General features: G+C 72.5%; 55 protein-coding genes and 3 pseudogenes (2 of these 58 cut by a window edge). 31 read left to right on the top strand and 27 right to left on the bottom strand.

The features are described from left to right. Nucleotides 1-870, top strand: partial view of a hypothetical protein gene (locus ACGH7X_RS17175; RefSeq protein WP_399886223.1) — the 3' portion only. 771 nt of this gene lie to the left of the window's left edge; the window shows 870 of its 1641 coding nt (coding positions 772-1641); its start codon lies beyond the left edge, outside the window; the stop codon is at nt 868-870. A gap of 6 nt (nt 871-876) precedes the next feature. Here the strand turns inward: ACGH7X_RS17175 and ACGH7X_RS17180 are convergent, their stop codons facing one another. The 3 genes and pseudogenes from ACGH7X_RS17180 to ACGH7X_RS17190 all read right to left on the bottom strand — a co-directional run bounded on the left by ACGH7X_RS17180 (nt 877) and on the right by ACGH7X_RS17190 (nt 2725). After that, the gene (locus ACGH7X_RS17180) at nt 877-1059 is read right to left on the bottom strand and encodes a DUF397 domain-containing protein (RefSeq protein WP_399886224.1); all 183 of its coding nucleotides are present in this window, start codon (nt 1057-1059) and stop codon (nt 877-879) included. A gap of 31 nt (nt 1060-1090) precedes the next feature. Beyond that, nucleotides 1091-1939: pseudogene (locus ACGH7X_RS17185) on the bottom strand (helix-turn-helix domain-containing protein). 18 nt (nt 1940-1957) lie between these two features. Next, the gene (locus tag ACGH7X_RS17190) at nt 1958-2725 is read right to left on the bottom strand and encodes a DUF6879 family protein (protein WP_399897101.1); all 768 of its coding nucleotides are present in this window, start codon (nt 2723-2725) and stop codon (nt 1958-1960) included. A 177-nt stretch (nt 2726-2902) separates the two neighbouring features. Between ACGH7X_RS17190 and ACGH7X_RS17195 the strand changes: the two genes are divergently transcribed. Together ACGH7X_RS17195 and ACGH7X_RS17200 are read left to right on the top strand one after the other, a co-directional pair. After that, a complete protein-coding gene (locus tag ACGH7X_RS17195) occupies nt 2903-3136 on the top strand; it encodes a DUF397 domain-containing protein (RefSeq protein ID WP_399886225.1) in 234 nt (77 codons plus the stop codon). A gap of 89 nt (nt 3137-3225) precedes the next feature. Further along, the gene (locus ACGH7X_RS17200; RefSeq protein WP_399897104.1) at nt 3226-3693 is read left to right on the top strand and encodes a hypothetical protein; all 468 of its coding nucleotides are present in this window, start codon (nt 3226-3228) and stop codon (nt 3691-3693) included. Between the two features lie 21 nt (nt 3694-3714). Here the strand turns inward: ACGH7X_RS17200 and ACGH7X_RS17205 are convergent, their stop codons facing one another. The 6 genes from ACGH7X_RS17205 to ACGH7X_RS17230 form a co-directional block, all read right to left on the bottom strand. Continuing rightward, a complete protein-coding gene (locus ACGH7X_RS17205) occupies nt 3715-4074 on the bottom strand; it encodes a nuclear transport factor 2 family protein (RefSeq protein WP_399897106.1) in 360 nt (119 codons plus the stop codon). Nucleotides 4075-4151: 77 nt separating this feature from the next. Then, nucleotides 4152-4832, bottom strand: a complete 681-nt coding sequence (locus ACGH7X_RS17210) for a response regulator (RefSeq protein WP_399886226.1) — start codon at nt 4830-4832, stop codon at nt 4152-4154. Beyond that, entirely contained in the window at nt 4829-6043 is a 1215-nt protein-coding gene (locus tag ACGH7X_RS17215) for a sensor histidine kinase (protein WP_399886227.1), read from the bottom strand. Before ACGH7X_RS17215 ends, ACGH7X_RS17210 begins: the two co-directional genes overlap by 4 nt. Nucleotides 6044-6045: 2 nt before the next feature. Further along, a complete protein-coding gene (locus tag ACGH7X_RS17220) occupies nt 6046-6588 on the bottom strand; it encodes a hypothetical protein (RefSeq protein WP_399886228.1) in 543 nt (180 codons plus the stop codon). A 120-nt stretch (nt 6589-6708) separates the two neighbouring features. Beyond that, entirely contained in the window at nt 6709-7479 is a 771-nt protein-coding gene (locus ACGH7X_RS17225) for an ABC transporter permease (protein WP_399897109.1), read from the bottom strand. Between the two features lie 80 nt (nt 7480-7559). Then, on the bottom strand, nt 7560-8594 hold the full coding sequence (locus ACGH7X_RS17230; protein ID WP_399886229.1) for an ATP-binding cassette domain-containing protein: 1035 nt from the start codon (nt 8592-8594) through the stop codon (nt 7560-7562). Between the two features lie 116 nt (nt 8595-8710). Between ACGH7X_RS17230 and ACGH7X_RS17235 the strand changes: the two genes are divergently transcribed. After that, on the top strand, nt 8711-9514 hold the full coding sequence (locus ACGH7X_RS17235; protein WP_399886230.1) for a TetR/AcrR family transcriptional regulator: 804 nt from the start codon (nt 8711-8713) through the stop codon (nt 9512-9514). On the opposite strand, the gene ACGH7X_RS17240 is transcribed toward ACGH7X_RS17235, so the two are convergent. Further along, complete coding sequence (locus ACGH7X_RS17240; RefSeq protein WP_399886231.1) at nt 9488-10477, bottom strand: WD40 repeat domain-containing protein; 990 nt, start codon at nt 10475-10477, stop codon at nt 9488-9490. The genes ACGH7X_RS17235 and ACGH7X_RS17240 overlap by 27 nt on opposite strands. A 100-nt stretch (nt 10478-10577) precedes the next feature. On the opposite strand from ACGH7X_RS17240, the gene ACGH7X_RS17245 reads away from it, so the two are divergent. The 3 genes from ACGH7X_RS17245 to ACGH7X_RS17255 all read left to right on the top strand — a co-directional run bounded on the left by ACGH7X_RS17245 (nt 10578) and on the right by ACGH7X_RS17255 (nt 13004). Next, a complete protein-coding gene (locus ACGH7X_RS17245) occupies nt 10578-11258 on the top strand; it encodes a GDSL-type esterase/lipase family protein (protein ID WP_399886232.1) in 681 nt (226 codons plus the stop codon). 106 nt (nt 11259-11364) lie between these two features. Next, nucleotides 11365-11952, top strand: a complete 588-nt coding sequence (locus ACGH7X_RS17250; protein WP_399886234.1) for a Uma2 family endonuclease — start codon at nt 11365-11367, stop codon at nt 11950-11952. Between the two features lie 59 nt (nt 11953-12011). Beyond that, nucleotides 12012-13004 carry an aldo/keto reductase gene (locus ACGH7X_RS17255; RefSeq protein WP_399886235.1) on the top strand — a complete coding sequence of 331 codons (993 nt, stop codon included), beginning with the start codon at nt 12012-12014 and terminating at the stop codon, nt 13002-13004. A gap of 133 nt (nt 13005-13137) precedes the next feature. Here the strand turns inward: ACGH7X_RS17255 and thpR are convergent, their stop codons facing one another. Next, on the bottom strand, nt 13138-13710 hold the full coding sequence (thpR, locus tag ACGH7X_RS17260) for an RNA 2',3'-cyclic phosphodiesterase (protein WP_399886236.1): 573 nt from the start codon (nt 13708-13710) through the stop codon (nt 13138-13140). Between the two features lie 116 nt (nt 13711-13826). On the opposite strand from thpR, the gene ACGH7X_RS17265 reads away from it, so the two are divergent. Beyond that, a complete protein-coding gene (locus ACGH7X_RS17265) occupies nt 13827-14414 on the top strand; it encodes a Uma2 family endonuclease (RefSeq protein WP_399886237.1) in 588 nt (195 codons plus the stop codon). Between the two features lie 22 nt (nt 14415-14436). Here the strand turns inward: ACGH7X_RS17265 and ACGH7X_RS17270 are convergent, their stop codons facing one another. Together ACGH7X_RS17270 and ACGH7X_RS17275 are read right to left on the bottom strand one after the other, a co-directional pair. Next, nucleotides 14437-15798, bottom strand: coding sequence for an MFS transporter (locus ACGH7X_RS17270; protein ID WP_399886238.1), 1362 nt, complete (start codon nt 15796-15798; stop codon nt 14437-14439). Between the two features lie 27 nt (nt 15799-15825). After that, on the bottom strand, nt 15826-16263 hold the full coding sequence (locus ACGH7X_RS17275) for a MarR family winged helix-turn-helix transcriptional regulator (protein WP_399886239.1): 438 nt from the start codon (nt 16261-16263) through the stop codon (nt 15826-15828). A 156-nt stretch (nt 16264-16419) separates the two neighbouring features. On the opposite strand from ACGH7X_RS17275, the gene ACGH7X_RS17280 reads away from it, so the two are divergent. Then, on the top strand, nt 16420-16602 hold the full coding sequence (locus tag ACGH7X_RS17280; protein WP_398321362.1) for a ribbon-helix-helix protein, CopG family: 183 nt from the start codon (nt 16420-16422) through the stop codon (nt 16600-16602). A gap of 16 nt (nt 16603-16618) precedes the next feature. Here the strand turns inward: ACGH7X_RS17280 and ACGH7X_RS17285 are convergent, their stop codons facing one another. Next, nucleotides 16619-18076, bottom strand: a complete 1458-nt coding sequence (locus tag ACGH7X_RS17285) for an NCS2 family permease (protein ID WP_399886240.1) — start codon at nt 18074-18076, stop codon at nt 16619-16621. Between the two features lie 180 nt (nt 18077-18256). On the opposite strand from ACGH7X_RS17285, the gene ACGH7X_RS17290 reads away from it, so the two are divergent. Both ACGH7X_RS17290 and ACGH7X_RS17295 read left to right on the top strand, forming a co-directional pair. After that, the gene (locus tag ACGH7X_RS17290) at nt 18257-18538 is read left to right on the top strand and encodes a DUF2530 domain-containing protein (RefSeq protein WP_399886241.1); all 282 of its coding nucleotides are present in this window, start codon (nt 18257-18259) and stop codon (nt 18536-18538) included. A 134-nt stretch (nt 18539-18672) separates the two neighbouring features. Then, nucleotides 18673-21072, top strand: a complete 2400-nt coding sequence (locus ACGH7X_RS17295) for an HAD-IC family P-type ATPase (protein WP_399886242.1) — start codon at nt 18673-18675, stop codon at nt 21070-21072. Nucleotides 21073-21076: 4 nt separating this feature from the next. Here the strand turns inward: ACGH7X_RS17295 and ACGH7X_RS17300 are convergent, their stop codons facing one another. The 3 genes from ACGH7X_RS17300 to ACGH7X_RS17310 form a co-directional block, all read right to left on the bottom strand. Further along, on the bottom strand, nt 21077-21835 hold the full coding sequence (locus ACGH7X_RS17300) for a calcium-binding protein (RefSeq protein ID WP_399886243.1): 759 nt from the start codon (nt 21833-21835) through the stop codon (nt 21077-21079). A gap of 156 nt (nt 21836-21991) precedes the next feature. Then, nucleotides 21992-25120, bottom strand: a complete 3129-nt coding sequence (locus ACGH7X_RS17305; protein WP_399886244.1) for a sacsin N-terminal ATP-binding-like domain-containing protein — start codon at nt 25118-25120, stop codon at nt 21992-21994. A gap of 153 nt (nt 25121-25273) precedes the next feature. Continuing rightward, nucleotides 25274-26200, bottom strand: a complete 927-nt coding sequence (locus tag ACGH7X_RS17310) for a DUF3027 domain-containing protein (protein WP_399886246.1) — start codon at nt 26198-26200, stop codon at nt 25274-25276. A 333-nt stretch (nt 26201-26533) separates the two neighbouring features. Here ACGH7X_RS17310 and ACGH7X_RS17315 point away from each other — a divergent pair, with 333 nt between their 5' ends. From ACGH7X_RS17315 to ACGH7X_RS17330, 4 genes are read left to right on the top strand one after another with little or no spacing between them, the layout of a single operon-like run. Beyond that, on the top strand, nt 26534-27925 hold the full coding sequence (locus tag ACGH7X_RS17315; protein WP_399886247.1) for an MFS transporter: 1392 nt from the start codon (nt 26534-26536) through the stop codon (nt 27923-27925). A 58-nt stretch (nt 27926-27983) separates the two neighbouring features. Beyond that, nucleotides 27984-28493 (top strand): DUF2771 domain-containing protein, encoded by a 510-nt coding sequence (locus ACGH7X_RS17320; protein ID WP_399886248.1) that lies wholly within the window; start codon nt 27984-27986, stop codon nt 28491-28493. A gap of 23 nt (nt 28494-28516) precedes the next feature. Beyond that, entirely contained in the window at nt 28517-29221 is a 705-nt protein-coding gene (locus ACGH7X_RS17325; protein WP_399897112.1) for a futalosine hydrolase, read from the top strand. Further along, complete coding sequence (locus ACGH7X_RS17330) at nt 29202-30107, top strand: 1,4-dihydroxy-6-naphthoate synthase (RefSeq protein WP_399886249.1); 906 nt, start codon at nt 29202-29204, stop codon at nt 30105-30107. Before ACGH7X_RS17325 ends, ACGH7X_RS17330 begins: the two co-directional genes overlap by 20 nt. Before the next feature lie 13 nt (nt 30108-30120). Here ACGH7X_RS17330 and ACGH7X_RS17335 read toward each other — a convergent pair whose 3' ends face one another. Continuing rightward, nucleotides 30121-30504 carry a cold-shock protein gene (locus tag ACGH7X_RS17335; protein WP_345594981.1) on the bottom strand — a complete coding sequence of 128 codons (384 nt, stop codon included), beginning with the start codon at nt 30502-30504 and terminating at the stop codon, nt 30121-30123. Nucleotides 30505-30670: 166 nt separating this feature from the next. On the opposite strand from ACGH7X_RS17335, the gene ACGH7X_RS17340 reads away from it, so the two are divergent. Continuing rightward, complete coding sequence (locus ACGH7X_RS17340; RefSeq protein ID WP_399886250.1) at nt 30671-30949, top strand: hypothetical protein; 279 nt, start codon at nt 30671-30673, stop codon at nt 30947-30949. On the opposite strand, the gene ACGH7X_RS17345 is transcribed toward ACGH7X_RS17340, so the two are convergent. Next, complete coding sequence (locus tag ACGH7X_RS17345; RefSeq protein ID WP_399886251.1) at nt 30898-31560, bottom strand: HAD family hydrolase; 663 nt, start codon at nt 31558-31560, stop codon at nt 30898-30900. The two genes, ACGH7X_RS17340 and ACGH7X_RS17345, sit on opposite strands and share 52 nt — an antisense overlap. A gap of 380 nt (nt 31561-31940) precedes the next feature. Beyond that, nucleotides 31941-32960, bottom strand: a complete 1020-nt coding sequence (locus ACGH7X_RS17350) for a hypothetical protein (protein WP_399886252.1) — start codon at nt 32958-32960, stop codon at nt 31941-31943. 130 nt (nt 32961-33090) lie between these two features. On the opposite strand from ACGH7X_RS17350, the gene ACGH7X_RS17355 reads away from it, so the two are divergent. The 3 genes from ACGH7X_RS17355 to ACGH7X_RS17365 all read left to right on the top strand — a co-directional run bounded on the left by ACGH7X_RS17355 (nt 33091) and on the right by ACGH7X_RS17365 (nt 37994). Further along, a complete protein-coding gene (locus ACGH7X_RS17355) occupies nt 33091-35712 on the top strand; it encodes a helicase-associated domain-containing protein (RefSeq protein ID WP_399886253.1) in 2622 nt (873 codons plus the stop codon). A gap of 381 nt (nt 35713-36093) precedes the next feature. Beyond that, nucleotides 36094-36270 carry a hypothetical protein gene (locus ACGH7X_RS17360; RefSeq protein WP_399886254.1) on the top strand — a complete coding sequence of 59 codons (177 nt, stop codon included), beginning with the start codon at nt 36094-36096 and terminating at the stop codon, nt 36268-36270. 77 nt (nt 36271-36347) lie between these two features. Continuing rightward, on the top strand, nt 36348-37994 hold the full coding sequence (locus ACGH7X_RS17365; RefSeq protein WP_399886255.1) for a DNA repair helicase XPB: 1647 nt from the start codon (nt 36348-36350) through the stop codon (nt 37992-37994). A gap of 14 nt (nt 37995-38008) precedes the next feature. Here ACGH7X_RS17365 and ACGH7X_RS17370 read toward each other — a convergent pair whose 3' ends face one another. Next, entirely contained in the window at nt 38009-38194 is a 186-nt protein-coding gene (locus tag ACGH7X_RS17370) for a hypothetical protein (RefSeq protein WP_399886256.1), read from the bottom strand. 278 nt (nt 38195-38472) lie between these two features. Here ACGH7X_RS17370 and ACGH7X_RS17375 point away from each other — a divergent pair, with 278 nt between their 5' ends. Next, nucleotides 38473-40569, top strand: coding sequence for a HelD family protein (locus ACGH7X_RS17375; RefSeq protein WP_399886257.1), 2097 nt, complete (start codon nt 38473-38475; stop codon nt 40567-40569). Nucleotides 40570-40752: 183 nt separating this feature from the next. Here ACGH7X_RS17375 and ACGH7X_RS17380 read toward each other — a convergent pair whose 3' ends face one another. The 3 genes from ACGH7X_RS17380 to ACGH7X_RS17390 form a co-directional block, all read right to left on the bottom strand. Next, on the bottom strand, nt 40753-41442 hold the full coding sequence (locus ACGH7X_RS17380) for a copper homeostasis protein CutC (RefSeq protein ID WP_399886258.1): 690 nt from the start codon (nt 41440-41442) through the stop codon (nt 40753-40755). Nucleotides 41443-41528: 86 nt separating this feature from the next. Further along, a complete protein-coding gene (locus ACGH7X_RS17385) occupies nt 41529-42221 on the bottom strand; it encodes a maleylpyruvate isomerase family mycothiol-dependent enzyme (protein WP_399886259.1) in 693 nt (230 codons plus the stop codon). Between the two features lie 32 nt (nt 42222-42253). Then, complete coding sequence (locus ACGH7X_RS17390) at nt 42254-42901, bottom strand: TetR/AcrR family transcriptional regulator (protein ID WP_399886260.1); 648 nt, start codon at nt 42899-42901, stop codon at nt 42254-42256. A gap of 85 nt (nt 42902-42986) precedes the next feature. Here ACGH7X_RS17390 and ACGH7X_RS17395 point away from each other — a divergent pair, with 85 nt between their 5' ends. Then, on the top strand, nt 42987-43649 hold the full coding sequence (locus tag ACGH7X_RS17395; RefSeq protein ID WP_399886261.1) for a hypothetical protein: 663 nt from the start codon (nt 42987-42989) through the stop codon (nt 43647-43649). A gap of 10 nt (nt 43650-43659) precedes the next feature. Continuing rightward, nucleotides 43660-44739, top strand: a complete 1080-nt coding sequence (locus ACGH7X_RS17400) for a GNAT family N-acetyltransferase (RefSeq protein WP_399886262.1) — start codon at nt 43660-43662, stop codon at nt 44737-44739. Here ACGH7X_RS17400 and ACGH7X_RS17405 read toward each other — a convergent pair. Both ACGH7X_RS17405 and ACGH7X_RS17410 read right to left on the bottom strand, forming a co-directional pair. Next, complete coding sequence (locus tag ACGH7X_RS17405) at nt 44721-45017, bottom strand: DUF4031 domain-containing protein (protein WP_399886263.1); 297 nt, start codon at nt 45015-45017, stop codon at nt 44721-44723. The genes ACGH7X_RS17400 and ACGH7X_RS17405 overlap by 19 nt on opposite strands. Nucleotides 45018-45027: 10 nt before the next feature. Beyond that, entirely contained in the window at nt 45028-45411 is a 384-nt protein-coding gene (locus tag ACGH7X_RS17410) for a hypothetical protein (protein WP_399886264.1), read from the bottom strand. A 55-nt stretch (nt 45412-45466) separates the two neighbouring features. On the opposite strand from ACGH7X_RS17410, the gene ACGH7X_RS17415 reads away from it, so the two are divergent. The 9 genes and pseudogenes from ACGH7X_RS17415 (at nt 45467) to ACGH7X_RS17455 (ending at nt 54808) form a co-directional block, all read left to right on the top strand. After that, nucleotides 45467-46447, top strand: a complete 981-nt coding sequence (locus ACGH7X_RS17415; RefSeq protein ID WP_399886265.1) for a MurR/RpiR family transcriptional regulator — start codon at nt 45467-45469, stop codon at nt 46445-46447. A gap of 123 nt (nt 46448-46570) precedes the next feature. Beyond that, entirely contained in the window at nt 46571-47506 is a 936-nt protein-coding gene (murQ, locus tag ACGH7X_RS17420) for an N-acetylmuramic acid 6-phosphate etherase (protein ID WP_399886266.1), read from the top strand. A 50-nt stretch (nt 47507-47556) separates the two neighbouring features. After that, nucleotides 47557-48126 carry a hypothetical protein gene (locus ACGH7X_RS17425; RefSeq protein WP_399886267.1) on the top strand — a complete coding sequence of 190 codons (570 nt, stop codon included), beginning with the start codon at nt 47557-47559 and terminating at the stop codon, nt 48124-48126. A gap of 76 nt (nt 48127-48202) precedes the next feature. Then, nucleotides 48203-48799, top strand: a complete 597-nt coding sequence (locus tag ACGH7X_RS17430) for a TetR/AcrR family transcriptional regulator (protein WP_399886268.1) — start codon at nt 48203-48205, stop codon at nt 48797-48799. 170 nt (nt 48800-48969) lie between these two features. After that, nucleotides 48970-49581, top strand: a pseudogene (locus ACGH7X_RS17435) (sigma-70 family RNA polymerase sigma factor); the annotation flags it as partial. Nucleotides 49582-49689: 108 nt separating this feature from the next. Next, nucleotides 49690-52002 carry an ATP-binding protein gene (locus ACGH7X_RS17440; RefSeq protein WP_399886269.1) on the top strand — a complete coding sequence of 771 codons (2313 nt, stop codon included), beginning with the start codon at nt 49690-49692 and terminating at the stop codon, nt 52000-52002. Nucleotides 52003-52180: 178 nt separating this feature from the next. Continuing rightward, nucleotides 52181-53158 carry a helix-turn-helix domain-containing protein gene (locus ACGH7X_RS17445; RefSeq protein ID WP_399886270.1) on the top strand — a complete coding sequence of 326 codons (978 nt, stop codon included), beginning with the start codon at nt 52181-52183 and terminating at the stop codon, nt 53156-53158. A 75-nt stretch (nt 53159-53233) separates the two neighbouring features. Next, nucleotides 53234-53671: an SsgA family sporulation/cell division regulator gene (locus ACGH7X_RS17450; RefSeq protein ID WP_399886271.1), complete on the top strand. Its 438-nt coding sequence runs from the start codon at nt 53234-53236 to the stop codon at nt 53669-53671. Nucleotides 53672-53836: 165 nt separating this feature from the next. Then, entirely contained in the window at nt 53837-54808 is a 972-nt protein-coding gene (locus ACGH7X_RS17455) for an alpha/beta hydrolase (protein WP_399897115.1), read from the top strand. Between the two features lie 30 nt (nt 54809-54838). On the opposite strand, the pseudogene ACGH7X_RS17460 reads toward ACGH7X_RS17455, so the two are convergent. Beyond that, nucleotides 54839-55065, bottom strand: a pseudogene (locus ACGH7X_RS17460) (SDR family NAD(P)-dependent oxidoreductase); it runs 522 nt beyond the window's last position.

A 55065-nucleotide genomic window follows, 5' to 3' on the forward strand; every position in this document is an offset into this window, starting at 1 on the left:
GCCGACGACCGCGACGACAACTACGTGGCCAACCTCCGCCGGGCCTTCCGCCGGGAGTTCGGCGCGCAGTACGGCATCACCCCCGACGAGGTGGAACGGCGAACCGAGACCTACCAGGGCATCAAGGGGCCCTCGCAGGGCACCCCGCAGATCTTCCGGCGGGCCGTGGCCGCGATGTGCGCGGTCGACGCCCGCACGGTGTTCCTGGCGGGCCGCGACGCGGATCTGCCGCCCTTCCTGCAGACCATCGACCGCACCAGTTCCTGCGACCGGGGCCCGGACGACGAGCCGCTGCGCATCCTGCGCGTCAGCACCGGCCGCGACCCCGTCACCGGGGACACCGAGATGCGCCGGATCGCCGAACGCAACAACATCGAGATCGTGACCGCCGTCGCCGTCGACGCGCCCCGCTGGCGGGCAGGCGCGGACGGCGACGAGCAGGTCCCCAAGGCCTTCGCCCACTTCGCCGCGTCCTACGACGAGTACTTCGCCGAGGAGGGCTCCGACGCCCTCGACGACGGATACGCCGTGATGTACCACGACGCGCTCACCGCCGTGGGGACCGCCGTGGCAGCGGCCCGGGACAGCGAGATCGACGCCGTGACCCACAACGACGTCTACGACGAACTGCGCCGGGGCAGCCCTCTGGAGCACTGCGCCGCCACCTGCGTACCAGGTGCGAGCGGCGTCTTCACGTTCGCCGACGAGAGCGCCGGGGCGGATGCGAGTGCCGGGGACGAGCAGGTGGTGGGACTGTGGCCGGTGTGCAAGCCGGTGCCCATAGTGACCTTCCCGGTCGAACGCCGGGACAAGTCGCCGCTGTACCGGACCTATCAGGAACCGGGGGAGAACGCCTGCCCGCCGCCGTGAACCGGCTCAGAACTGCCGGAGAAAAGCCTGCCAGCCCTCGCGGGAGACGGTGACGGTGAGCAGGGGGCCGTCCTGCTGCTTGCTGTCGCGGACGGCTCGGCCGTTCCCGGACGTAGGGGCCACCTCCACGCAGTTGCTCTCTGCTCCGGAGTGCGACGACTTTCGGAAGGGGCCTACGACCTTGGTCACGATCAGTCCTTGGTACTCCGGCCGTACGTCCTCAGACCTTGATACTGCGCCGCACCCGGGCGATCACCTGCTGCGCCTCCGCGCCGTAGACGGCCGACACCGCGAGGGAGTCCCAGACGCACCGGTAGAGAGTGATCGTTTCAGCATCGTCGAGCCAGAGTTCAGCGTGCCAGTCCTCAAGCACGACGAGACGGTCGTCCAGCATGCAGAACGAGTTCGCCGGTGGAAGCCTTAGCGCGCGGTCCAACGGAATGACGCCGAGGCGGACCGTGTCCATGCCCACGAGGCCGAGCAGCCGATCCAGTTGTGCCACCAACACGCTCGGCGGACACACCTGAGCCCAAAGGGCTCCCTCCCACATGAGCAGCTTCAACTGCTTGCCCGGCTAGTACAGCCACTCCTGTCGCTTCATTCGGGCGCGCACCGCTTCCTCCGTGTCGCGCGGAGAGCGCCGGAGCTCCGTGTAGTGCTCGAATACGTGGCGGGCGTAGTCGGCGGTCTGCACCATGCCGCAGACAGTGCTGTTCTCCCACATGACCAGAGTCTGGGATTCCCGCACGAGGGTGTTCCACGTCTCCTGGACGGGTCCATGACCTGCCGCGAGCTGACGGCGCCAGGAGCGGATGTGGCTCTCAAAGCCCTTCAGCCGGGCGCGCAGTTCCGGGAGTACGGCGGGCTGTCCCACAGCCTCGGACCACGTCTTGAGGTCGTCATCCGTCGGCGTCTGCCTGCCGTTCTCCAGCTTGCTGACCTTCGACTGAGGCCATCCCAGCCGGCGGGCCAGTTCCGTACCGGTGAGCCGGCCGTCGGGGCCTTCGACGCGCAACTTCCGGAGTATGCGTCCCAGTTCCTCGCGCGCCCGCTGATAGTCCGTGCTCACCGGTACCCGTTCATGTCCCTACGTGTCGGCGTTCATCTCGGCCGTGAACCGCTTCCACGGTACGGCGTGGTGCCAGGCAGCTTCCCGGATCATGCAGCAGCGCACCACCTCTGAAGGTTCCGTGATCAGGTCCACGTGAGTGAGTTCGTCATCCTGGTCGAACTGCAGGAGCGCGACAAGACGGCTGTCGAACAACCAGAAGTCCTCGGCCGGCAGGCGAAGGCGATCGGCATCGGTCCGCCACACGTTCCGGATGTCCTCGCCGAAGCCGATGTTCCCCTTGGCGCAGTTGAGGAGGTAGCGCTGCCCGGGTGTGGCGGGCTGGTCCACAAGGCGCACGCGTTCCATGCGCTTACCCTGTTCGGTCTGCGCACGGATCGTGTCGCGGAACCAACTGACCTCCGGGGCGTCCGCCCAGTCGTCGCCGACCTCCCCGGTGTCCACGAACTGCTGCCAACGGTCGTTCTTCTCATCGCTGGCGTACCGTCGGCGGGTCTCCAACCGCCACGCGCTGTGCTCGAACTTGCCGAACAGGTCGCCGAACTCGTCCAGATCGATCGTCCGTACCTGCCGCGTCCGCTCCTTCGGCGTCCAGTCCACCAGCAGATCACGCGGGACCACCACCGCGACCTCGCCCGCCGAGAGGTGCTGGAGCTGCGCGAGGTCGCCCTGATCAGTGAGCGGGGGACCGTGCACGATCACCTCGCCGGTGTCCAAGTCCTCGTGCACGGACGGGCATCCGGTGACTCCACTGCCCGTCCCGTTGAACCGTAACCTGCGCGCCACGTATCTCCGCCTTTCGCTCGTTGACGTTGCCTGCGCATCCCAGCGTGGCGACTGCATTAGGTGAATGTCCAAGCATTCAGAGTGACGATGAGAGAATAATGAAGAATATTCTCCCCATGCCTCCCGGCTGCCTCCCTACGGTCGTCCCCTAGCCACACCGACCAGGAAGGGACAGCAATGCCGCACCGAAACGACCTGTACCGACTCGACCTCTCCGACGCCTCGTTCGCGACGGCGTGCGGCGGCAACACCCACCCCGACGGCGAGTCCTGCGTCACCCTCGCCCGTATCGGCAGTGACGCCTGGGCCCTCGGGGACAGCAAGCGGCCGGACGCCGAGCCGCTTCGGTTCACGACCGAGGAGCTGAGCGTCGCCGGGATCGACCCGACGCAGTTCGGGCTGGCGCTCTGATCCCGGAGATCCCAGAACCGCAGGCCCCTTCCCGGCTGCTCCGGCCGGGGAGGGCACCCCGAACGACCGAAGGACACCCGGTGCGACACCTGCATCACCACGGTTACATCTGGGTCGGCCCCAAGTCCCGCTTCGACCAGGAGGCCCTGCGGCGCCCGCCACATCCCGAGCCGCCGCCCGCCGGAAGCCGGCCGGAGCTGGTCCAGCGGTATCGCGAGGTGGCCGCCGAGTTCCCGTCCTGCGACCTGCCCCCGCTGGAAACGCGGAATTGGCTGCGCAAGCCGCCCGTACGGGTGCGCGGCACCTGGTCCGACGCTCGGGACGCCGCAGCATGGCTCCGTGAACGCCTGACCGAGTACGCTCCCCGCTTCCTGTCCGACGCTCAGCGTGACGCGTGCCGTCTGTCCGCCCTCATCACCTCGGCGGAGGCACGGCTGCGGTGGGGCGGAGACCTGTCGCTGGGCCACTACCTCGAACGCCCGACGTTTCTCTCCCTAGCCCTGGTGGCCTGCTCCTCGGAGGACGCATCTCCTGCTCCTCCCTGCCCCATGCCGTGAACGGGGCGGCGGCCCGCCGCGCTACATCGGTTCGACGAGGGCAACCCGCCGTTCGGGCCGCGGGTCAGCCCCCAGGCTCATCCAGTACTCCGTCCCACGAACGATTTGCCCGTCGCGGACGGTCCAGAACGACGCTGCGCGGAAGGCGCCGAGACTGTCGTGCGGCACTTCCACCTCGGAGACGACCTCGTCGCCGTCGGCCACCACCTTGAGCACCCGAATCGACCAGCCTTCCGGGTATTCACGGTTCACCGCGACGAAGTTCCCCCGGCCGACGATGCGTTCGAGGCTGATCGGCCACTCGACAACGACATCCTCGGCGATCAACCCGGCGACGCCCGCCCAGTCACGGGCCTGGATCCGTTCCCACAGTGTCTCGATGGCCTTTGACGATTCCGTCGGTGGAGCCTTTCACACCGGTCTGACAAGAGCCTCGTCAACGGCAAGTCGGTCGTTCCTCAGGCCAGCCCCGCCCCGATGGCGCGCCGGACGGCGTCCGCGCGGTCGCGGATGTGGGCCTTGGCGAACAGGTTGTTGATGTGGGTCTTGACCGTGGCCTCGCTGATGAAGAGCTTCTCGGCGATTCCCCGGTTCGACAGGCCCTGGCCGATCAGGGTGAGGACCTCGCGTTCGCGGGGTGTGAGGTCGTCCGGCAGGGGGTGCCCTGCCGCCCCGCCGGGGGCGGGCGCCGCCTTCGTCCTGGCCGTGGCGAGCAGGCGGTTCTGGACCTCGCGGTCGAGTACGGACTGGCCCGCGCCGGCGGCCCGGATCGCCCGGATGATGTCCTGGCGTCCCGCGTTCTTGGTCAGGTAGCCGCGGGCTCCCGCGCCGAGCGCGCCCAGGATCGACTCGTCGTCGGCGAAGGTGGTCAGGACGACCACCGCGACCTCCGGGTGCTCCTCGGTGAGGCGGCGGGTCGTCTCGATGCCGTCCAGCACGGGCATCCGCAGGTCCATCAGCACCACGTCGACCTGCCCGGCGGCCACCGCCGCCAGTACCTCGCCACCGTCCGCGGCCGCCGCGACGACGTCGATGTCGTCGGCCAGTCCGAGCACCGCGGCGAGCGGCTCCCGCACCGCGGCCTGGTCGTCGGCGACGATCACCCTCAAACGCGCCTGATTCTCGATCTGTTCACTCATCCCGGTATCACCGCTTCCACCAGCCAGCCGCCCTGGTCCTGCCCCTCGGTGACCGGCCCCGCGCTGACGCTTCCGCCCAGCAGGGCGACGCGCTCGCGCATGCCGATCAGCCCCATTCCGCTGCCGACGCCCGGGGTCACCGCACGGGTGGCGGGCCGGTTGCGGATCCTCAGTGTGATCGACGACGCGGCGAACGTCAGCTCCACCTCGACCTTTCCGCCGGGAGCGTGCCGGGCCGCGTTGGTCAGGGCCTCCTGAGCGATCCTCAGCAGGTTCTGCGTCACCTGGGCCGGTGCCTCCCGGACGGTGCCACGGACCGTGAGGGCGTCGTGGTGGCCCGACGACTCGGTCATCGCGGTCAGGCTCTCCAGCAGCGGCAGCGCGTCCTCGCGCAGCGCGTGCACGGTCCACTGCGCCTGCTTCAGGCTCTCCTTGACCAGGCCGTGGGCCTTGTCGTTGGCCTCCCTGACCTTCTCCAGGTCACCGGTGTCGAGCAGGGCGTCGGCCAGTTCCAACTGCATGTTGATCCCGGCGAGGGAGTGCGCGAGGACGTCGTGCACGTCCCGGGCGATCCGGCCGCGCTCGGTCAGCACCGCGGTCCGGGCCTCCGCGCGGGCCGCGCGTTCCGCCGACTCGGCGGCCGAGATCGCCGACCGTACGGCCCGGCGCTGGCTGCGGTTGATGATGCCGACGACGACCGGGAGGCCGGTGGCGAGACCGAGCCCCCAGGGCAGCTCCGGGTCTCCCGGTCCCAGGTCGAAGTACAGGACACCGCCGCTGAGCAGGGAGCACGTCGCCGCAAGCGTGAGAGCCCGCCGGGTTTCGAGGCGGTAGCCGATGTGCCCGGCGAGGAAGAAGGCGAACAGGTAGCTCGCGCCGCTGCCGCTGACCCCGATCAGCGCGACCGCCGCGAGGACGCCGATCGTGAGCCAGAGGAGCGCGAGGCGCGGGGGCACCCGGTGCTCGGGCAGGCCCCGGGCCAGCAGTGCCGCGGAGTTGAGCACGAAGAGGGCGACGACCGCCAGGCCCTGGCCGCTGAACCCCATGGGCCGGATCGTCAGGGCTCCTGCCACGACGACCGCGAGGCTCAGGCCCCACTGCACACGCGGGTCCTGACCGGGGACCGGCCGCGGAACGGGTGGCGCCTCCGCCCCTGGGCTCGGGGACGGAGGGTTCTCGGTGGCGGCGGACACCGGCCGAACATAGCGCACGGTCAGGCCGTACGGTCGAGGGCGGGCACGGCGGGAGCCACTGCCAGGCCCTCGGCCCCGGCCCTGGCGCGGCTGCGCAGGTAGATCGTGGCCACCCGGGTGACCACCTCGGTGACCGCCATCAGCACGAACGCCGTCACCCAGGCCTGGTCGCTCGTGATGTGGTGCGCGATGCTGAACCGCGCGACGTCGTCGGCGCCGCTGCCGTGCTCGACCCAGACCTGGAAGCCCATACGGGCGCCCATGCCCAGCACCCACAGGATCGCCGACACGGCGCCGGCCTTGATCATGAGGTGCCCGTCGAGTGCCCTGATCCGGGTGTAGACGCCGCCTGCGACGCCGAGCACGGCGCCCACGGCCGTCAAGGCCGCGATCAGCACCAGGTCGTTGCCCGCAGTCGGGACGGAGTCCAGGTACGAGTACGCCACGAAGGCGACGATCCCCAGCGGGATCAGGAAGGTCTTGCGGTCGAGCCGGCCTTCCCGCAACTGCCGGAAGACGACGAGAACGAGGGCGATGTCGGTGATCCACTCAGTCGTTGTCATGCCCTCAAGACTGCTCTGACCAGGCCCGCGGCACCTGGACCCATGGGTGGAACCGGGGGTGGAGTTCCGCCGCCGACTCGGCCTCCACCCCCGGTTCCACCCGGTCCTCCCGGAACGGTCCTACCGGCTCAGCCGCTGGAACCTCCGTACCGCCAGCGGCAGGAAGATCGCGGTCAGGACCACCGGCCACGCGGCCGCCATCAGCAGCGCGTGCTGCTCGACCCACGAGTCGCCGCCGCCGACCGGGGTGCCGAAGAGTTCGCGGGCGGCCGCCGCCGTGGACGAGATGGGGTTCCAGGCGGCCACCCAGCCCAGCCAGTCGGGCATGAGCTGCGGGGCGACGAAGATGCTGGAGATCATCGTCAGCGGGAAGGCGACCGCGAACAGTCCGCCCGCCGCCTCCGGGTTGGGGACCATCAGGCCGAGCCACACGCCGAGCCAGATCAGCGCGAACCGCAGCCACAGCAGCAGCCCGAACGCGGCCAGGAACCCCCAGCCGCCGTCCGGGCGCCAGCCCATGGCCAGCGCCGTCAGCATCAGGATCGTCAACTCGGCGCAGGCGACCACGAGATCGGTCACGCCACGTCCGGCGACCACCGCGGAGGAGGACATCGGCATGGAGCGGAACCGGTCGATGACGCCCTTGGTGGAGTCGTAGACGACGACGGTCGCGGTGTTGATGAAGCCGAACGCCATGGTCATCACGAACATGCCCGGCATCAGGAAGTCCTTGTAGTCCCCGCCGCCCGGCACCGTCATCGCGCTGCCGAAGACATACCCGTAGAGGAGGACGGAGAGGATCGGGAAGCCCAGCTGCCAGGCGATGTTGACGGGCTGGCGCTGGTAGTGGGTCAGGCCGCGGCGGACGATGTTGCCGCAGTCGGCGAGCATCCAGTACAGCCTCCCGCGCTCGAGCGGGGCCGTCGCCGGATAGGCGTCGAGGTCGAGGTCGAGGTCGAGGTCGAGGGCACTCATGCCGCCACCGCCTCCTTCTCCGCGCCCTCCGCGCCCTCCGCGCCCTCCGCGCCCTCCGCGCCCTCCGCGCCCTCCGCGCCCTCCGCGCTCGTACGGTGTCCGGTCAGGCGCAGGAACACGTCGTCGAGGCTCGGCCTGCGCAGTCCGATGTCCTCCACCGCGACGCCCTCGTCCTGTAGGGCGCGCGCCACCTCGGTCAGCGCGGACACCCGGTCGGTGACCGGGGCGTGCACCCGCAGCGTCTCCTCGTCGGCCTCGGGTTCGCCGTCGCAGACGCGGGCGACCACCTTGACCACCCTCGGGATCTCGGCCCGCTCGGCGACCACGACCTCGATCCGGTCCCCGCCGACCAGGTTCTTCAGCCCGTCCGGGGTGTCGTCCGCGATGGCGCGGCCCTGGTCGATGACGGTGATGCGGGAGGCCAGCCTGTCGGCCTCCTCCAGGTACTGCGTGGTCAGCAGCACGGTCGTGCCGCTCGCGACCAGCGCCCGCACCGAGTCCCAGACCTCGCCCCGGCTGCGGGGGTCCAGGCCCGTGGTCGGCTCGTCCAGGAACAGGACGGACGGGGCGAGGATCATCGACGCGGCCAGGTCCAGGCGCCGCCGCATGCCGCCGCTGTACTTGCCGACGCCCAGGTCGGCGGCGTCGGTCAGGTCGAACTGCTCCAGCAGCCCGACCGCCCGCGCACGGGCCCGCCTGCCGCCCAGGTGGAACAGGCGCCCGAACATCTCCAGGTTCTGCCGGCCGGTGAGCACCTCGTCCACGGCCGCGTACTGACCGGTGAGGCCGATCCGCGCCCGCACCTCGCGCGCCTGCCGGGCGACGTCCAGGCCGGCCACTTCAGCCCGCCCGCCGTCCAGCCGGACCAGCGTGGACAGGATGCGCACGGCGGTGGTCTTGCCGGCGCCGTTCGGCCCGAGCAGGCCGTGCACGGTGCCCTCGCGGACGGCCAGGTCGAAGCCGTCGAGGGCGCGCTTCTCGCCGTACCGCTTCTCCAGGGCCTCGGCCCGTACCGCGTGTCGCTCACTCATGGGTCCCCCTCTCACTGCCTATCGCCTACTCCCACTCCCACTCCCTAACTGAGTACACCGTACCCGATTACGCGTACACCGTACCCAGTTTTTCGGCGCGGACCTAGACTGACCCCATGGCAAGCGGTACGGAGACCAGTGGCAGCGGCGACATCGACCGCACGCTCGACCTGTTGTGGGACACCGGCAGGCGGCCCAGCCGGGGCCCCAAGCCCGGCCTGACGCCGGAACGGATCGTGGAGGCCGCCGTCGAGGTCGCGGACCGGGACGGGCTCGGCGCGGTCTCGATGCGCAGGATCGCCACCGAGCTGGGCACCGGCACGATGTCCCTGTACCGCTACGTCCCCGGCAAGGGCGAGCTGATCGACCTGATGCTGGACCGCGTGCAGCGGCCCTCCGAGGACCCCGCCGACCTCGGTGACCTCGGTGACGGCGACTGGCGCTCGGCACTCCACGCCCTCGGCCACGCCACGCTCGCCCTCTACCGCCGCCACACCTGGCTGCTGGAGGTCAACCAGTCCCGCCCGATCCTCGGCCCGGCCGCGCTGGACGGCATGGAGAAGGTGCTCGCCCGGATCAAGCCGATGGGCCTGACCGACCCCGAGCTGATCTCGGCGATCATCATGATCGACGGATACGTCGTCGGGGCCGCCCGCACGCAGGTGTTCCAGGAGGAGGCCGAGCGCACCTCCGGCCTGACGGACGCGCAGTTCTGGGCGGCGCAGGAGCCGGTGCTGGTGAAGGCCATGACGAGCGGGCGCTACCCGGTCCTGGCCTCCCTCTCCGAGGACGCCTTCGGCACCGGCTTCGACCACTTCGAGTTCGGGCTCCAGCGCATCCTGGACGGTCTTGAGGTGCTGGTGACCGCGCGGCGCGCGGCTGAGGGTGCGCCCTCAGCGCCGCCGGAACAGCCGGCGTAGGCCGAACAGCGCGACGAGCGCGAGGAGTCCGACCGTCCCGGCCTTGAGCGCCTTCCCGCCCAGGCCGTCGGACCCGTCGGAGCCCGAGGCGTCGGATCCGCCCCCTCCGCCACCCGGACCACCGCCGTCCTCCCCGGGCGCGTCCTCGGCCTTCACGGGGCTGTTGGCGCCCTCCATGCCGAGCAGCAGCTTCTTGCCGTCGGTGGTGTAGGTGACGGACTCGCCCTGCCCCAGGGGCACGCTGATCCGCCCCTTGCGCTGGATCTTCCCGCCGTTCCAGTCGTACCAGATGCCCCCGAGGTAGCCGCGCACGGCGAGTTGCCGCCCGTCCGGGGAGAAGGCGGCGTCCGTGGCCCAGAGGTCGACGGGGACGGTGGGCCGGAAGACGTTGGTGCCGGAGGCGGAGAGCTTCGCCGGGCCCTCGTAGAGATGTCCGCCGTCCTCGTTCTTGTCGATGATGTAGACCCGCCCGGTCTTGGGGTGGACCACCATCGACTCGGCGTCGCGGGCGCCGTCCGCGTACTTCACGACGTACTGCGTCGCCTTGACCGTCTGGTCCTTGAGTTCCTTCGGCTCGGGCAGTTCGTAGATCCACACGTACGGCCAGGTGCCGCCGAGGTTGTCCCCGAGGTCGCCGACGATGATCTTGTTGCCCGGTCCGACGGCGATCGCCTCGACGTCGCGGGGCGTGCCGACGCCGGAGAGCGCGACGCGGGCGACGGTCTTGCCGGTGGAGCCGTCCACGGCGTAGAGGTAGGGGCCGTTGTCCTGGTCGTTGTGCGTCCAGTAGATGCCGGGGTGCAGTTGGGAGGCCGCGAGGCCGCTGGACTCGGTGATGCGCGGGTCCTTGATCGTGAACCCGTCGCTCCCGGCGGGCCCGTCGTCGCCGTCCGACGCTGAGGCGGGCACGGCGAACGCGCCCACGAGAAGGGCCGAGGCGAGGAGGGCGAAGGGTCGGCGCATGCGCCAAGCCTGCCATCCCGCGCGGGCGTTCAGGACGGCGGTCACCCTGGGTGGTCGGGCTCACATCGCGCCGGCCAGGCCGATCGTCCATGATGAGCGGATGCTCAGGTTCATGTTCGTCGGTGACTCCATGACGATCGGGAGCGCCGGCGAACACACGTGGCGCTACCGGCTGTGGCAGCACCTGCGCGACTCCTACGGCCGCCCCTTCACGTTCGTCGGCCCGCGCGAGACCCTCCACGACCAGGTGACGGACGCCCCCACCTCGTACGCCTACGCCGACCCCGGCTTCCCCCGCGCCCACCTGGCCGGCTGGGGCGAGGGCTGGCACCACATGGCCCCGCTGATCGGCGAGACGGTACGGTCCTGCCGCGCGGACGTGCTCCTGGTCTCCCTGGGCCTGATCGACCTCGGCTTCTACACGAACGCGGAGCAGACCGCAGGCAACGTCAGCGCCTTCGTGGCGGAGGCGCGGTCGGCGAACCCGCGCGTGCGCGTGGCGGTGATGCCGGTGCTCCACAACATCCGGGTGGAGGCCGACACGACCTTCGCCGAGCAGGTCCACGGCTTCAACGACCGCCTCGCGAAGACCCTCGCCGACCTCGACGACCCGCGCTCCCCGCTGCTGCTCGTCCCGCGACCGGCGTCGTACGACTTCCACGCGGACACCTACGACGGCACGCACCCCAACGAGAGCGGCGAGCACAAGATCGCGGAGGCCTTCGCGGAGGCGATGGACGAGGAGTGGGGGCTCGGCGGGCCCTACTCCGCCTCCTCGTAGGCCACACATCTGGCATATGCGCGACCTCCCGTGTCCTGGTCGCCGTGCGTATCGTTGTACCGCGCGGCTGTACTCGTCGTTGGGGCAGCCGGGGAGGAGCGCCACGATGACCGTCGTAGACGACAGGATCGCCATGGCCGACATCAATGCTGAGCGCTTGGACGAGTGGTTCGAGCGGCTTGAACGGATGCCTGTCCCCGAAGGATTCAGGGCAGAGATCGTCGAGGGCACCGTTTACATGACACCGCAGCGCGGAACCCACTGGGAAATCATCTTCGAAATCGCCTCGGACATCCGGTTCCGTTTCGGAAGGCGCGCCAAGGTCCTCTCGGACGTCCGCATCGACTTCCCGGGCCACGAGAACGGCTTCTGCCCGGACGTGGTGAAGATGCGCGACGGCGTGAAGGCGGACGACACGGGCCACTGGCGCCACGAGGACGTCGAGTTCGTCGCCGAGGTCATCTCCCAAGGCACCGCCGCCAACGACTACGGCCCAAAGAGGCTCGCGTACGCCGAAGCCGAGGTCCCCCTCTACCTCATCGCCGACCCGTACCAGGGCCGCTGCCACATCTTCACGCACCCCAAGGACGGCGACTACACGACCGAGACCAGGGTCGCCTTCGGGCAGGAGCTGGATCTCACCGACACCGTCCTCGGCCTCACCCTCAGGACCGACACCTTCCCCCGCGACTGACCACCCGCCGCCCGCCCCCGCTTGCCTGGAGTGCACTCCAAGTCGTTGGCTTGGGGACCATGAAGTACACGCAGCTGGGACGCACAGGACTCAAGGTCAGCCGGCTCGTCCTCGGGACGATGAACTTCGGTCCGCAGACCGACGAGGCCGACAGCCACGCGATCATGGACGCGGCGCTGGACGCCGGTATCAACTTCTTCGACACCGCCAACGTGTACGGCTGGGGCGAGAACAAGGGCCGTACCGAGGAGATCATCGGCAACTGGTTCGCCAAGGGCGGCGACCGGCGCGACAAGACCGTCATCGCCACCAAGGTGTACGGCAACATGGCCGCCGACGGCGAGGCGTGGCCCAACCACGACAAGCTGTCCGCCGTGAACATCCGGCGTGCGGTCGACGCCAGCCTCAAGCGGCTGCGGACCGACCACATCGACCTGTACCAGTTCCACCACATCGACCGTTCCACCGGGTTCGACGAGATCTGGCAGGCCGTCGACACCCTGGTCCAGCAGGGCAAGGTGCTCTACGCCGGGTCCTCGAACTTCCCCGGATACAAGATCGCCCAGGCCAACGAGACCGCCGCCCGGCGCGGCGGGACCATCGGTCTGGTCAGCGAGCAGTGCCTGTACAACCTGGCCGAGCGCCGTGCCGAGATGGAGGTGATCCCGGCCGCGCAGGAGTACGGCCTCGGCGTCATCCCGTGGTCGCCGCTGAACGGCGGGCTGCTCGGCGGGGTCATCCGCAAGGAGGTCCAGGGCGGGCGGCGCGCCTCCGGGCGGGCGGCCGACACCCTGGCCGACCCCGCGGGCCGCGCGCGCATCCAGGCCTACGAGGACCTGCTCGACAAGCACGGCATCGAGCCCGGCGAGGCCGCGCTGGCGTGGCTGCTGACCCGGCCGGGCGTGACCGGCCCGATCGTGGGCCCGCGCACCGCCGAGCAGCTCGCGTCGGCGCTGCGGGCCGTGGAGCTGGAGCTGTCGGACGAACTGCTGACCGGGCTCGACGAGATCTTCCCGGGTCCGGGGCCGTCGCCGGAGGCGTTCGCCTGGTAGCACGGTGAGCGACGGTGGCGGCCGCCCACCGGCCACTCAGCCGAGGGCCGCCGCCATCGCCACCACGACGAGCATCAGCACGAGCACACCGGCCATGATCCGGTTACGGGTCTTCGGGTCCACGCCCCCGAGCCTAACCGGAGGCGCCGAGCGGGCTGCGGGCGACCGTCTCGTAACGGGGCTGCTCGCCCGGCACGCCGGAGTCCGGCAGGCGGCTGCGCACCAGCGCCAGCTCCGTCACGGCCCAGGTGGCGCCGGCGAAGCCCGCCAGCGCCTCGACGTAGGGCCGTGCGTCGAACGCCTCCCTGCTGCGGGCCAGGGTCAGGTGGGGCTTGTAGCGCCGGTGCTCCCCCATCTCGACGCCCGCCTTGCGCCCCGCCGACTCCGCGCGGTCCGCGAGCAGCCGCAGGGTCGCCAGACCGCCCTCGGCGCCCGCCCACAGCGCCCGCCCGCGCCCGAACCGGCCGCCGCCGCGCAGCGCCAGCTCGAAGGGCGCGGTGCGGTGGGCCGCCCGCTCCAGGCGGGCCGACAGGTCCGGCACGACGTCGTCCTCGACCTCGCCGTAGAAGGCGAGCGTGAGGTGCCACCCCGGACGGCCGGTCCAGCGCAGCCCGTCCGCACCCGGCAGCCCGCGCAGCACGGCCACCTCTGCGGCGAGGGCGGCGGTGACGTCCTCGGGGGGCAGCACGGCGGCGAACAGTCTCATGCCGGTCAGTCTCCCCCGGAGAACACGTGTACGTCCGCGCGTGTCCTGGTCACCGTGCGTATCGTTGTACCGCGCGGCTGCACTCGCGTCGGGGGCAGCCGGGGAGGAGCGCCACGATGACCGTCCTTGACGACAGGATCGAGATGGCCGAAGAGAGCACCGAGCTGACTCTGGACGTCATGTTCGAGTGGCTCGAGAAGATGCCCGTCCCCGAGGGATACAAGACCGAGATCGTCGGGGGTCACATCTTCATGACGCCACAGCGGGACACCCACTGGGACATCATTCTGGACATCATCGAGCAGCTGCGCGCGAGGTACCCGCGCAAGCGCGTGAAGTCCGACGTCCGTATGGACTACCCGGGGTATCTCAACGGCTTCGCGTCCGATGTCGTGGCCCTGGCCGAAGGGGCCCGGAAGGACGAGAAGGGCCACTGGCGCCCCGAGGACGTCGAGTTCATTGCCGAGGTCATCTCCCGGAGCACGGCCGGCAACGACCACGGCCCCAAGAAGGACGCCTATGCCGCCGCCGACGTCCCGGTGTATCTGATCGTGGATCCCTACGCCGGGGAGTGGCGCCTGCACACCTTGCCGGAGGAGGGCAAATACCACGCGTGCGTCAGCTTCGGCTTCGGCGAGGACGTCGACATGACCGGCACCGTCGTCGGTCTCACCCTCAAGACCGACGACTTCCCCCGCAACTGACCGGACCCCTGGATTTCCGCCTCTACGCCGCCGGCGCCAGCGCCTCCCGCCGCTCCCGCGGTACGAACCGCACCTGCGGATGCCCCCGGTGCCAGCCGACCGACAGCCGCAGGTTGCCGACGCGGGCCAGGACCAGGCCGATGACGAGCGCGGCGGTGGCGGCCACCGCGCCGCCCGCGGCGAAGCCCACCCGGGCGCCGTAGGTGTCGGTGACCCAGCCGACGGCCGGGGCGCCGACCGGGGAGCCGCCGAGGAAGACCATCATGTAAAGGGCCATCACGCGGCCCCGCATGGCCGGGTCGGTGGACATCTGGATGCTGGTGTTGGCGGTGACGTTGACCGTCATGCTGAAGACGCCGATCGGGACCATCAGCAGCGCGAAGAGCCACAGCTCGGGTGCGATCGACGCCACGATCTCCAGGGCGCCGAAGCCGAGGGCCGCCGCGATCAGTACGCGCAGGCGGGCCGTGCCGCGCCGGGCGGCCAGCAGGGCGCCGGCGAGTGAGCCGACGGCCATGAGGGTGTTGAAGAGGCTGTACGCGCCTGCCCCGGCGTCGAAGACGTCGTCGGCGAAGGCGGACAGGAAGACCGGGAAGTTGAAGCCGAAGGTGCCGATGAACCCGACCAGGGTGATCGTCCAGATCAGCTCGGGGCGCCCGGCGACGTAGTGCAGGCCCTCGCGGAGCTGTCCCTTGCCGCGCGGGGCGCGCTGGACGGCGTGCAGTTCACGGGCGCGCATCAGCAGCAGGCAGCTGAGCGGCGCGACGAAGGACAGGCCGTTGGCGAGGAAGGCCCAGCCGGTGCCCACACCGGTGATCATCAGGCCGGCGACGGCGGGGCCGACCAGGCGGGCCGACTGGAAGTTGGCCGAGTTCATGCTGACCGCGTTCTGCAGCTGGTCGCGGCCGACCAGCTCGGAGACGAAGGTCTGGCGGGCCGGGTTGTCCATGACGGTGGCCAGGCCCATCGCGAAGGCGGCGACGTAGACGTGCCAGACCTGGACGTGGCCGCTCAGGGTGAGCACGGCGAGGGCGAGCGCGGTCAGGCCCATCGCGGACTGGGTGACCAGCAGCGTGGGCCGCTTGCGCAGGCGGTCGACGAGGACACCGCCGTAGAGGCCGAAGAGGAGCATCGGCAGGAACTGCAGGGCGGTGGTGATACCGACGGCGGCCGAGGAGCCGGTGAGGCTGAGCACCAGCCAGTCCTGGGCGATGCGCTGCATCCAGGTGCCGATGTTCGAGACGACCTGGCCCATGAAGAACAGGCGGTAGTTCCTGACCTTCAGGGAGGAGAACATCGAGGTCTTGCGAAGGGCGTCGGGGGTGGTCGGATCGTCGTGGCCGTCAGGTGCGGGGGCGGAAGCTGCTCCGGATCCCGTACTCAAAAGGGTTCGCCTCCTCGCGAAAACTGCTTACCGGTGTGCGAGCTTCTCCAGCACGGGGGCGGCGGCGCGCAGTTTCGCCCACTCGTCCTCGTCGAGACCCTCGACCAGCGTGGCCAGGAACGCGTTCCGCTTGCGACGGCTCTCGTCGAGCATGACCACGGCCTGCTCGGTCTGCGTCACGACCTTCTGGCGCCGGTCCTCGGGATGCGGCTCGAGACGGACCAGGCCCTTCGCCTCCAGCAGCGCCACGATGCGGGTCATCGAGGGCGGCTGGACGTGTTCCTTGCGGGCCAGCTCGCCCGGGGTCGCGCTGCCGCAGAGGGAAAGGGTGCCCAGCACCGACATCTCGGTGGGGCTGAGCGACTCGTCGACGCGCTGATGCTTGAGCCGACGGGACAACCGCATCACGGCAGAGCGCAGGGAGTTCACGGCGGCGGCGTCGTCGCCATGCTTGAGGTCCGGCATGTTCCTTAGCGTAACTCATTAGTCTGGCGAAGTACTACCGCACAACCGCCCGCGTTCCCGTGACGCCCGCCACTGAAACCCACAGTTCACCCGTACGAGTGAGTCGTTTCCGGAAATCGGAGCATCACCCGGTCGGCGCGGGCGACCCTCGTACCCATGGGGACCAGCGTGCTCAGCCTGCGGATGGACGGGGAGCTGCTCGACCGGCTCCGGGATCATGCGGCGAAAAGAGGAATGAGCGTCCAGGACTATGTCGTCCGGACGCTCATTCGCGATGACTTCGACGAGCGGTTCCAGTCCGCCGTGGAGGAGACGGAACGGTTCTACGGGGTCCCGTGAGCGTGCCCCGCGGGCCTCACGTCAGGCCGAGGGCGGGCATCAGGTAGTAGAAGGTGAAGACCACCGACACCACGTGCATCGCCACCGGGACCTCGCGGCCCCGCCCGGCCGCCAGGCGCAGCACCGAGAAGGTGATGAAGCCCATGCCGATGCCGTTGGTGATCGAGTAGGTGAACGGCATCATCAGCATCGTCACGAAGGCCGGGATGGCGATCGTGAAGTCGGACCAGTCGATCTCCCTGATCGAGCCGGCCAGGATCAGGAAGCCGACCGCGATCAGCGCCGGGGTGGCCGCCTGGGACGGGACCATGGTGGCGACCGGCGTGAGGAAGAGCGCCAGGGCGAAGAGACCGCCGGTGACGAGGTTGGCGAAGCCGGTGCGGGCGCCCTCGCCGACGCCTGCCGTGGACTCCACGAAGCAGGTCGTGGCCGAGGCGGAACTGGCACCGCCCGCGGCGACCGCGATGCCGTCGACGAACAGGACCTTGTTGATGCCCGGCATCTGGCCCTCGCCGTCGGTCAGCTTCGCCTCGTCGCCGACGCCCATGATCGTGCCCATCGCGTCGAAGAAGCACGACAGCAGCACGGTGAAGACGAACAGCACCCCGGTCAGGACGCCGACCTTGTCGAACCCGCCGAACAGGCTGACCTCTCCCACCAGCCCGAAGTCGGGCGTGGCGACCGGGTTGCCGGGCCACTCCGGGGTCGTCAGACCCCAGGACGGGATGTCGGTGACGGCGTTGACGATCAGCGCGATCACGGTCATCACGACGATCGAGATGAGGATGGCGCCCGGGGTCCTGCGGACGATCAGCGCGAGGGTCAGCAGCACGCCGAGGACGAAGATCAGCACCGGCCAGCCGTGCAGATGACCGCCGGTGCCCAGCTGGAGCGGCACGGTCGTCTCGGCCGCGTCGGGGATCCGGGTGACGAAGCCGGAGTCGACGAGTCCGACGATCATGACGAACAGGCCGATACCGATGGAGATGGCCTTGCGCAGGCCGTAGGGCACGGCGTTCATCACGCGCTCACGCAGGCCGGTGGCGACCAGCAGCATGACGATGAAACCGGCCAGCACCACCATGCCCATGGCGTCCGGCCAGGACATCCGCGGGGCGAGCTGGAGGGCGACGACGGAGTTCACGCCGAGGCCGGCGGCCAGCGCGATCGGGACGTTGCCGATGACGCCCATCAGGAGCGTGGTGAAGGCCGCCGTCAGCGCGGTCGCGGTGACCAGCTGACCGTTGTCGAGCTGGTGGCCGTACATGTCCTTCGCGCTGCCGAGGATGATCGGGTTCAGCACGATGATGTAGGCCATCGCGAAGAAGGTGGCGAAGCCGCCGCGGATCTCGCGGGGCAGGGTGCTGCCGCGCTCGGAGATCCTGAAGTAGCGGTCGAGGCCGTTCTGCGGGGGCCGCCGGTCTTCCGGCGACTCGGGGGACGGGGGAACCTTGGCGGAGGCCGAGGTGGGCATGCGAGGACCTCATCACCAACAGGTTCCCCCACGGCCTTGTTGGTGTTTCCTACGAATGAAAGTGGTCAGAGACAAACGGGTTCAGTATGAACGTATGAGCCACCCAGCGCTATCTCCGCGCGTAGACCCCGAGGGCGCCGCGGCGTCAACCCGTTCGCACCCGCCTCGTAAGCTGTACGCATGACGAAGTGGACACCCACGCACGAGGCGCCGGAGCCCCTGGAGGGCCCCGTGGTTCCGACGATCATCGGCGGTACCGTCCTCTGGTTCGTCCTCTTCCTGGTGCAGCTGCCCTTCTACGGCTGGTTCGACGACCACGGACACACCTGGTGGGTGTGGACCTGCCTGGCCGGCGCCGGCCTCGGTCTGATCGGCATCTGGTACGTCCGGGGGCGCGACGCCGCGATCAAGCGGGACTCCGCCGCACCGGAGCCGCGGGCGGATGGGCCCACCGCGTCGTAGTACCGGCCCACCGCACAGGACGGCCCACCGCGTAGTACCAGGGCAGCACACCGGGTCCGCCCTTCTCGTACCCAGGTCGGATCTTCCCCGCATTCGGCGGGTGAAGCCGTAAAACCGCACGTACCGTCGAATCCATGACGCATCTCGACGCGGGCAGACTCGGCCCCGCGCACCCCCTCGACGCGCCTTCGCCCACGGCCGGGCTCACGGCGGCCGGGGTCGCCGAACGGATCTCGCGCGGTCAGGTCAACGACGTGCCGGTGCGCAGCAGTCGCTCACTGGCCGACATCGTCCGCGCCAACGTCTTCACCCGGTTCAACGCGATCATCGGCGTGCTCTGGGTGATCATGCTGGTCGTCGCGCCGATCCAGGACAGCCTGTTCGGCTTCGTGATCCTCGCCAACACCGGCATCGGCATCGTCCAGGAGTGGCGCGCGAAGAAGACCCTCGACTCGCTGGCCCTGATCGGCGAGGTCCGGCCGACGGTGCGCCGGGACGGGAAGGCCGCCGAGGTCGGTACGTCCGAGATCGTGCTGGACGACGTCATCGAGATCGGTCCCGGGGACAAGGTCGTCGTCGACGGGGTGTGCGTCGAGGCGGACGGGCTGGAGATCGACGAGTCGCTGCTGACCGGTGAGGCCGACCCGGTCGTCAAGCAGCCCGGTGACCAGGTCATGTCCGGCAGCTTCGTGGTCGCGGGCGGCGGCGCGTTCCGGGCGACCAAGGTGGGGCGCGAGGCGTACGCGGCGCAGCTCGCCGAGGAGGCCTCCCGCTTCACGCTGGTCCAGTCCGAGCTGCGCTCCGGCATCTCCACGATCCTCAAGTACGTCACGTGGATGATGGTCCCGACCGCGATCGGCCTGATCCTCAGCCAGCTGCTCGCCAAGGACAACGAGCTGGACGACTCCATCGCGCGGACGGTCGGCGGCATCGTCCCGATGGTCCCGGAGGGCCTGGTCCTGCTCACCTCCGTCGCCTTCGCGATCGGTGTCGTCCGGCTCGGCCGCAAGCAGTGCCTCGTCCAGGAGCTGCCCGCCATCGAGGGCCTGGCCCGCGTCGACACCGTCTGCCTGGACAAGACCGGCACCCTCACCGAGGGCGGCATGGACGTCACCGAACTGCGCGTGCTCGACGGCTCGGACGAGCGTTACGTCCGTACGGTGCTCGGTGCCCTCGGCGCGTCCGACCCGCGCCCGAACGCCTCCCTGAAGGCGATCATCGACGCCTACCCGGCGGACGCGCACTGGCATTGCTCCGAGTCGCTGCCCTTCTCCTCCGCCCGCAAGTACAGCGGCGCCACCCTCGACGAGGGCAACGAGGGCGACGGCACCACCCGTACGTGGCTGCTGGGCGCCCCGGACGTGCTGCTGGCCGAGGACGACCCCGCGCTCGCCGAGACCGGGCGGCTCAACGAGCAGGGTCTGCGAGTCCTGCTGCTGGCCCGCACCGCCCGAGGACTGGACGACCCCGAGGTGGCCGCCGGCGTCGAGCCCACCGCCCTGGTCGTCCTGGAGCAGCGGCTGCGCCCGGACGCCGCCGACACCCTGCGCTACTTCGCCGAGCAGGACGTCCGCGCCAAGGTCATCTCCGGGGACAACGCGGTCTCGGTCGGCGCGGTGGCCGCCAAGCTGGGGCTGTCCGGCGCCACCGTCGACGCGCGCCGGCTGCCCGCCGAGCGGGAGGGGATGGCCGAGGCGCTCGACAGGGGGACGGTCTTCGGACGGGTCACCCCGCAGCAGAAGCGGGAGATGGTGGGCGCCCTCCAGTCCAGCGGCCACACGGTCGCGATGACCGGCGACGGCGTGAACGACGTCCTGGCGCTCAAGGACGCCGACATCGGCGTGGCGATGGGTTCGGGCTCGGAGGCGACGCGGGCGGTCGCGCAGATCGTGCTGCTCAACAACAGCTTCGCCACGCTGCCGTCGGTGGTGGCCGAGGGCCGCCGGGTCATCGGCAACATCACGCGCGTGGCGACCCTGTTCCTGGTCAAGACCGTGTACTCGGTGCTGCTGGCGATCCTGGTGGTCTGCTCGCAGGTCGAGTACCCGTTCCTGCCCCGCCACCTCACCCTGCTCTCGACGCTCACCATCGGCGTCCCCGCCTTCTTCCTGGCCCTCGCCCCGAACAAGGAACGGGCCAGGCCGCACTTCGTACGGCGCGTGATGCGGTACGCGATCCCGGGCGGGGTGGTGGCCGGCGCGGCGACCTTCGTGACGTACCTCGTCGCGCGGAACCACTACTCCGGTCCTCACGCGCTGGACGCGGAGACGAGCGCGGCGACGCTGACGCTGTTCCTGATCTCGATGTGGGTGCTGGCCATCATCGCCCGCCCCTACACCTGGTGGCGCGTGCTCCTGGTGGCGGCGATGGGCCTCGCCTTCGTGGTGGTGCTGGTGGTGCCGTGGCTGCAGGACTTCTTCGCGCTGAAGCTGGTGGGTGTCACGATGCCGTGGACCGCCGTCGGCATCGCGGTGGGGGCGGCGGCCGTCCTGGAACTCCTGTGGAGGTGGGTCGACCGCCGCTTTCCCGCGTAGCGGGCTACTTCACGTCGACGAAGTCGGCGCCCGAGGTGACCGCCGCGGCGGCCGAGTTGCCGGCGAAGACGTAGCGGTAGTAGCCGTCCGCGGTCGCCTTGACGGTGGTGCTCAGCTTGCCCGCCGAGCTGGTCTTGACGGTCTTCAGCTTGGTGTAGGCCTTGGCGCCCTTCTTGAGGTACTGGAGCTGTACCGACTGGCCGCTGTACGCCCCGTACTTGAGGGTCTCCCAGTTGGCGCGGGTGAGCTTGCCGGTGACCGTGAGGGTCTTGCCCTTCTTCACCGGCTCCGGCGCGGCGTTGGTCGTCAGGGCGGCGGCGCGCTGGAACTTGAACGAGCCGGCCTTGGCCTTCCAGACGAAGTCGCCGTCCTTGGCGTCGATCCACGCGTCGACGTACCAGGTGCCGGCCATCGTGTTGCCGAGGTAGTCCGTCCGCGGGTCGATCTTCACCGAGCCGGTGCAGGTCGAGGTGGTGGCGTTGACCTTCTTGCAGGACGGCTTGCCCGTCGACTCGAAGCCGTATCCCGGGCCCTTGAGCACGAAGGAGTCGGCGCCCAGGATGCCGGAGTTGTCGGTGGCCGTCACGCTGACCGAGATGGTCTTGGGGGTGCCGGTGCCGATGGCGGCCTTGTTGTCGCCGTCCACGACGACCTTGGTGATCCGGGTGTCGCCGGTCCCGCCGTCGGCCTGCGCGGCCGGGACGGCGAGGGCGGTCAGGGCCAGGGCACCGGTGGCGGCTGCCGCCAGGACTCGTATGCGCATGTGTTCCCCACGTGGAGACAAGGGGCCCCGGCGGTCGTCACCGCGCCGGGCCCGGAGGGTCATGAGTCTGCTGACTCGCCTCATAGATCCACGACGCGGTGCGATGGTTGTACGGGACGTGAAGGAAATGTGCACACACCTTCACATCCGGTCGGTTCAGTCGAACCAGCGGTCCCTGGCCAGCTCCTCGGTGCGGGACTCGTCCTCCAGCAGCGCCGCCACCTCGAAGCGGCGCGGCCACTGCCCGGCCGCCCAGGCGAGGCCCGCGGCCACGCCTTCCAGCGTTGCCGCGTGCAGCGCACCGTCGTCCGTCAGCCGCCAGTCGATCTCGACGCCGTCGACGACCAGTTCCTCGTGCTCCACGTAGGAGGCGGGGGTACGCGCGCCCAGCAGCACCCGCACCGGCTCCGGTACGTCGTGCTCGGTGCCCTCGGAGTCGATGCGGCCGGTGACGGACTCGCTCAGCCGCCGTACCTGGAACAGCTCCGCCAGCTCGGCGGCCCGGGCCGGCCGGACGGGCAGCAGCGGCATGCCGGACGTGAAGGGCAGCAGGTCCGGCGAGTCGACGACCACGGCGTCGGCGGCGTCCACCACCTCCACCCGGCCGTCGACCACGGCCCGCACCTCGTCCGGCAGGGTGACCCGGTCCGGGTCCAGTTCGGCCAGCGCCCCGTACAGGGCGTGCAGTTGGGCCGCCGCGACCGGTCGGTCGGGGTCGGCGAGGCGGCCGAGGAGTTCGGCCGCGCCGCCGGGCTCGTCGAGGAGGGCGGCGACCGAGGTGCGCACGCCCAGGGCCCGCAGCACCTGCTCGTCCTCGAAGCCGCTCGCGTCGGCCTCCTCGTACAGGCCCCGCAGCAGCGGGTCGCCGCCCGCCGCGCGCAGACCGGCCGGGCGGCGTCCGCCGAGCACCGGGTGCCCGCGCAGCCACCACGCGGTGTACGGCCGTACGACCTCGTGGGTGCCGTCGGGCAGCAGGACGCGCACCGGCTGCACGAGCGCGTCGCGCAGGGGCGGCCGGGACAGCAGGGCGAGGGCCTCGGGCCACCGGTCGTCGTCCACGAGGTCGAGGTCGCGCACGGCGACGATCTCGGTGGCGACCGGCGGGACGGGGCTGTCCGGGAAGCGGTCGAGGACGTCCTCGCTCCACACGTCCACGGCGTCCAGCAGTCCCGCGTCGTCCGGCTCGGCGAAGTCCCCCTCGCGGGGCTCCAGTTCGTCGGGGTCCAGGACGACGTCGGTGGCGCGGACGAGCGCGAAGGTGACGAGCACGCCGCAGGCGGCCAGCGGCTCGGTCCCCCACTTCTCGGCCAGCTCGGCGTCCACTGCGGCGAGTTCGTCCTCGCGCATGACCTGGGCGAACGGGCTGCCGGGGAAGACGAGTTCGCCCGCCGGGGAGAGTTCGCCGTCCTCGTCGGGCAGGGCGAGCGCGCCCAGCCAGGGCTCCTCGCCGGGGTCGAGTCCCGCGTCGCGGACCAGGCCGAGGACGGTGTCGGCCAGCTCCTCGGCGTCAAGGGCGTCCTCCTCCCAGTTCGCGGCGTACTCGTCGTCCAGGGAGGCGGCGACGGCGGCCCGGACCTGCGGGGTGGTGAGCACGGCACGCGGGGTGGCCGGCAGGGCGCCGAGCTTCTCCAGCAGCGGGTGCACGGCGTCCGGGTGGGCGACCTTCAGGCCGAGCCTGGTGAGGACCTCCGGGTCCAGCGAGGCGGCGTCCGGGGAGGGCAGCAGCACCTGCCGGGGTCCGATGGTCGTCCGGCCGTCGGCAAGAGGCACTGGCAGCCCGGACAGCCGGTCGGGGTCGACTCCGGCGAGGCTGTCGTAGAGCCGCCACCACCAGCCGGGCGCCTTCTCCAGACCCGCCAGCCGGTCGACCGCGTCGGTCAGCGGCACCCGGGCCACGCCCAGCGTGCGCAGTTCGGGGCGGCGTTCGAGACCGGCGGGCAGCAGCGTCGGCAGCACCTCGGCCAGCACCCGCACGGTGTCGGCGCCCGCGCCCTCCACCACCTCGGCGTCGCGCGGCCGCAGCGACTCCGGAAGATCGTCCTCCGCGTCCCCGCCCCCGGAGGGCAGGGCGGGCGGCAGGAAGGAGGTACGCGGCAGCCGGTCGAGGATCGCCTGCCGCAGCGCGCCGTCCAGTTCACCCCGGCCCAGCGCCCCCGGCACCAGGTCGATGAGGCCGGCGCCGACCGGCCGCCAGTCGGCGAGCAGCCCGGCGTAGGCGTCGGCCGCCCGCTCCGTCAGGAAGTCGGTCAGCGGGCCGGGCGCGGTGTGCCGGCGGGTGGTGTCCAGCGGGAACGACGCGATGAGCAGGGCGGGCACGCCGAGGGGCTCGTCGCTGGGCGTCGGGGCGTGCACGACGGGGCTGGTGCGGGGGCGCGCGGGAGCGCCGTCGGCGTCGACGGGCACCGCCCACAGCACGGACCAGTGGGGCCGCAGCCGCTCCTCCACCGGCCGGTCGGCGAGCAGGTCGGGGGTGAGGGGCCCGTGTGCGGCGGCGGTGCGCCAGCGGGTGACGCCCTCGCTGGAGTCCTCGACGACGGTCAGCGAGTCCTCGGTGCGACGGGAGAGGGTGCGCACCTCGTCCCCTGCCTCGACCACCACCTCCTCCAGGCCCGGCAGGGCGAGGAGCAGGGCGTCGTCCACGGCGTGCAGGAGCCGCTCGGCGAGATCGGCGGCGGCCGTGTCGCGCAGCGGGAGGATGACGGCGGTGTCGTACGGGTCGGGGGCGCTGCCCTCGGCGGGGAACGGCAGCCGCAGCAGCGGAACGTGTCCGTCGCGCCGCCGGATCTCGTCCCCGAGGCCGGGACTGTGCCGGGCGGTGTCCGCGGCCAGGTCACGGGCCTCGGCCAGCGACCAGCGCACCCCGCCGTGCCGGCCGACGACGGCGGGCTCGTCGGTGACGGCCAGGACGGCGGCGAAGCCGACCCCGAACCGGCCGACCGAGCCGTCCTCGGCGTCCCGCTTGGCGGAGGCGCGCAGCGTGGACAGCGACTCGACTCCGGTCGCGTCCAGCGCGGCGCCGGTGTTGGCGGCGACGAGGACACCGTCGCGCAGGGTCAGCCGGAGCCGGCCGGGCACACCGGCGCGGGCGGCGGCGTCGGCGGCGTTCTGCGCGAGCTCGACGACCAGCCGGTCGCGGTAGCCGCCGAGGACGAGGTCCTCCTCCGCGTTGGCGTCCTCACGGAACCGGGCCGGGCTCGTCGCCCAGGCGTCCAGCACCCCGCGCCGCAGACGTGCCGTACCGAACGGGTCCGCGCCCTCGGCGGCAGGCCGTACGAACATGCTCACGGTGACTCTCCTCATCGACGGACCACGAAGGTACCGCCCAAGCAGCCCGACCGGCGTTTGAGGACGAGGCCGTCAAGGCCGAAGGGGGGTCCGGGGGCGCAGCCCCCGGGGACGCGAGCCACCACGCACCCGCACCCGAGAACGCACCCGCCCCTACGAATGCCCCAGCTCCGCCGAGGCCACGTCCTCGGCCACCGGAACCGACCCCGAGTCCGCGGCCGGCCGCAGCGGGAACGGATCCACCCGCGTCTCGTCGATCACCGGCGGAGCCACCCGCGGCGGCTTCGGCATGACCGCCGCCTCGGAGTGCCCACCGCACCCGTAGGCCAGCGACACGACGTGGCCGTCGGCCGGGGAGAACTCGTTGGCGCACACCCCGAAGGCCTGCCCCAGCGAGCCGCCGATCCGGGCCAGGAAGCCGCAGCTGACGCAGGAGGCGGGGGCCGCCTGGGCCATCGCGGTCTTGGGGCCGTAGCCGTCCTCCCAGCGGTCGGCGGCGACGTGCAGGCCGTACCGGGACAGCACCCGGGTGCGGCGCAGGCCCAGTTCCTCGGCGACCGCCGAGATGGTGCCGCGGGCCGGGACGGTGGACAGCTCGGCGGGCGGGCCGGCCGTCACCTCGGCGTCCTCCGCCTCGACCAGGTCGGCCATCTCGTGGGAGACCGCGGAGTTCGGCGGCGGCTCGTCCTCGCCGGTCCAGCCGGGCTCGAGACGCAGGTCCTCCGCGTCCGTGGGCAGCAGGTCGCCGGGGCCCATGTCGCCGGGGCGCAGGCGCTCGCTCCACGGCACCCACTCGGGCGCGAGCAGGGCGTCGGGGCCGGGCAGCAGCACCGCCTCGTCCACCGTGACGATCTTGGCGCGGGAGGCGCGGGCCACGGTCACGGCCCAGCGCCAGCCCCGGTACCCCATCTCCTTGCAGGCGAAGTGGTGCGTGACGACCCGGTCGCCCTCCGACACCATGCCCTCGTGCTCGCCGACGACGCCGGGGTCGGCGGCCTCCTCGGCTGCGGCGCGGGCGAGGTCGACGGCCTCGGCGCACAGACGGTCAGGGGTGCGGCTTCGCGTTGTCGCTGCGCTCACAGGTATCGCTTCTCTCCATACGCCGTCTCACGAGTGCACCGCTGTGTGCGAGGGGGCGGACGGAGCGGACCTGTGGACCGCGTCGACGTCCGCGCCCGATCGCGCTCGGGCGCACCTACGTCATCCATTCTGCGGGATGGCCGTATGGCGCGCGGCCGAGAACGTTCGCCACGGCGCGCTAGGCACGCTACCTGCTCAGGTGCGCTGGGCCTACACCGACGGGAGTTTCGGCGGGGTACGGACCGGTGTTCCCGGGCGGTGTCACCCGACTCGATCACCGCCATACGTGCCGTATCGACGCTACAGCCGCCCCTCTCGGGGCACTATGACGGGGTGGCAGCCGCACGGACGGAGTTCAAGCGCGGGAGCCGGTGGCGCGGCCCCGGCTCCCGGTTCCGTGCCGTCGGCCGGGCCCTGCGCCTGCCGGTGACCGGCACCGCGCGCGGCATCCGCCGGGCGACCCACGCGCACGGCGCGGGCGAGTCGGGCCTCGGCAAGCTGATCGAGCTGCACGGGGTGAACGGCGCCGGTGACGTGATGATCACCGTCGCGCTCGCCTCCACCGTCTTCTTCTCCGTCCCCACCGACGAGGCGCGCGGCCGGGTCGCGCTGTACCTGGCCATCACCATGGCCCCGTTCACGCTCCTCGCGCCGGTGATCGGCCCGATCCTGGACCGGCTGCCGCACGGCCGCCGCGCGGCGATGGCGACCGCGATGGGCGCCCGCGCGGTGCTCGCGCTGGTGCTGTCCGGCGCGGTCGTCACCGGCGGCATCGAGCTGTACCCGGCCGCGCTCGGCGTGCTGGTCGCCTCGAAGGCGTACGGCGTGGTCAGGAGCGCGGTGGTGCCGCGGCTGCTGCCGCCCCGCATCTCCCTGGTGAAGGCGAACTCGCGGGTCACGCTGTGCGGGCTGCTGGCCACCGGCGTCGCCGCGCCGATCGGCGCGGGGCTCCAGCAGGTGGGGCCGCGGTGGCCGCTGTACGGCGCGTTCGTGATCTTCGTCGCGGGCACCGTCCTGTCGTTCACGCTGCCGCGGAAGGTGGACTCGGCGCGCGGCGAGGACCGGGCCCTGCTCGCCTCGGACGAGGACCACCTGCCCGGGCCGCTGCGGGGGCGGGGCAAGCGCCCGGGGCTGCGCACGGTGGGTCCGGCGGTGACGCACGCGCTGGCCGCCAACGCCGCGATCCGCTGCCTGACCGGCTTCCTGATCTTCTTCCTGGCGTTCCTGCTGCGCGTGCACCCGATGACCGGGCAGAGCGCGGCGGTGTCGCTGGGAATAGTGGGCGTCGCGGCCGGCGCGGGCAACGCGCTGGGCACGGCGGTCGGGGCGTGGCTGCGCTCCCGTGCGCCCGAGATCATCATCGTGACGGTCGTCGTGATCGTGCTGGGCGCGGCGGTGGTGGCCGCGGTGTTCTTCAGCGCCGTCCTGGTGGCGTGCCTGGCCGCGGTCGCCGGGTTCGCGCAGGCGCTCGCGAAGCTGTCCCTGGACGCGCTGATCCAGCGGGACGTGCCGGAACAGGTCCGCACCTCGGCCTTCGCCCGCTCGGAGACGCTGCTCCAGGTCTCCTGGGTGCTCGGCGGCGCGGTCGGCATCGTGCTGCCGCTCAACGGCACGCTGGGCCTGGCGGTGGCCGCCGCGATCATCGCCGCCGGGTGGCTGACGACCGTACGGGGGCTGCTCGACTCGGCGCGGCACGGGGGACCGGCGCGGCCGAGGGTGGCGTGATCACGCCACGCCGTACCCAGGTGGGGGACGGGCCGGGAGCGCCGTATAGCCTTCGCCCATGACCACGTTGCCCCGCGGCACCGCCGCTATCGGACACGGCGCTGTGCGGCGCCGCCGCGCCGTCGCCGCCGCCGGCGCCGTATCCGCCGGACTGCTCCTGCTGTCCGCCTGTGACGAGCCGACCCCGATCTCGACGATCACCGTCGGCAGTGACTCGGTCAGCTCCGAGGCCACCTGCGGCGGGCAGGGCGACACCCTTTCCGCCGACGAGATCACCAAGTGCCTGGACGACAAGGACGCGAAGTCCATCACCGTCGACCAGGACGAGACCGTGCGGTTCGGCGTCGACCCGGACATCGCCGACCAGCACTGGACGATCCTGATGAACGGTCAGCAGCTGGTCGAGGACAGCGACAAGACCTACCGCACCGTGCCCGGCAGCGTGTTCTTCAACGCCCAGTACGGCGCCCAGGGCGACTCGACGAACGTCGCCGTGGCGGCCCGTGACGGCAAGGAAGGCAGCCAGAAGATCACCGGCGTGTGGGTCTTCGAGCTGAAGAAGGACTGACCACGTCCTCCGCGCACATCCTCGTGGCCACCGCGGTCCCCGTCGAACGGGACGCGGTGGCCCGGGCGTTCCCGGCGCCGGGCACCGAGGTACCCCGTCCCGGCATCGTCCTGCACCGGCTGCCGGGCGGCTGGGACCTGCTGGACGCCGGGGTCGGCCCCGCCCTCGCCGCCGCCTCCACGGCCGCCGCCCTGACCGCCGCGGCCCTCGGGGGCTCGCCCTACGACCTGGTCGTCTCGGCCGGTATCGGCGGCGGCTTCGCACCGCACGCGCCCGTCGGCTCGCTCGTCGTCGCCGACGAGATCACCGCCGCCGACCTGGGCGCCGAGACCGCCGACGGCTTCCTGCCGGTCACCGAACTCGGCTTCGGCACCGTCACCCACCACCCGCCCGCCGGCCTCGTCGCCGCCGTGGCCGCCGCGACCGGCGCCCGCCCCGGCACCGTGCTGACCGGCTCCACCGTCACCGGCACCGCCGAACGCGCCGCGCTGCTGCGCACCCGCCACCCGCGTGCCCTGGCCGAGGCGATGGAGGGCTTCGGCGTCGCCGGGGCCGCCGCCGCGCACGGCGTGCCCGTGCTGGAACTGCGCGCCGTCTCCAACCCGGTCGGCCCGCGCGACCGCGCCGCCTGGCGCATCGGCGAGGCGCTCGCGGCACTGACGGACGCCTTCGGGAAGCTCGCACCCGTCCTCACGAGTTGGAACCCACATGACCGACATGCCTGCTGAGACCCCTGAGCCCTTGCAGATCGCGTACTCCCCCTGCCCGAACGACACCTTCGTCTTCGACGCCCTTGCCCACGGCCGTATCCCGGGCGCTCCCAGCGCCCCCGCCGTCGAAGTGACCTTCGCGGACATCGACATCACCAACGGCATGGCCCAGCGCGGCGAGTTCGACGTGCTGAAGGTGTCGTACGCCGTCCTGCCGTACGTCCTCGACGACTACGCCCTGCTGCCCTGCGGGGGCGCGCTGGGCCGGGGCTGCGGGCCGCTGGTGCTGACCCGGGAGGCGGACGCTGGGGGCACCTCCCACGCTTTCGGCAGTGGGGGACTGCGGGGCCGCACGGTCGCGGTGCCCAGCGAGACGTCGACGGCGTACCTGCTCTTCCGCCTCTGGGCGGCGGACACGGTGCCCGGTGGGGTAGGCGAGATCGTGGTCATGCCCTTCCACGAGATCATGCCGGCCGTGCGGGACGGGAAGGTCGACGCGGGCCTGGTGATCCACGAGGCGCGCTTCACGTACCAGAACTACGGGCTGCACAAGCTCGCCGACATGGGCGAGCACTGGGAGCACACCACCGGGCTGCCGATCCCGCTGGGCGCGATCATCGCCCGGCGGTCGCTGGGCGCGGAGGCGCTGACCCGGCTGGCCGACGCGGTCCGCGCCTCGGTCCGCGCGGCCTGGGACGACCCGGAGGTGTCCCGGCCGTACGTCATGGAGCACGCGCAGGAGATGGACCCGGCCGTCGCCGACCAGCACATCGGGCTGTACGTCAACGAGTTCACCGCCGACCTCGGCGAGGACGGCTACGCGGCGATCCGGGGCCTGCTGACCCGCGCGGCGGCCGAGGGACTGGTACCGGCCCTCGGCCCGGACGCGCTGGCGTTTCCCTAGCGATCGCCGTTGATCAGACGTCGAGCTGGTCGGCGACGGCGCGGAGCAGGCCGGCGATCTTCTTGCCGGCGGTCTTCTCGGGGTAACGGCCCCGCTCCAGCATCGGGGTGACGTTCTCCAGGAGCGTCGTCAGGTCCTGCACGATGGAGGCCAGCTCGTCGGGCTTCTTGCGCTGCGCGGCCGCGACCGAGGGCGCCGGGTCAAGCAGGGTGAGGGAGAGCGCCTGGTCACCGCGCTGTCCGGCGACCACACCGAACTCGACTCGCTGTCCCGGCTTCAGTGCCTCGACTCCGGCGGGGAGGACCGAGGAATGCACGAAGACGTCACCGCCGTCGTCGCGGGAGAGGAAGCCGAAGCCCTTCTCGCTGTTGAACCACTTGACCTTGCCGGTAGGCACGTCTGTCCTCGTCCTCGTACTCGTCGGAAAACTGCTCGGAAACGGCTCTTGATAGCACTTGGGCGGGTCGTCCTGACCGACCCGCCGATACCAAGGCTAATGGTGTTCAAGCCGGTGACAAGACGTCCCCCGGCTGTTCCCCAGGCCTGGGAACTACCCTGGTCGAGTGCGTGAACAAACCCAAACGAATTCCGCCGCGCCCGGTGACCGGTTGATCCGCGCCGGTGCGATCGTCTTCTTCGTCGGCGCCGTGGCCACTCTCGTCACGGTGGCCCCGCTGCTGCTGGACACGACGCCCTTTCCCACCTACATGTTCGTGCTGAGCATGCTGATGGGAGTGGGCTTCCTGATCGCCGGGGCGGGGGTGCTCCGGTCGGTCGCGGCCGGGCGGCGTCAGGCGCGCGCCGCGGCCGGCCCTTCGGCGTCGCCTTCGCCGTCCCGGTAGGCGGCGAGCCAGTCCGGGAACCGCGTCAGGTCGGCGAGGACGACGTCGGCGCCGGCCGCGCGCAGTTCCTCGGCGTCGCACGGCCCGCTGGCCACGGCCACGGAGCGGGCGTCCGCGGCGCGGGCCCCGCGGACGTCGCCCACGTGGTCGCCGACGTACACGTCCGCGTCGTGCTCGCGCAGCGCGACGGCCTTCTGCTCGGCCCACAGGCCGCCGATCACCGCGTCCGGCTCGATGCCGAGGTGCGTCAGGTGCAGCTTGGCGTTCGGCTCGTACTTGGCGGTGACGACGAGCGCTCGCCCACCGGCCTCGCGTACGGCGGCCACGGCCTCCCGGGCGCCCGGCAGCGCGAGCGTGGGCTCGATCGCGTACGCCGGGTAGATCTCCCGGTACAGGTCGGCGACGGCCGGGATCTCCTCGGCCGGGAACCAGTTGGCCAGCTCCTCGGCCAGCGGCGGCCCGAGCCGGGTCACGGCCAGGTCGGCGTCGACGTACGTCCCCGTCCGCGCGCTCAGCTCGAGGTAGCAGGCGCGGATGCCGGGCCGCGAGTCGATCAGCGTCATGTCGAGATCGAATCCGACGGTGGGCGCGGGGCGGGTGGTGGAGGCCATGGGGTCCATTGTGCCGGGGCCCCGGCGGGTGCTCGCGGGGCACCCGGTCCGGCCGCCTGGCGCCGCCGGCCGCATCACGGGACTCCACGTCGGCGCACAAGGCCCTCGCGCCCGCCGTGCCCCGCCCCTCGGGGACCGAGCCGCCGGCGGTCGACGGGCAGGCACGCCATCGGTGGCGAACGCCGGGGGCTGCCTCACCGCAGGCACGGGGCCCGAGGACGGGAACCGTCGGCACGGTGCCCGCACGGTCAGCCGCGCAGGCGGCGGGTGCGCGCCGACGGCGGTCGACGGGCAAGCACACCACCAGTGGCGAACACCGGGGCTGCCTCACCGCAGGCACGGGGCCCGGGGACGGGAAGCGTCGGCGCGGTCTCGCCCAGTCAGCCGCGCAGGCGGCGGGTGCGCCAGAGGAGGTAGAGGGCCGTGGCGACGGCGGCGGTGCGCAGGACCCAGGGCCAGGTGTCGGCGACGGCGTCGTTCATGTGGCCCTCGGTGATCGGATCGCCCCAGCGGCCCTCGGTGCGGCCCCACAGCCACACGGCACCGGCGGCGGCGACCGTGCCGGGCAGGCCCAGGACGGCCCACTTCGACTGGGCGGGGGTCAGGCGGCGGGAGAGGTAGGCGATCAGCCAGCCCAGGCCGAGGGGGACGAGGTTGCCGAGCACGGCACCGACGACCAGGAGGGCCGCGGCGAGCAGGAGGAGGGGGTTGTTCCAGCCGCCCTCGGGCCACAGGCGGGGCAGGCGGCGGCGGCGGGTCCCGTCCGGCTCCCCGTCGACCGGCTCCTCGGCCTCCTCCACCGCCTCCACCGACTCCCCGGGGGCCTTCCCGCCGGTGGCGTCCTTCTTCTCCGTCGCGTCCGTCGCCCGCGGCGGCGGCTTGAGCAGCTCCGGGATCTCGACGCCGCCGACGAACCCGGGCACGCTGTCGCCGACGCCCGCGAACGGGCCGGCCTCCACCCGCCACCAGTCCGGCTGGCGGCCCCCGGCGCCGCCCAGTTCCTGCGCGCCGGCCAGGTGCGGCGGGGAGGCCGCGGGCTCGGCCGGGGGTTCGGCCGGGGGTTCGGGCGCGGGGCGCCGCAGGCTCTTGCGGCGCTCGGCCTTGCGGGGCCCGGAGTCCCGCTGGACGGGCACGGCGGTGGGCGGCGGCACCGACGGCTGCCGGGTCCCGCTCGTGCCGCCCGCCGCGTCGACGATGTCGTCGGGGCTGCCGAGCCGGTCCAGGATGCGGCGGACGGCGGCCGGACTGTCCACGGTGGTCTTCGCACGGTGCCGGTCGATCTCGTTGCGCAGCTCCGAGACCAGCCGCATGCGGGTGGCCGACGGCAACTGGCGTTGCTGGGCCACGTCGCCGACGCGGCTCAGATACTCGAAGACGACCTGGTCGCTCTCGATCCCCACTGACCCCTCCGGGGCGGTGTGTTGTGGTACCCCGTCGCACGAAGGTACCGAATCCTCCCCCGGGGGGCCGAGGCCACCGCGCCGTCGCAGCCGCACCCCGGCGCCGTACCCACCCGCTAACGTGGGCCGGATGAGCACCGAGGAGAAGTCCGCGGCCCCCCGGTCCCTCGCGGAGGCGCTCCGCGTCAGGGACGACGTCTCGCTGGCCGCCCTCCTGCGCAGCCGCCCCGACCTCATCACCCCCGTGCCCACCGACCTCACCCAGCTCGCCACCCGTGCCGGTACCCGTGCCTCGGTCGTGCGGGCGCTGGAGCGTCTTGACCGGTTCGCGCTGCAGACGGCCGAGGCGCTGGCCGTGGCGTCGGACCCGGCGTCGTACGGCGAGCTGCTCGCGCTGATGGGCGGCGACGAGGCCGACCCCGCCGTCTCGGCCGCGCTGCCCCGGGCCGCCGCCCTGCTGCGCGAGCAGGCCCTGGTGTGGGGTCCCGAGGACCGGCTGCGGCTGGTGCGCACCGCCCGTGAGCTGCTCGCGCCCTCCCCGCAGCATCCGTCCCCGACGGGGCTCGGACCCACCGTGCGGGAGGCGACGGCGGGGATGTCGCCGGGCCGGATCCAGGAGATCCTCACCGCCGCAGGACTGCCCTCGACGCACGACTCCGTCTCCGCCGTGTCCGCGCTCGCCGCCCTGTTCGCCGACCGGCAACGGATGGCGGCGCTCCTCGCCCAGCTGCCCGAGGAGTCCCGGGAGGTGCTGGCCCGGCTGGTGTGGGGCCCGCCGTACGGCCAGGTCACCCACGATCCCGCGCACCACCTGCGCGCGCTGCTCGACCGGGGCCTGCTCCTGCCGACCGCGCCCGGCACGGTCGTGCTGCCCCGCGAGGTGGCCCTGCATCTGCGTGCGGGCCGGGCGCACCGCACGCCCGAGCCGGTGCCGACGCCGGTGGAGGCCGCCGCCACGCACCGTCCACAGGTTGTGGACGCCACCGCGGCCGGGCAGGCCCTGGCGGCGCTGGGAGTCGTCGAGGAGTTGCTGAAGGAGTGGGACGAGGGCGGCCCGACGGTGCTGCGGTCCGGTGGTCTGAGCGTGCGCGACCTGAAGCGGACGGCCGTCGCCCTGGACGTGCCCGAGCCGGTCGCCGCCTTCTGGGTCGAACTGGCCTACGGGGCCGGGCTGATCGCCTCCGACGGGGAGGCCGACGAGCGGTACGCGGCGACCCCGGCGTACGACGAGTGGCGCGAGCTGCCCCCGGCCGAGCGCTGGGCGCGGCTCGCCGGGACGTGGCTGACGGCGACCCGGACGCCGGGCGTGGTCGGCGGGCGGGACGCGAAGGAACGTACGCTCTCGGCGCTGGGCCCGAACCTGGACCGTTCGGCGGCGCCGGAGGTACGGCACCGGGTGCTGGCCCTGCTGGCGGGGCTGCCCGAGGGTGCCTCGCCCACGGAGGAGTCGGTGCTGGCCCGGCTGCGCTGGGAGCGCCCGCTGCGCGGCCCCCGGCGGGAGCAACGGGAGACCCGGGAGTCCCGGGAGGACGACCTGCGGACCCGGATCGCCCGATGGACGCTGTCCGAGGCCGAGCTGCTCGGCGTCACCGGGCGCGGTGCGCTGGCGTCGCCGGGGCGGGCGCTGATCGGGGCGCCCGAACCGTCCCGCCCGGCGGAGGACCCCGGGGGCCCCGGGGGTCACAGGGATCCCGAGGGTCCCGGTGACAAGCTCCCCGTCCATCACCACCGCACCCCGCCGGCGCTCGCTCCCGCCTCCGCCGCCGAGCAGGCCGCGGCCACCGCGACCGCCGCCCGGCTGCTCGAACCCCTCTTCCCCGAACCCCTGGACCACGTGCTGCTCCAGGCCGACCTGACGGCGGTGGCGCCGGGACCGCTGGAGCGTCCGCTGGCCGAACTGCTGGGGGTGCTCGCGGACGTGGAGTCCAGGGGCGGGGCGACGGTCTACCGGTTCACGCCGGGCTCGGTACGCCGTGCGCTGGACGCCGGGCGGACCGCCGCCGACCTGCACGCCTTCCTCGCCCGGCACTCCCGTACGCCGGTGCCGCAGCCCCTGACGTACCTGATCGACGACGTGGCCCGGCGGCACGGACAGCTGCGGGTGGGCGCGGCCTCGGCGTACGTGCGCTGCGACGACGACGCCACGCTGGACGAGATCCTCGCCGACAAGCGGGCCGCCGGCCTCGGCCTGCGCCGTCTGGCGCCGACCGTGCTGGCCGCGCAGGCCGATCCGGCGGCGCTGCTCGAGGGGCTGCGCGCGCTGGGCTTCGCGCCGGCCGCCGAGTCCGCCGCGGGCGACGTGCTGATCACCCGCGCCGACTCCCACCGCACCCCGCCGCGGACGGCGCCGGAGCCGGTGCCGGACGGTCCGCCGGCCCCCGACGACACGCTGCTGGCGGCGGCGATCCGTGCCGTCCGGGCCGGCGACCTGGCCTCCACGACCCCGCGCAAGCCGGGCCCCGGGGGCGGGGAAGGCGGTGCCCCGGGCGGGGAAGACGGCGCCCCGGGCGGCGAACTGCCCCGCACGGGCGCCGCCGAGACGCTGGCCACCATGCAGGCGGCGGTCCTGACCGGCGAGGCGCTGTGGATCGGCTACGTGAACGCCGAGGGTGCCGCCAGCCAGCGCGTGATCGCGCCGATCCGCGTCGAGGGCGGCTTCGTCACGGCGTACGACCATACGGCGGACGAGGTGCGCACCTATCCGCTGCACCGGATCACCGGCGTGGCCGAGCTGGCCGACGACGCGGGCTGAACCGGCGTACGACGGTCGCGCACTTTCGGGTGTACGCGGTGGTTCATGCACGCCACGCCGGGTGATTCGCACCTGCGAGGGAGCTTTTTTCATATTCCGCATCGGGTCGTCGAGGCTCGGGCAGCCACCGGGTGCCCTGCAAACGAACCGAAAGGAAGAACCCGATGCGTACTGCCGTTCGCCGTGCCGTCACCGTCCTGACCTCCACCGCGGCGCTGTTCGCGGCGTTCGCCGCCGAGGCCGCAGCGATCGGCATCGACCTCGGCGGAGGCGTCACCCTCTGACCCGTCCCCCCTTGCGCACCTCTCGGCGGGCCGGGTCCCAGTCCCCCTGGCCCGGCCCGCCGTCCTCCCCGCATTCCGAGCATCCGAAAGGCCTCCCATGCGCGCCAAGCCCTCCGACCCCGACCGCTCCGCAGCCCGTTCCGCAGCCCGTTCCGCCGTCGCCGTCTCCGTCGCCGCCCTGATCACGGCCGCGGCGCTGTTCGGCGCCCTCGTCCCCAGGGCCGCCGCGCTGGAGGGGCCGCTCGTCAATAACATCGGCATCGCTCTCGGGTAGCCCCGCCCCGCGATCAGGCACACTGGACGTTTGGCCGAGCCGTCGTCCGGCCGTACGCACGCGAAAGGGTGCCGCCCGTGAATGGTCCGCTGATCGTCCAGTCCGACAAAACCCTGCTCCTCGAAGTCGACCACGAGCAGGCCGGTGACTGCCGTCGGGCCATCGCGCCGTTCGCCGAGCTGGAGCGGGCGCCGGAGCACATCCACACCTACCGGGTGACGCCGCTGGGCCTGTGGAACGCGCGGGCGGCGGGCCACGACGCCGAGCAGGTCGTGGACGCCCTCGTCGAGTACAGCCGCTACCCGGTGCCGCACGCGCTGCTCGTCGACATCGCCGAGACGATGGACCGCTACGGCCGCCTCACCCTCTCCAAGGACCCGGCGCACGGTCTCGTCCTGACGACCACCGACCGGCCGGTCCTCGAGGAGGTCCTGAAGTCGAAGCGGATCGCGCCGCTGGTCGGGACCCGCATCGACGCGGACACGGTGGCCGTGCACCCCTCCGAGCGCGGCCAGATCAAGCAGACGCTGCTGAGGCTGGGCTGGCCGGCCGAGGACCTCGCCGGGTACGTCGACGGCGAGGCGCACCCGATCGAGCTGGCCGAGGACGGGTGGGCGCTGCGCCCGTACCAGAAGCAGGCCGTGGAGAACTTCTGGCACGGCGGCAGCGGTGTCGTCGTCCTGCCCTGCGGCGCGGGCAAGACGCTGGTCGGGGCGGGCGCGATGGCGCAGGCCAAGTCGACGACGCTGATCCTGGTCACCAACACCGTCTCCGCCCGGCAGTGGAAGCACGAGCTGGTCAAGCGCACGTCGCTGACCGAGGACGAGATCGGCGAGTACAGCGGCACCCGCAAGGAGATCCGGCCGGTCACCATCGCCACGTACCAGGTGCTGACGACCCGGCGCAAGGGCGTCTACCCGCACCTGGAGCTGTTCGACTCCCGGGACTGGGGGCTGATCGTCTACGACGAGGTGCACCTGCTGCCCGCGCCGGTCTTCAAGTTCACCGCCGACCTCCAGGCCCGGCGGCGGCTCGGGCTGACCGCGACCCTGGTGCGGGAGGACGGCCGCGAGTCGGACGTGTTCTCGCTGATCGGGCCGAAGCGGTTCGACGCGCCGTGGAAGGAGATCGAGGCGCAGGGCTACATCGCGCCCGCCGACTGCGTGGAGGTCCGGGTCAACCTCACCGACTCCGAGCGGCTCGCGTACGCCACCGCCGAGACGGAGGAGAAGTACCGCTTCTGCGCCACGACCGACACCAAGCGCAAGGTGACGGAGGCGATCGTGCGGCGCTTCGCCGGGCAGCAGATCCTCGTCATCGGCCAGTACATCGACCAGCTCGACGAACTGGGCGAGCACCTGGGCGCGCCGGTCATCAAGGGCGAGACGTCCAACGCCCAGCGGGAGAAGCTCTTCGAGTCCTTCCGGCAGGGCGAGATCAGCGTCCTCGTCGTGTCGAAGGTCGCGAACTTCTCGATCGACCTGCCGGAGGCGACGGTCGCCGTCCAGGTGTCGGGCACGTTCGGGTCGCGGCAGGAGGAGGCCCAGCGGCTCGGCCGGGTACTGCGTCCGAAGGCCGACGGCCACCAGGCGCACTTCTACTCGGTCGTCGCCCGCGACACCCTCGACCAGGACTTCGCGGCCCACCGCCAGCGCTTCCTGGCGGAACAGGGCTACGCCTACCGGATCATGGACGCGGACGAGGTACTGGCGGAGGACGCCTGAGGGGCCCTCAGGGCTTATCGGCGGCGGACGCCGGCCTCCTCGCCGTACTCGCCGAGGACGACCACGTCGAAGGCGGCGCCGGCGAACACCCTGACGGCGCGCAGGGTGTCACCGAGCCGGTGCCGGTGGCTGCCGGCCACGGACGTGGCACCGGACGCGCGGCCCGGTGCCGGGGCGGGGGAGATGGTTGCTGCGCTCATGACTCCATGGTGCGACCGCGGGCCGCCGAACGGCATCGGTCTGCGGGCCGAACCCCCGCGGGCGCCGCGTACGCCTGCGGGTGGACGCCTGCCCCTCAGGTAGGAGGGCCCGACCCCTAGGGGTCGGAAAATATTCATTGGCCCGTGCCGCCCCCGCTCCTCTAGACTCTCCGCTCTTGCCCGCCTCCCCACCGGAGTGCTGCCGTCCGGACGGAAACCGGTCGGCCCCCGCGCGCGTCCCGCGCCCACCACACCGCAGGTCATCCGGAGGCACTCCCTTGTCCACGCCCGTCCACGACGACCCCCTTTCCAGGGAACGCTCCCACCTCGCCGCGTCCCGTTCCGCCCTGCGCGCGATGCGTGCGGACGTGGAGTCCCTCGACATCACCGACGTCACCGCGAACTGGGTCAACGCCGCGGTCCTGGAGAGCCAGATCGAGCAACGCATCAAGGCACTCGCCGACCTCAGCGAGACCCCGCTGTTCTTCGGCCGGCTCGACTACGTGCACGCTCCGGGCGCCGAGCGGGCCGAAGGCGGGGAGGAATCAAAAGGGCGCGAAGCGCCTTCCTTGCAAGGGCGGCGGTGGGAGACGGGCGAGCGTTTCTATGTGGGGCGGCGGCACGTGCACGACGCGGACGGCGACCCGATGGTGATCGACTGGCGGGCACCGGTCTCGCAGCCGTTCTACCGGGCGTCGAAGAAGGACCCGCAGGACATCTCGCTGCGCCGCCGCTTCGGCTACACCGCCGGGGACCTGACCGCGTACGAGGACGAGCACCTGCTGGACCCGGCGGAGGCCGCGGCCACCAGCAAGCTGCTCCAGCAGGAGATCGAGCGGCCCCGTGTCGGCCCGATGCGGGACATCGTGGCGACGATCCAGCCCGAGCAGGACGAGATCGTACGCGCCGGGCTGACCGGCTCCGTCTGTGTGCAGGGCGGTCCGGGCACCGGCAAGACCGCCGTCGGCCTGCACCGCGTCGCCTACCTCCTGTACGCGCACCGCGAGCGCCTGGCCCGCACCGGCACCCTGGTCATCGGGCCGAACCGGTCCTTCCTGCACTACATCGAGCAGGTGCTGCCGGCGCTCGGCGAGCTGACGGTCCGCCAGGCCACCGTCGACGACCTGGTCGCCCACGTCGAGGTGCGCGGCGCGGACGAGGCGACGACGGCGGTGATCAAGGGCGACGCGCGGATGGCGCAGGTCCTGCGCAGGGCCCTCTACTCGCACGTCACCCTGCCCACCGAGGGGGTCGTCGTGGTGCGCGGCTCGCGTCGCTGGCGGGTGGCGGCGTACGAGCTGGAGGAGATCGTCCGCGAGCTGCTCGCCCGTGACATCCGCTACGGCGCCGCCCGCGAGGCGCTGCCGCAGCGGATCGCGCACGCCGTGCTGGTGCAGATGGAGCGGGCGGGCGAGGCGCCGGACGACCGGGTGCAGAACGCGGTGGCGCGCAACGCCGCCGTGAAGGCGCTGGTGAAGACGGTCTGGCCGCAGGTCGACCCGGCCAGGCTGGTCCTGCGTCTGCTCGCCGACGCGGACTTCCTCGCCGAGCACGCCGGGGGGATCCTCACCGAGGACGAGCAGAAGGCGGTGCTGTGGGTGAAGCCGGCCCGCTCGGTGAAGGCCGCGAAGTGGTCGCCCGCCGACGCCGTGCTGATCGACGAGGCGACCGACCTGATCGAGCGCACCCACTCCCTGGGGCACGTGGTCCTCGACGAGGCGCAGGACCTGTCCCCGATGCAGTACCGCGCGGTGGGCCGGCGCTGCACCACCGGCTCGGCGACCGTCCTCGGCGACCTGGCGCAGGGCACCACGCCGTGGGCGACCCGCAGCTGGGAGGAGGCGCTGGGTCATCTGGGCAAGGGCGAGGCGGTGGTCGAGGAGCTGACGGCCGGTTTCCGCGTGCCGACGGACGTCATCGCGTACGCCTCCCGGCTGCTGCCGGACATCGCGCCGGGCCTGACGCCGGTGGCGTCGATCCGCGAGAACCCCGGCTTCTTCGACATCCGCGCGGCCGGCGCCGGTACGGCCGACGTGGTGGCGGCCTGCCGTGAGCTGCTGGAGCGGGAGGGCTCGGTCGGCCTGATCGCCGCCGACGCCAGGGTGCCGGAGCTGGCGGCGGCCCTGGGGGCGGAGGGGATCGGGTACGTCGGCCCCGGCGAGGAGACGACCCACGCCACCCGCCTGACCCTGGTCCCGGCCTCGCTGGCCAAGGGCCTCGAGTACGACTACGTGGTCCTGGACGAACCGCAGGCCGTGGTCGACGGCGAGCCCGACGAACGCACGGGGCTGCGCCGCCTGTACGTGGCGCTGACGCGAGCGGTCTCGGGCCTGATCGTGACCCACGCGACGGGACTGCCGCCGCAGCTCGCCTAGCTGCGGGCAGTCGTGCCTCCCCCAGTGCCTGAACGGCCTGGGAGGTGTCCCCAGGCGGCACGGGTGGGCGGTGGGGGCAGCTCCCGCTCGAGCGAAGCCGGGAGTGGGGGAGGCACCCCGCCACGCCGGGCCGCGCTCCCCACCCGCGCCGCACGAGCACAGGCGCACCACCCGGCGGAACGCTCAGTCCCCCAGCACCCGCCGCCACTCCCCCACCGCGTCCGCCGACACCGGCCCCTCCCACCCGGAGGGCCGCGCCGCCCCACCGATGTGGAAGCCGTCGATCCCCGCGTCCAGCAGCCCCGGTACGTGCTCCAGCCGCAGGCCGCCGCCCACCAGCAGTTGCTGCTCGTACCCCGGCTCCCCCCGCCGCCGCGCCTCCGCGAGCAGCACGGTCAGGCCGTCGTCCACCCCACCGGCCGCCCCTGCCGTCAGGTAGGTGTCCAGGCCCGGGAAGTCCGCGAGCTGCTTGCGCAGGGCGTCCCGGTTCGCGGCCCGGTCGATCGCGCGGTGGAACGTCCACCGGCACCCGTCCAGCACCTCGGCGATGCGCTCCACCGCCCCGAGATCCACGTCGCCCTCCGCGTCGAGGAACCCCAGCACGAACTGCGTGGCCCCGGCCTCCCGCATCCGACCGGCGACCCGTGTCAGCCGTTCGACGTCGCCGGCGGCGAACCCGTCCGCGAGGCGCAGCATCACCCGCAGGTCGATGTCGACGGCGGCGCGGATCGCGGCGACGGTCCCGGCGTGCGGGGTGAGTCCGTCGGCCGCCATGTCGGTGACCAGTTCGAGGCGATCCGCGCCTCCGGCCTGGGCGGCGACCGCGTCCTCGACGTCGAGGGCGATCACCTCCAGGACTGCACGCTTGCTCATGGGACCCCATTCGTCGCGGCCTGCTACAGGTCTAGTCCAATCCAAGACTACGCCCCGATGGCAGGCCGGGGTGCCCGCGTCGCCGCTCAGCCGCCGAAGAGGTTCAGCTCCGCCGCCTCCACCCCGGCCAGCTCGTACCCCGTCGTACCGTTCGCTCCGTCGAGGGGCCGCCCCGCGTACAGCCGTACGAGGGTGGCGGCGTCGCCGATGAACCGGCCCGGCGGCCGCTCACCGCTGACCGCGCCCAGCTTCAGGGGCTCGTCCAGGTCGTCGAGGTCGGCGTGCAGCGACACGTGCCCGAGGTCGCGGGTGAGCGTGCCGAGCAGCGCGAGCGCCTCCGGCAGTCCGCGTCCCGCGTACGCCCCCGGCTCGCCGAGGGCCACCCGTACGTCACCGGCGTGCACCCACTCGCCCAGTGCGATCAAGTCGAGCGCGCCGCCCGCGCGGCCGATCACCGGGCCGGCCTCGGTCATGCCGCGCTCCAGTTCGTCGACGACCCGGCCGTTGGTCCAGTCGGCGCGTTCGGCGATGTCGCGGTCGTTGGACTCGGGCGAGAAGGCGCCCTTGTCGAGGCGGTTCTCCACCACGCGGGTCAGCGCACTGGAGCCGTGCGCCAGTACGTCGCGCACGGTCCAGCCCGGACACGCGGCCACCGGCAGCGCGAAGTCCGCGTCCGGCCGGGACCGCAGCAGCGGGACCAGTTCGTCCCGTTCGATGGTCAGCAGCCGGCCTGGCAGTTCGGGGTCGCGTACGTCGTGCACGTCTGCGGGAGTCGTCATGGACTCCACGTTAGGGCCGGGCGCGGTCGCGGTCAGCGGTCCAGCAGGTCGTCCAGTTCGGCGGCGAACAGGAGGGCCGGGTCGAAGCCCATGCCGGTGAACTGGCCGGCGAGTTCCAGGGACAGCACGCCGTGCAGCCGGGACCAGAAGGACAGGGCGCGGTGCAGGACCGCGGGGGGCGCCGGGTGGTCGCCCGCCCAGTGGCGGTGCGCTTCGAGGTGCGTGTCGAACGCGCCCGCGGGGCTGTTCGACGGCAGCGCGGCGCAGGCGTCGACGATGACCGCCATGGTCTCGGCGGCGATCTCGGTGATGTCGTCGGGCGCGCGGTAGCCGGGGACGGGGGTGCCGAAGACGAGGAAGTAGCGCTGCGGGTCGTCCAGGGCCCAGGCGCGCAGGGCGTGCGCCAGCCCGGCCAGGTCGGCGCCGGTCTCGGCGGCCGCCCGGAAGGCGTCGGCCTGGCTTCGGTAGGCGTCCCTGATGAGTTCGGTGATCAGCTCGTCGCGGCCGTCGAAGTACCGGTAGAGCGCGGGTCCGCTCATGCCCATCCGCTTGGCGATCGCGTTGAGGGAGAGCGCGGACGCCCCCGCCGCGGCGATCTGCTCCCACGCGTGTTCCTTGATCTCCGCCTGCACCTGGGTGCGGTAGCGCTCGCGCGGGGTCTTCGTGCGCGGCTCCGGCATGGTCCGCCCGCCATCTCTCGGATTTCACAAATCGGCTAGAAGCCGGTTAGAAGCTATCACGACAGCTATCTGGAAGAATGCGCGCATGGCCGACCTCGACGTCCTGCGCTCCCGCTTCGCCCGCGCCCTCGACCTGGCCAGGAGCCCCGTGCGCGGCCCGGACCCCGCGCCGTACGCCGACAACCTGCTCGCCCGCTGGCAGGAGCCCCAGCGGCACTATCACACCCTCGCGCACCTCACCGCGGTCCTGGACCACGTCGACGTCCTGGCCGAACACGCCGACGACGCCGACGTCGTACGCCTCGCCGCGTGGTTCCACGACGCCGTCTACCAGCCCGACCGGTCCGAGAACGAGGAGCGGTCGGCCCGGCTCGCCGAGCGTGCCCTGCCCGAGGCCGGGGTCCCGGCGTTGAAGGCCGCCGAGGTGGCCCGGCTGGTCCGCCTCACCGTCACCCACGCCCCGGCCGCCGACGACCGCGACGGGCAGGTGCTGTGCGACGCGGACCTGGCGATCCTCGCCTCGCCGCCGTCGGCGTACGCGGCGTACACGGCGGCCGTCCGCGAGGAGTACCACTTCGTGCCGAACGAGGCCTTCCGCGAGGGCCGGGCCGCGATCCTGCGCCAGCTCCTGGACCTGCCCAGCCTGTTCCACACCCCGCACGCGCGTCGGGAGTGGGAGGCCACCGCCCGCCACAACCTCACCGGCGAGCTGGAAATGCTGTCGCTCCCCGACACCCCGGGCGTCTAGCCTGCCCGGCATGCGGACACTGGGCGGGGAACAGGTGGAGGAGGCCGTCGCGAGCGCCGTCGCGCTGCTGCGGACGGCGACGGACCGGGACTGGGAGGCGGCGCGGGCCGGGCGGCTCGAATGGAGCTGCCGGTACACGGCGGAGCACGTCGCGGGCATCCTCATCGCCTACGCGAGCCAGCTGGCCGGACGCGCCACCGAGGTGTGGGTCCCCTTCGAGATCACCCTGGACGAGGGCACCGGCAACGAGGACGTGCTCCAGGTGATCGAGACGACCGGCGCGCTGCTCGCCGCCACCCTGCGCACCACCCCGCGCGAGGTGCGGGCCTTCCACCCGTACCCCTACCGCAGCGCGAACCGCGAGGGCTTCGCCGCGATGGGGATCGTCGAGGTGCTCCTGCACACCCACGACATCGCCGAGGTGCTCGGGCTGGCCCACGAGCCGCCCGCCGAGCTGTGCGCGGACGTCCTCGCCCGGATCTTCCCGCACGTCCAGCCCGGCGCCGACCCCTGGCGCACCCTGCTGTGGGCGACCGGCCGCGGCGACCTGCCCGGGCGTGCCCCGGTCACCGGGTGGCGCTGGCGCAACAACCTGGTGGTCCCGGCCGGGCGGCTCACCCTCCAGGGCGTCACGCCCGCCGCCGCCACCGACCTCGCCGCGGGCGGCGACGGCGGCTTCGCGTGGGTCGAGGGCGGCCCCTTCCAGGGGACCCGCGACGCCGCCGGGATGCTGCTCAAGGCGTACGAGGCGGGCGTGCACCGGCCGGAGTGGGGGGTGTTCGTCCTCGTACGGGGCGAGGACGGGCGCGCGGTCGGCGGCATCGGCTTCCACGGGCCGCCGGACGAGGACGGCCGGGTGGAGATCGGCTACGACCTCGTCGAGGCCGCCCGCGGCAACGGCTACGCGACCGAGGGCCTGCGCGCGCTGTCCGCGTGGGCGCTGGCCCGGGACGAGGTGACGTCGGTGTTCGCGACGACCGACCCGGACAACACCGCCTCGCAGGCCGTCATCGTCCGTGCCGGTTTCACCCGGGTCGCGGGCACGGACGCGGAGGGCGCCGAGCAGTTCGCCTACGAGCTGCGCGACTGAGCACCCGGGGCGGTGCGGGAGGACCCCTTGCGGCGGCGCAGCCCCGCCCCGTGCAGCAGCCGCACCACCTCGCGGCTGCTGACCTCGAGCGCGCCGGCGGACACGGCATCGGCGTAGCGCTGGGCGGGCAGGTCGTAGTGGTCGCGTTCGAAGGCGCGGCGGGGCACGCCCAGGGTCGCGGCGAAGGCGTGCAGTTCGGCGTAGGAGACGTCGCTGACGAGGTGGGACCACAGGCGGCCGTGCCCCGGCCAGGTCGGCGGGTCGATGTAGAGGGTCACCGGGCCGCCCTCACGAGGACTCCGGGCCGCCGGTGGCGGCGCCCAGCGAGCCGACCGCCGCGACCTTCACGCCCGCCTGACCGCACACCCAGTGCGGATCGGGACCCAGCTCGGGCTCGACGTCCAGCGCGTGCGGGTCGCCGGAGCCGCACACCGGGCACAGCGGCCAGCGGCCGTACCGCTCCAGCAGGGCGTCCTGCACGTCCTGCGCGACCAGCCCCGCCACGAACGGGGCGCCCTCCGGCCACTGCTCGACCCACCAGCGCCGCTGCACGACGGACTCCTCGACGAGGGACACGACGTCCGGCTCGGCGACCTGGCCGGCCACCAGGTCGGCCAGCACGAGGGCGCGCGCGGCGTGCAGCGTCTGCTCCAGGGGGCTGATGGGGTCCATGCACCCATTGTGCGCACTCTTGACCCGCGGACCGAAACGAAAATATCTTTCATGAGTGACCGATGAAGTGAAGGAAACTTTCGCCAACGCTTCCGGGGGCCGCCGTGCCGCCGGCGGCGGAAGCGCACCACCCGCACCGCCCGCGCCCGCCGCCCTCGCGGCCAAGGTCCGCACCCTGGCGCCGTCGATGACCCGTTCCATGCAGCGGGTCGCCGAGGCCGTCGCGGGTGACCCGGCAGGCTGCGCGGCCCTCACGGTCACCGGCCTCGCCGAGCTGACCGGCACCAGCGAGGCGACCGTCGTACGCACCGCCCGGCTGCTCGGCTACCCGGGCTACCGTGATCTGCGCCTCGCGCTGGCCGGGCTCGCCGCCCAGCAGCAGTCCGGCCGCGCGCCCGCCATCACGACGGACATCGCGGTCGACGACCCGATCGCCGACGTCGTCGCCAAGCTGGCCTACGACGAGCAGCAGACCCTCGCCGACACCGCCGCGGGACTGGACACCGTCCAGCTCGGCGCGGCCGTCGCCGCGCTCGCCGCCGCCCGCCGCACCGACGTGTACGGCATCGGCGCCTCCGGCCTGGTCGCCCAGGACCTCACCCAGAAGATGCTGCGCATAGGGCTCATAGCCCACGCCCCGGGCGACACGCACCTCGCCGTCACCAACGCGGTGCAGCTGCGTACCGGGGACGTCGCCCTCGCGATCACGCACTCCGGCTCGACGGGCGACGTCATCGAACCGCTGCGCGTCGCCTTCGAGCGCGGCGCGACGACCGTCGCGATCACGGGCCGCCCCGACAGTCCCGTCACGCAGTACGCCGACCACGTACTGACCACGTCCACGTCGCGGGAGAGCGAGCTGCGGCCGGCGGCGATGTCGTCCCGGACCAGTCAGCTGCTGGTCGTGGACTGCCTGTTCGTGGGCGTGGCACAGCGGACCTACGAGTCGGCCGCGCCGGCGCTGGCCGCGTCCTACGAGGCGCTGGCGCACCGGCACGGGGCGCTGCGCGGGGGAGCGGGGGACCGTAGGGCTTGAGCTTTGCGGGCGGCTGCGGGTCCGTTGTGGGTGGTCGCGCCCACGCGGCGGAGCCGCAGATCGAAACAGTCCCGCGCCCCTGGGTTAGTACAGGCATCGCACGTTGAAAAGGGCTGCATTCTTATGACCTCCACCCCCCATCACCCCGATCTCCGTTCCCAGTTGGAGACGCTCACCACCGAGGCGTTCCGGCCGGAGCTGGCCGAGATCGATCAGCTGCCCACCCTCGACATCGCGCGGCTGATGAACGGCGAGGACGCCACCGTGCCCGCCGCGGTCGCCGAGCGGCTGCCCCAGATCGCCGCCGCCATCGACGCCGTGGCCGCCCGGATGGCGCGCGGCGGACGGCTGGTCTACGCGGGCGCCGGTACGGCCGGCCGGCTCGGCGTGCTGGACGCCTCGGAGTGCCCGCCCACCTTCAACACCACCCCCGGGCAGGTCGTCGGCCTGATCGCGGGCGGCCCGGACGCCATGGTCACCTCCATCGAGGGCGCCGAGGACTCGCCCGAGCTGGCCCGCGCCGACCTGGACGCCCTCGGCCTGACCGCCGACGACACGGTGGTCGGCGTCTCCGCCTCCGGCCGCACCCCGTACGCCGTCGGCGCCGTCGAGTACGCCCGCTCGCTCGGCGCCCTGACCGTCGGCCTCGCCTGCAACCGGGACAGTGCCCTGGCCGCCGCCGCCGAGCACGGCATCGAGGTCGTCACCGGGCCCGAGCTGCTCACCGGCTCCACCCGGCTGAAGGCCGGCACGGCGCAGAAGCTGGTCCTGAACATGCTGTCGACGATCACGATGATCCGGCTCGGCAAGACGTACGGGAACCTGATGGTGGACGTCCGCGCCTCCAACGAGAAGCTGCGCGCCCGCTCGCGCCGCATCGTCGCGCTGGCCACCGGCGCCGCCGACGACGACATCGAGCGCGCCCTGACGGCGACCGACGGCGAGGTCAAGCACGCGATCCTGGTGCTGCTGGCCGACGTGGACGGCCCGACGGCCGCCCGCCTCCTGAAGGACTCCGGCGGCCACCTGCGCGCGGCGCTGGCGGCGTCGGCCGGCTGAAGGCGTCCGCCCGCCCGGGGCGGTCGGCGCCGTGTGCGATTCTGAGGGACATGAACCACGCCCAGCTGACCGCCCTGGGCCGCGCCCTGCGTCTCCTCGGTGAGCACGGCGAGGCCCTGAGCACCGACACGCCCGAGGCCAAGCTGCACGAGGTCCGCGCGGACCTGAAGCGTGCGCTGGACCAGCTGGAGGAGAGCGTCACGACGACGGCCCCCAGCACCCGCTGCCCCGAGCATCCAGGCGGCCCGGTCGACAAGGCCGCTCCCGACCTCTGTCTCCTGTGCGAGACCCGCCGCCGCACCGCCCGCCGCGCCGAGTACAACGGCGGACCGCTGCCGGCCCGGCCCACCGAGCCGGTCCAGTCCCGCTACGGCGTCCGGGGCGACCGCCCGCAGCCCCAGCAGCGCTGGCTGCCCGAGCTGTGGAACGGCCAGACGTGGCAGCTGTGCGGCACCCCGCGCCGTGACCGCCGCGAGGCCGAGCTGTACATCGCGGCCCAACAGCGCGCACCGCGCGCGGCGATGGCGTACCGGCTGGTCCACGAGTTCACGGACTACGAGGTGCTGCGGGTGTGGGGCACACCGGTACGGGTGGACATCGAGCCGATGGGCGGCCTCTGAGCCGCACCGGCGACACTCCGGTCGTAGTACTCTGACCGGAGTGGTCTGAGGCCGGGCGGGAATCGGGAGCCGGAACATGGTGAGACGCAACGACCAGCGCCGCGCGGCCCTCGTCGACGGCGCGATCGAGGTGCTGGCCGAACAGGGCGCCCGGGGCCTGACCTTCCGCGCGGTCGACACGGCGGCGGCCGTACCGCCCGGCACCGCGTCCAACTACTTCGCGAGCCGCGACGACCTGCTCACCCAGGCCGGCGCCCGCGTCTACGAGCGCCTCCACCCCGACGAGGCCACCATCGCCCGCCAGCGCACGGCCGGCCGCGACCGCGACACCTACGTCCTGCTGATGCGCGAACTCGTCGACCGCATCGCCGCCTTCCGCACCGGCTACCTCGCCCTGCTCGAACTCCGCCTGGAGGCCACCCGGCGCCCCGAGCTGCGCGCGGTCCTGACCGAACGCATCCGCGAGGACGTCGCCGCCAACGTCGCCTACCACGAGGCCTCCGGCCTCCCCGGCGACGCCATGGCCGTCAAGCTCCTCTACCTCGCCCTGAACTGGCTCATCGTCGAACAGCTCACCCTGCCGGACGTGTTCACCCCGGCCGAGCGCGACGAACTGGTGGCGGCGGCGGTCGAGCGCATCGTGGCGCCGCGGGGCGCGCTTGACTATCCGTGACCAAATAGCCCGTAGCACCCTTTCCGGCCAGTAAACGGCCCATACTCGGCACTGCCGTGGACATCGGACGTACTCGATGAAACGCCACCGGCCGGGGCCGTCCGCAGTCGTGCGGCAGTTCCTCGCTCACCTCGGTCAGCACCAACCGGAGGAACGGAGACCGCACGATCATGCCTTCACAACGGTCCCAGGCGACACACGACGTGGACAGTGCCGTCGCCGTCTTCCTCCGGTACCGGCCGCGCCTCCTGCGCATCGCACAGCGCGTGCTCGGGAGCACGGGCGAAGCGGAGGACGTGCTCCAGGACGTCTGGCTGCGCTGGCAGAAGACCGACCATTCCACGGTGGCCAGCCCGGCCGCGTTCCTCGCCACGATCACGACCCGGCTGGCCCTCAACGTCGCGCAGTCCCCTCGGGCGCGCCGGGAGACCTCCATGGGGCCGTGGCTGCCCGAACCCGTCGACACCGGACCGGACCCGGAGCTGCGGGCGCAGTGGTCGGAGGCCCTGGAAACGGCCCTGCTGCTGTTGCTCGAGCGGCTGCCGCCCGTCGAGCGCGCCGCGTACCTCCTGCGTGAGGCGTTCGACTACGGCTATCCCGAGATAGCGGGGATTCTGCGGCTCAGTCAGGGCAACGCGAGGAAGGTCGTGAGCCGGGCCCGGGGGCACCTGGCGCAGGAGCGGCGGGTGCGCGGGGACACCACGGGGCACAGACGCCTGCTGACCGTGTTCGTCGCGGCGGCCCGGACGGGGGACGTGGCCTCCCTGGAAGCTCTGCTCACCGCCCCTGTGAAATGACACCCCCGGGCCCGCGATCGCCCCGTTAGTATGCGCTTCCATCGCCCGAACCTCTCCGAGAGCGCGAGGGTGGCGACGGGGAGGGGGATCCGCGTGGCCGGTGAGCAGATGACGTTCGGCACCCTGCTGCGGGAGTTGCGGCTGGCCGCGTCATTGACGATCGAGGGTCTGGCGGAGACGTCCGGTGTGAGCGTGCGGGGCATCGGGGACCTGGAGCGGGGGCGGCGGGCTGCTCCGCAGCGGCGGACCGTGGCAGCCCTGGCCGACGGCCTGGGGCTGGCCGAGGCGGAACGCGAGCGGCTGCTGGCCGCGGCGCGCACCGGGCGGGCCACCGGATACTCACCGGCGGGGGTGCGCTCCTTCCCCCGGGGCATCGACGACTTCATCGGCCGGCAACACGAGATCAAGCAGCTCACCGACCTGGCGCGACGGACCGCCGCCGGAAGCGGGGGCGACGACCCGCAAAGTCCCGCCGGGCCGACGGTCGTCGTGATCTCGGGACCGCCCGGCGCCGGGAAGACCACGCTCGCGCTCCAAGCGGCGCAGGAGATGGCCGACGCGTTTCCCGACGGCCAACTGCTGGTGGACCTGCGCGGCATGGCCGACGACCCGCCCGGTCCTGCCGAGCTCGTGCTCGGCGTGCTCAAGGCGCTGCAGGTGGCCGACCGGGACCTGGCCCGGGTCGGCCCGGGGGGTCACCCCGAGCTGTACCGGCAGGTGCTGGCCGACCACCGCTGCCTCCTGGTCCTCGACAACGCCCGCGACGAGACCCAGGTCCGCCCGCTGCTGCCGAGCGCGGGAACGGGCCTGGTGCTGGTGACCAGCCGCCGCATGCTGACCGGGCTGGACAGTGTGCGCCGCCTCCCCCTCGGCGAACTCGACCCCCATGAGGCCACGGCCCTCCTGACCGGCCTGGTGGGCGCCGACCGCGCCGGAGCCCACCCGGCGGCCGTCGCCGAGGTCGCCGAGCGGTGCGGTCATCTGCCGCTCGCTCTGCGGGTGGCGGGCAACTGGCTCGCCACCCGCACCGGCTGGTCCGTACGGCAGCTGGCCGACCGCCTCGCCCACGAGGACCGACGGCTGAACGTGCTCGCCGCCGGTGACGTGCACGTGTCGGCGGCCTTCGAGCTGTCGTACCAGCAGCTCACGCCCGCGGCCGCCCGTCTCTTCCGGCGTCTCGCCCTCGTGCCGGGCGCCGACACCTCACCGGCCGCGGCCGCACAACTGGTCGGTCAGGACGTCTTCGACGCCGAGGACACCCTGGAAGAACTGGTCGAGACCGGGCTGCTGGGCGCCAACGGCACCCGGTACCGCCTGCACGACCTGCTGCGCCTGTACGCCCGCGCCCGGCTGACCGCCGAGGAGAGCGCGGCCGACGCGGACGCGGCCCGGGCGGCGCTGCACACCTGGCTGCTGGAGACGGCGACGGTGGCCGGACGCTGGTACGAGCCGGACTACGGCGCCCCGCCCCCCGAATGGCGCGGAACGGTCGACCTGTCCAGCGCCGACCTGGCCCGCGCCTGGCTCCAGGCCGAAGGCGCCAACTGGCTCGCCGCCTACCGCGCGGCCGCCGCGGCCGGGGACCACACCACCGTGGTCGAGGTCGCCGAGGCGCTGCACTGGTTCTCCGACCAGTGGATCTTCTGGGGCCACTGGACGGACATCTTCGACACCGCCGCCCGCAGCGCCCAGGCCCTCGGCGATCCGCTCGTCGAGGCCACGCAGCTCAACTACCACGCCTGGGCCCTGACCGTGATCGAGGGCCGCCACCACGACAGCCTCGACCGGTCGGCGCGGGCCCTGGCGGCCGCCGAACGCGCCGGCGACCTCAACCAGCGGGCCTGGGCTCATGATTACCAGTCCATCGCATACCGGCGGCTCGAGGACTTCGACCGGTCCCTGGAGAACACCCTGCGGGCGGCCGAGCTGTTCGAGGCCGGCGGGGACCTGAACGGTGCCCTGCAGGCCCGGTTCGGTGTCGGCACGCTCCTGGTGGAGACCGAGCGCCCCAACGAGGCACTGGCGTCCTTCGCGGACACGTTCGCCTTCGTGGACAAGGTCGGCGAGGGTGTCGCACCCCACATCGCCCGGTTCGCCGTGATCCAGATGCACGCGGCCTCCAGCAAGGCCCACCAACTCCTGGGCGACTGGGACGCGGCCGTCGGTCATGTGCGTACCGCTCTCGAACTGGGCCGGGACAACCCGGGTGTGACCAGCTGGATGCTCAATCTACTGGGCCACGTCCTGATGGGAGCGGGCCGCCCCGAGCCCGCCCGGGAAGCCTTCCGCTCGTGCGTGGCCATGGGCCCCGAAGCCGACCCGGCGAAGGTCGCCGACGCCCGTGAACAACTCGCCCTCCTCGACGCGGCGCCATCCGCACCGCCCTCGGAAGACTCCTCACCGTAGCCCCGGGAGCGCCGCCGGTCCTTCCCCCTCGGCTCCCGCCCCGATCTCCACGTGTCCCCGCGCGCACACCTTCCCACCGCCCTGCGTTGCTGCCGGTTTCTGCCTGCTTCCTGCCTGGAGCACCGAGCGGCCCGCTGCTTGGCTGATGAAGGCGGGGCAAGGACCCCGCAGACCGGACGTGGAGAAGGAGAGCCAGATGGGCCAGGTGCTGACCACCGCTTCGGTTCCCGACCGGGACAAGCTCGCCTTCTGGCACGACGCGCTGGGCCGGGCGCTGGTGCCGATGACCGTAGTCCCGCTGAGGGACGGTCCGTTCGCCGGCCGCATCGCCGCCGGCCGGGTGGGACACCTCCGGGTCTGCGACATCAACGCCGACGCCCAGCGCGTCACCCGGACCACCGAACCCTGCTCCCGCACCCCGGAGGGGTTCATCGGCTTCTCGGTCCCGAACTCGGGCACCACCACGCTCGTCCAGGACGGGCGGACGGTCACCGCCGCAGCGGGCGACCTGCTGGTGTACGACACGACGCGCCCGTACTCCCTGGACTGCCCCGAGCCGTTCTCCGCCCGGGTGGTGCACGTCCCCCGGACCGTACTGAGGCTGCCCGAGCGGGAGATCGGGCTGGTCACGGGAACCGTGATCGACGCCACGGAGGGCCTCGGCGCGGCCGTGGTGTCCCTGCTGACGACGCTGGTCACACCGGAGCAGCCCTACTCCCGGGAGGTCGCGGGCCGGCTGGCCGCCGGCGTCGCCCACCTCTTCGCGACGCTGGTCGCCGAACGGGCCCAGCAGGCCGAGGCGGAGCCGGCGCCCCAGCGGGACCGGATGCTGCTGCGCATCCGCGACCACATCGAACGCCACCTGGAGGACCCGTCACTGTCCCCGGAGACCGTGGCGAAGGCCCAGCACATCTCCGTCCGCTATCTGCACCGCCTCTTCGAGGGTGAGGACACCACCGTCGCCAGGCACATCCAGCGCCGGCGGCTGGAGCAGTGCGCGCGTGAGCTGTCCCGCGGCGACGAGACGGTCCCGACCGTGGCCGCGGTGGCCCAGCGGTGGGGCTTCATCAGCCCCGCCCACTTCAGCCGGGTGTTCCGCGGCGCCTACGGCGTCCCCCCGCGCGACTGGCGCGACGCCCGACTCGTCGTCCGGTGAGCGCTTCCATCCGTCCCATCAGCAGGCAGCCCCATGTGTCAGTCGGTCGAGGAGGAAGACCCCATGAGAGATCCCATGAGAGACAAGAGCGAACACGCCACAACGGTCGCGTTCCCGGTGACGGTGGCCGTCGGCCTTCCCGGAGATCCCCCCGTGCTGCTGTGCGCGCAGCTGATGTACGACGTGGCCGACCCCTATGCCGTACGGCTCTCCCTGGGCGCGCCCGAGACGCGGGAGCCGGTGGACTGGATCTTCGCCCGTTCCCTGCTGGAGGAGGGCATGCGCCGACCGGCCGGCGTCGGGAACGTGCTGGTGAGTCCGCCGCACCGGTGCCACCGCGACGCCGTCGCCATCGTCCTGAGGTCGGCCGCGGGCTCCGCGCGGATCGAGATCCCGGCCCTGGACACCGCCGAGTTCCTGCGGCGGTCGCACGAACTGGTGCCGATGGGGCAGGAAGGCCCGCACGTCGACATCGACCACGCGCTCGCCGCTCTCATGAACAGCTGCGAGTGACACGCGGGGGCGCCTTGTGCACGCGGGATCAAGCACGGTGCGCCGACAGGCAATTCGCCCCCTGCGACGCCCGCTAGCGTGCACGGGGCGGGCGAACCGCCGGGTCCGCCGTGGAGCCGATACGCCGGAGACCCCGGCATGGCCCAGGTCATTCAGGAGTACGTCATGTCCGACCCTGCCGAGCCGGTACGGCCGGTGCTGGAGCCGCCGGCGGCGGCGTTCGCCGAGGCGACGGCCCGTCGGCCGTTTCTTCACGAGTTGCCGCCCGCCGAGGCACGCGGGGTCGTCGACGAGGCGCAGTCGGGCCCGGTGGCGCTGCCCGCCGTGACCGAGGAGTGGATCACCGTCCCGAACGGGCCCACCGGCGGCGTCCGCACCCGGATCGTCCGGCCCGCCGGGGGCGCCGGAACCCTGCCGGTGATCCTCTACCTGCACGGCTCCGGCTGGGCGTACGGCAACGCCCGCACCCACGACCGGCTGGTCCGCGAACTCGCGGTCGGCGCCGGTGCCGCGGTGGTCTTCCCCGAGTACGACCTCTCCCCCGAGGAGCGCTATCCGGTGGCTCTCGAACAGAGCTACACCGTCGCCCGGTGGATCGCCGCGAAGGGAACGGCCAGGGACCTCGACAGCCGCCGGCTGGCGGTGGCCGGTGACTCGGCGGGCGGCAACATGGCCGCCGCCCTGACCCTGATGGCCAAGGAGTACGGCGATGTGCCGCTGGTGCAGCAGGTGTTGTTCTATCCCGTGACCGACGCGGCTTTCGACACGCTGTCGTACCACCAGTTCGCCGAGGGCTACTTCCTGCGCCGCGACGGCATGCAGTGGTACTGGGACCAGTACACGACCAACCAGGCCGAACGCGCCCAGATCACCGCCTCCCCCTTGCGGGCCACGACGGAGCAGCTGGCGGGGCTGCCGCCGGCCCTGGTCGTCACCGGTGAGGCGGATGTGCTGCGCGACGAGGGCGAGGCCTACGCGAACAAGCTCCGCGAGGCGGGCGTCCCCGTCACCGCGGTGCGCTTCCAGGGCATCATCCACGACTTCCTGATGCTCGACGCCCTGCGCGAGACCTGCGCCGCCCGGGCCGCGATCTCCCTGGCCGTCGCCACCCTGCGCACCGCCCTGCACCCGGCCTGACCCCCGGACCGGGAGGGGCGGCCCGCCGGGTCAGATCTGGTTCTCGCCGCCGTCGACGTACCAGTTGGCGCCGTAGACGAAGCTGCTCTGGTCCGAGGCGAGGAAGGCCACCACCGCGGCGACCTCCTCGGGGCGGCCCATGCGGCCGATCGCGGTGTCCCCGGCGAGCTTGGTGTGGACGGTGGGCGCGTTCTCCTCACCGAAGAGGCTGGTGATGCCGGGGGTGTCGACCGGACCGGGGGAAATGGCGTTGACCC

The organism is Streptomyces sp. BBFR51 (assembly GCF_044591655.1).
Classification (GTDB): Bacteria; Actinomycetota; Actinomycetes; order Streptomycetales; family Streptomycetaceae; genus Streptomyces.

Bases quoted from the DNA above. Each gene is read 5' to 3' on its own strand.
- ACGH7X_RS17240 (WP_399886231.1), bottom strand. From the start codon at position 10,477: ATGCGCCGACCCTTCGCCCTCCTCGCCTCGGCCCTTCTCGTGGGCGCG.
- ACGH7X_RS17360 (WP_399886254.1), top strand. From the start codon at position 36,094: ATGCGCGCCAAGCCCTCCGACCCCGACCGCTCCGCAGCCCGTTCCGCA.
- ACGH7X_RS17275 (WP_399886239.1), bottom strand. From the start codon at position 16,263: ATGCCGGACCTCAAGCATGGCGACGACGCCGCCGCCGTGAACTCCCTG.
- ACGH7X_RS17390 (WP_399886260.1), bottom strand. From the start codon at position 42,901: ATGCCGGAGCCGCGCACGAAGACCCCGCGCGAGCGCTACCGCACCCAG.
- ACGH7X_RS17230 (WP_399886229.1), bottom strand. From the start codon at position 8,594: ATGAGTGAGCGACACGCGGTACGGGCCGAGGCCCTGGAGAAGCGGTAC.
- murQ (WP_399886266.1), top strand. From the start codon at position 46,571: ATGACCTCCACCCCCCATCACCCCGATCTCCGTTCCCAGTTGGAGACG.
- ACGH7X_RS17250 (WP_399886234.1), top strand. From the start codon at position 11,365: ATGACCGTCGTAGACGACAGGATCGCCATGGCCGACATCAATGCTGAG.
- ACGH7X_RS17355 (WP_399886253.1), top strand. From the start codon at position 33,091: ATGAGCACCGAGGAGAAGTCCGCGGCCCCCCGGTCCCTCGCGGAGGCG.
- ACGH7X_RS17400 (WP_399886262.1), top strand. From the start codon at position 43,660: ATGCGGACACTGGGCGGGGAACAGGTGGAGGAGGCCGTCGCGAGCGCC.
- ACGH7X_RS17430 (WP_399886268.1), top strand. From the start codon at position 48,203: ATGGTGAGACGCAACGACCAGCGCCGCGCGGCCCTCGTCGACGGCGCG.
- ACGH7X_RS17320 (WP_399886248.1), top strand. From the start codon at position 27,984: ATGACCACGTTGCCCCGCGGCACCGCCGCTATCGGACACGGCGCTGTG.
- ACGH7X_RS17265 (WP_399886237.1), top strand. From the start codon at position 13,827: ATGACCGTCCTTGACGACAGGATCGAGATGGCCGAAGAGAGCACCGAG.
- ACGH7X_RS17300 (WP_399886243.1), bottom strand. From the start codon at position 21,835: ATGCGCATACGAGTCCTGGCGGCAGCCGCCACCGGTGCCCTGGCCCTG.
- ACGH7X_RS17195 (WP_399886225.1), top strand. From the start codon at position 2,903: ATGCCGCACCGAAACGACCTGTACCGACTCGACCTCTCCGACGCCTCG.
- ACGH7X_RS17235 (WP_399886230.1), top strand. From the start codon at position 8,711: ATGGCAAGCGGTACGGAGACCAGTGGCAGCGGCGACATCGACCGCACG.
- ACGH7X_RS17425 (WP_399886267.1), top strand. From the start codon at position 47,557: ATGAACCACGCCCAGCTGACCGCCCTGGGCCGCGCCCTGCGTCTCCTC.
- ACGH7X_RS17370 (WP_399886256.1), bottom strand. From the start codon at position 38,194: ATGAGCGCAGCAACCATCTCCCCCGCCCCGGCACCGGGCCGCGCGTCC.
- ACGH7X_RS17285 (WP_399886240.1), bottom strand. From the start codon at position 18,076: ATGCCCACCTCGGCCTCCGCCAAGGTTCCCCCGTCCCCCGAGTCGCCG.
- thpR (WP_399886236.1), bottom strand. From the start codon at position 13,710: ATGAGACTGTTCGCCGCCGTGCTGCCCCCCGAGGACGTCACCGCCGCC.
- ACGH7X_RS17225 (WP_399897109.1), bottom strand. From the start codon at position 7,479: ATGCTCGCCGACTGCGGCAACATCGTCCGCCGCGGCCTGACCCACTAC.
- ACGH7X_RS17380 (WP_399886258.1), bottom strand. From the start codon at position 41,442: ATGAGCAAGCGTGCAGTCCTGGAGGTGATCGCCCTCGACGTCGAGGAC.
- ACGH7X_RS17245 (WP_399886232.1), top strand. From the start codon at position 10,578: ATGCTCAGGTTCATGTTCGTCGGTGACTCCATGACGATCGGGAGCGCC.
- ACGH7X_RS17455 (WP_399897115.1), top strand. From the start codon at position 53,837: ATGTCCGACCCTGCCGAGCCGGTACGGCCGGTGCTGGAGCCGCCGGCG.
- ACGH7X_RS17330 (WP_399886249.1), top strand. From the start codon at position 29,202: ATGACCGACATGCCTGCTGAGACCCCTGAGCCCTTGCAGATCGCGTAC.
- ACGH7X_RS17385 (WP_399886259.1), bottom strand. From the start codon at position 42,221: ATGACGACTCCCGCAGACGTGCACGACGTACGCGACCCCGAACTGCCA.
- ACGH7X_RS17295 (WP_399886242.1), top strand. From the start codon at position 18,673: ATGACGCATCTCGACGCGGGCAGACTCGGCCCCGCGCACCCCCTCGAC.
- ACGH7X_RS17345 (WP_399886251.1), bottom strand. From the start codon at position 31,560: ATGGCCTCCACCACCCGCCCCGCGCCCACCGTCGGATTCGATCTCGAC.
- ACGH7X_RS17255 (WP_399886235.1), top strand. From the start codon at position 12,012: ATGAAGTACACGCAGCTGGGACGCACAGGACTCAAGGTCAGCCGGCTC.
- ACGH7X_RS17395 (WP_399886261.1), top strand. From the start codon at position 42,987: ATGGCCGACCTCGACGTCCTGCGCTCCCGCTTCGCCCGCGCCCTCGAC.
- ACGH7X_RS17210 (WP_399886226.1), bottom strand. From the start codon at position 4,832: ATGAGTGAACAGATCGAGAATCAGGCGCGTTTGAGGGTGATCGTCGCC.
- ACGH7X_RS17280 (WP_398321362.1), top strand. From the start codon at position 16,420: ATGGGGACCAGCGTGCTCAGCCTGCGGATGGACGGGGAGCTGCTCGAC.
- ACGH7X_RS17290 (WP_399886241.1), top strand. From the start codon at position 18,257: ATGACGAAGTGGACACCCACGCACGAGGCGCCGGAGCCCCTGGAGGGC.
- ACGH7X_RS17410 (WP_399886264.1), bottom strand. From the start codon at position 45,411: ATGGACCCCATCAGCCCCCTGGAGCAGACGCTGCACGCCGCGCGCGCC.
- ACGH7X_RS17450 (WP_399886271.1), top strand. From the start codon at position 53,234: ATGAGAGACAAGAGCGAACACGCCACAACGGTCGCGTTCCCGGTGACG.
- ACGH7X_RS17220 (WP_399886228.1), bottom strand. From the start codon at position 6,588: ATGACAACGACTGAGTGGATCACCGACATCGCCCTCGTTCTCGTCGTC.